Raw genomic sequence first — 53,798 nt, 5'->3', positions numbered from 1 at the left:
ATGAACTCCTGGAAATCCACCCGGTTGTCCGCATGCTTTCCCCCGTTGATCACGTTCATAAGGGGAACCGGCAAAGTAACCGCCTGAACTCCCCCCAAATAACGGTATAAAGGCAGACCCAAAGCCTCCGCCGCCGCCCGGGCCGTGGCCAGGGAAACCGCCAGGATGGCGTTGGCCCCCAGGTTGGACTTGTTAGGAGTGCCGTCCAGCTCCAGCATGGCCCGGTCCACCCCCTCCTGGTCCAGGGCATCCCGGCCGATGAGCTCGGGGGCGATGCGTTCCAGGATGTGGGCCACCGCCCGGCGCACCCCCTTCCCCAGGTAACGCCTGCCCCCATCCCGTAGCTCCAAGGCCTCATGGGTGCCGGTGGAGGCTCCGGAGGGCACCATGGCCCTGCCCCTGGCACCTCCTTCCAGCTCCACCTCGGCCTCCACCGTGGGAAAGCCCCTAGAGTCTAAAACCTCCCTGGCTTTCACGTTCACGATCGTGGTCATGGACTCCTCCCCTAAGCGTTTCTGGAAGCGCTTCCCGCCCCCGGGTCAAAGTTTACACCCGCAGGGGCACCACCACCGCCTGGTACCCCTCCGCCGCCTCCCCGGAGGAAGCCTCCCCTGGGCGCACCAGGCTAGGGCTGGTGGGCCCGGAAAGCAACAACACCGCCTGGCCGGAGAGAGGGGAAAGGGCCTCCAAGAGATAGCGGGCGTTGTAGGCCACCGCCAGGGGCAGGCCCTCGAGGTGCACGGGAACCTCCTCCTGCCCCTTGCCGTAGTCTCCCTCAGCGGAGAGCAATACCCGCCCCTCCTCAAAAAGAAGGTCCACCCTATGGTTTTGCCGGTCAGAAAGGACGCTCACCCGGCGCAGGGCCTCCCGGAAGACCTCCACCTCGAAGGCCGCCTTCAGGGGAAACTCCTTGGGGATCACCCGCTCATAGTCCGGGAACTCCCCTTCCATAAGCCGGACAGCCATGCGCAGCTGTCCCTTGCCGGTGGCGGCAGCGCCTTGCGAACCGCTGGTGGCGAGGCCCAGAACCCCCGGGCCCAGGGCCAGGGCCACCTCCCCCTCGCCCATACCCTTCAGAACCCTCACCATCTCGTCCACGCTTCGGGCAGGCACCACCACCTTCTTGGCAAAAGGTTGGGGCTTGGCAAGCCTGTAAAGGGCCAGGCGGTACCCGTCGGAGGCCACGGAGCGAAGCCCGCCTTCGGAAAACTCCAGCTGGACGCCCCGGAAGATCGCCCGGTACTCCTCGTTGCTGGCCGCATAGCGCACGTGGGATAGCGCCTTAAGAAGCTCCTCCACCGGCAAAAGGGTCTGGAGGGGATAGGGCTCTGCGGGGCCTTCCAGGCTGGGGAAGAAAAGCTCCGGGTAGCCTTCGTCGGGGGCAAGGCTCAGCCGGGTGCTGAAGGAACCCGAGGAGAGGGAAAGCTCCGCACCGAAGTCCAGCTCCACCTGATCCCCGGGAAGGCTGCGCACCAGCTGGAAGAAAGGCTGGGCGGGAACCAGAAAACGCCCCTCTCCCTCCGTGGGAAGCTCCAGGCGCACTTCCAGGTCCACCTCGCCGTTGGTTCCGAACAACACCAGGGCATCTGGCGTAAGGGCTAGGCCCAAGTAGGTAAAAAGGGGGTTGGAGCTTCGCGTGGGAATGACCCGTTCCAGCAAGGCCACGTGTTCGGTCAGCAGGGTTTTTGGAACTTTCACCTTCACGGGGTTTGCCTCCTCTCTACTGTTCTTACTATGGGTTTCTTAAAGATCTTAAAGGGATAGTAGTCGTAGTAATAGGGGCTGTGGATATGTGGATAAGGGGGAGAAAATGCCGTGTGGGAGCGAAAAGGGCTTGTGGAAAACCCTTGTGGATAACTGGCCTTGAGTTGTGGATAAGCTGTGGATAACTGGCCAGTTATCCACAGACTCCGAAGGGGGGTCGGTTTTCCACAGTTTGTCCACAAGGTTATCCACAGGAAAGCCGGGGTTATCCACAAGGTTATCCACAGGTTATCCACAGGGATCATGTCAGGGCCTCTTTCAGGCTGCGGAGCAGCTTCTGCACCTCGCGATCGCTTTCCGAAAGCTCCTGAACCTTTTGGATGGCATAGAGGACGGTGGTATGGTCCCGCCCTCCGAAGAGCTGGCCGATTTCCGGGAGGGAGGAGCGGGTGAGTTCCCGCACCAGGAACATGGCGATCTGGCGGGGTAAAACCACCTCCTTGCGCCGGCCACCCCCCACCAGGTCCTCCGGGCGCAGGGCGAAGTACTCCGCCACCTTGCGCACGATCTCGTGGGGATCCACCTCCACCTCCTTGGAGGCGAAGATGTCGGAAAGCGCCTTGGCGGCCACGGCGCGGGTGAGTTCCACCCCGTTTAGGGAAGCGTAGGCGATGGTGCGCATCAGAGCACCCTCCAGCTCGCGGATGTTAGAGGTCACCTGCCGGGCTATGTACTCCAGCACCTCCTCGCTGATCCTGAGACCCCGTTGCTCGGCGTTCATCTTGAGGATGGCGATGCGGGTTTCCAGGTCAGGGGGCTGGATGTCGGTGATGAGGCCCCATTCGAACCGGCTTCGTAAGCGGGCCTCGAGGGTCAGGATATCCTTGGGGGGCCGGTCGGAGGAGAGGATGATCTGCTTGTGGGCCTCGTAGAGGGCGTTGAAGGTGTGGAAAAACTCCTCCTGGGTGCGCTCCTTGCCGGCGATGAACTGGATGTCGTCCACCAAGAGAAGGTCCACGGAGCGGTACCGTTCGCGGAACTCCGTCATGCGGTCCTCGCGGATAGCGTTGATGAGCTCGTTGGTGAAGGTTTCCGTGGACACGTACTCGATCTTAAGGTGGGGAAAACGCTTGGCCACGGAGTGTCCCACGGCGTGCATGAGGTGGGTCTTGCCCAGGCCCACGCCCCCATAGATGAAAAGGGGATTGTAGGCCCGCCCCGGGGACTCGGCCACCGCCACCGCCGCCGCATGGGCCATAGAGTTGTTGGGCCCCACCACGAAGTTTTCAAAGGTGTACTTGGGGTTGAGGTTGGGCTTGGCAGCTTCGGAAGGGGTAGGGGTGTGGAAGATATCCTCCTGGACGGCCACGCTGGGGACCACCTTGAGCTCAAACCGGGGAGGCTGGGCCCCCAGGAGGCCCAGGGCTTCCTGGATCAGCTCGGCGTAGTGGCGCTTGATCCAGTCCAGGGCGAAGGAGGTGGGCACCGCCAGCTGGAGTACCCCATCCTGGATGCCCAAGGGGCGGATGCGCTCGAACCAGGTGTGGAACTCCACCTCGGTGATGTTGCGGCGGATGTGTTCCAGGATGTGTTGCCAGACGGCCTCGTGGGTCAAGGCTACCCCCCGCGTTTCCGGAGGAACATTCTACGCCAAGGCCTTGGGTAAAGTGGAGGGTGGGATGCGTTACGACGTGGTGGTGGTGGGAGGTGGGCATGCAGGGCTGGAGGCGGCCTGGGCGGCCGCGGCCCTCGGGGTCCGGGTGGCCTTGGTCACCATAAACCCCGAGCGCATAGGCATGATGCCCTGCAACCCGGCGGTGGGCGGACCCGGCAAAAGCCAGCTCGTGGCGGAGCTCACCGCCCTGGGGGGGCTTATGGGCCGGGCGGCGGACGCCACCGCCATCCACACCCGGGTGCTGAACCGCTCCAAGGGACCGGCGGTGCAAAGCCTGAGGGTCCAGGTGGACCGGGATCTTTACGCCCTTAAGGCCCAGGAAATCCTGGCGGAAAGGCCCGTCGAGGTTCTCCGGGGGGAGGTGGCGAGCCTCTTTGTGGAGGGGGGAAGGCTTCTTGGAGTGCGCACCGCGGATGGCCGGGAGATTCCCGCCAAGGCGGTGGTGGTGGCGGGGGGAACCTTCCTGGGCGGGGTGGTCTGGTACGGAAGGCGTTCTCGGCCAGCGGGACGGCAGGGGGAGCCGCCGGCCCGGTTCCTTTCCCGTAGCCTCGAGGCCGTCGGCCACACCCTGCGCCGGTTCAAGACGGGGACCCCACCCCGGATCCGGGCGGATTCCGTGGACTTTTCGGAGCTGGAGGTGGTGCCCCCGGAGGTACCCCCGGGAAGCTTCACGGGAAGCCCGGGACCCCATGCGGCCAAGCTTCCCACCTGGCAGACCCGGACCACATCCCGCACCCACCGCCTGATCCTGGAGAACCTGCACCTGTCTCCCCTTTATGCGGGGGATATCGTGGGCATCGGTCCCCGCTACTGCCCCTCCATCGAGGACAAGGTGGTGCGCTTTTCCGACAAGGATAGCCACCTCCTCTTCGTGGAGCCCGACGGGCTCGCCACCAGCGAGGTGTACCTGCAGGGGTTCTCCTCCAGCCTGCCGCCGGAGCTCCAGGAGGAGATGGTGAAAAGCCTGCCGGGGTTTGGACGGGCGGTGATCCAACGCTACGCTTACGCGGTGGAGTACGACAGTCTGGACCCCACGGAGCTCACCCGGGGGCTCCAGTCCCGCTTCCTCCCTGGATTGTTCGCTGCCGGGCAGGTGAACGGCACCTCGGGGTACGAGGAGGCCGCGGCCCAGGGCCTGCTGGCGGGGCTGAACGCTGCCCGGTATGCCCTGGGCCTCTCAGAGGTGCATCTCCCCCGGGAAAGCGGCTACATGGGGGTGATGGTGGACGACCTGGTGGGCCGGGGCACGGACGAGCCCTACCGGATGATGACCTCGAGGGTGGAGCTCCGCCTCCTCTGCCGGGCGGACAATGCGGACGAGCGCCTGGTGCCCTTGGCGGTGGAGTGGGGCCTTAGGCCCAGGGAGGATCTGGAAGCGGTGAGGGAAAAGTACCGCCGGGTGGAGGCGGAGCTAAGGCGCCTCGAGGCCTTGCGGGTGGAGGGGGTGAGCGGCCTGGTGTGGCTGAGGCGTCCGGAAAACACCTACGGGGCCTTGGCGGAACGCTTTCCCCCACCTGTTCCTTTGAACCCTGAGGAGGCCTACCAGGTGGAGGTGCGGGCCAAGTACGCGGGGTACATCGAGCGGCAGGAGCGGCTGCGGGAAAAGCTGAGGGACCTGGAGGGCTTTCGCATACCCGAGGGTTTGGAGTTCCTCCGGGTACCGGGCCTTTCCCGGGAGGCCGTGGAAAAGCTTTCCCGGGTGAGGCCCCGGACCGTGGCGGAGGCCGCCCGGGTCCCCGGGATACGGGACTCGGACCTCACGGCCCTGTTGGTGCACCTCAGGGTGCTTTCCCGGTGAGAGGGGGATGTTTCCCGTGAAACATCGGGGGTGGAGGTGGGTCTAAGCCCAAAGGGCGTTCAGCTTCTTCTGGAGGGTGGAAAGGCCTTGGGGCTGGACCTCGAGGCCCACCTTTCCACCTTCTCCCGCCTTTACGACCTCCTCATGGAGGCCAACCGGCGCACCAACCTCACGGCCTTGCGCACGGAGGAGGAGGTGGTGGTCAAGCATTTCCTGGACTCCCTCACCCTCCTCACCTTGCCCCTCTTCCAGGGACCATGGCGGGTGCTGGACCTGGGCACGGGGGCGGGGTTTCCCGGGCTTCCCCTGAAGATCGTGCGCCCGGAGCTGGAGGTCACCCTTCTGGACGCCACCAAGAAGAAGGTGGCCTTCGTGGCCCAGGCGGTGGAGGCCCTTGGGCTGAAGGGGGCCTACCCCCTCTGGGGCCGGGCGGAGGAGCTGGCCCATATGCCCGAGCACCGGGAGGCCTACCACCGGGTGGTGGCCCGGGCGGTGGCTTCTCTTTGCGTCTTGGTGGAGCTGGGCCTGCCCTTCGTGGCCCTCGGAGGGTATATGGTGGCCCAGAAGGGTCCGAGGGTGGCGGAGGAGGTGGCCCCCTTGCCCAGGGCCCTAGCCCTCCTGGGAGGCGGCTCGGTTACCGTCCACTCCTTGGTTCTTCCCGTGGCCCAGGAGGAACGGAACCTGGTGGTGGTGCCCAAGGAGGCCTCTACCCCGGCCAGGTATCCCCGGCGACCGGGGGTGCCCGAGAAAAATCCTTTATGCTAGGGTCCAAGGTGTTGCGGCGGATTGCCCTGGTGAACCAGAAGGGGGGGGTGGGCAAGACCACCACCGCCATCAACCTGGCCGCCTATCTGGCCCGCATGGGGAAGAAGGTCCTCTTGGTGGACCTGGACCCTCAGATGAACGCCACCAGTGGCCTTGGGCTCCGGCCCGAGCGCGGGGTGTACCAGGTGTTGCAGGGGGAACCCTTGGAGGGCTTGGTCCAACCTGTGGACGGTTTCCATTTGTTGCCGGCCACCCCGGAGCTGGTGGGGGCCACGGTGGAGCTTCTGGAAAAGCCCCTGGCCCTAGGGGAGGCCTTACGGGACGAGGGGTACGATATCACCCTCCTGGATGTGCCCCCCAGCCTCTCCGCCCTCACCCTGAGCGCCCTGGCGGCAGCGCACGGGGTGGTGGTCCCGGTGCAGGCGGAGTACTACGCTCTGGAGGGGGTGGCGGGGTTGCTCTCCACCCTGGACGAGGTGCGCACCCGGCTGAACCCGCGCCTTAGGCTTCTCGGCATCCTCATCACCATGTACGACGGCCGGACCCTTTTGTCCCAGCAGGTGGAGGCCCAGCTTCGGGCCCACTTCGGGGAGAAGGTGTTCTGGACGGTGGTACCCCGGAACGTGCGGCTGGCAGAGGCCCCGAGCTTTGGCAGGACCATCGCGCAGCATGCCCCCACCTCGCCGGGGGCCCACGCCTACCGCCGTCTGGCCGAGGAGGTGATCGCCCGTGTCCAAGAAGGCTAGCGGTTTAGGGAGGGGCCTCGAGGCCCTCCTGCCTAAGGGCGGCGGAGGGGTGGTCCGGCTTCCCCTGTCCGCCATCCGGCCCAACCCCCACCAGCCCCGCCGGAGGTTCTCCCAGGAGGGTCTGGAGGAGCTTGCGGCTTCCATTCGGGAGAAAGGCTTGCTTCAACCCCTGGTGGTGCGTCCCAAGGGGGAGGGATACGAATTGGTGGCCGGGGAGAGGCGCCTTAGGGCCGCGGAGATGGCGGGCCTGAAGGAGGTTCCCGCCCTCATCCGCGACCTCACGGACCAGGAGGCCATGGAGGTGGCCCTGGTGGAGAACCTCCAGCGGGAGGACCTCACCCCGTTGGAGGAGGCCCGGGGTTACCAGGCCCTCTTGGGTCTGGGCCTCACCCAGGAGGAGGTGGCCAAGCGGGTGGGTAAGGCCCGCTCCACGGTGGCCAACGTCCTGAGGCTTTTGCAGCTTCCCGAGGAGGTTTTGGAGGCCTTGGAACAGGGGCTCATCAGCGCGGGCCACGCCCGGGCCCTTTTGATGCTGGAGCCTGAGGACCGGCTTTGGGGCCTGAGGGAGATCCTGGAAAAAGGGCTTTCCGTGCGCCAGGCGGAGGCCTTGCGGGAGCGTTTGGTGCGGGAACGGGAGCGCAAAACCCAGGAACCCTCTCCCCTTTCCCTGGAGCTTTCCCGGCACCTGGGCCTGCCGGTGAGGGTGGTGGGGGGAAGGAGGGGGAAGGTGGTCATCCACTACCGCTCCCTGGAGGAGCTGGAGTCCCTTTTAGAGCGGCTGGGTTACCAGGCGTAGCCAAAAAGGACCCGCACCGCGCCGTTTTGGTCGGTGCGGTAGACCCTTACCCCATGCTGGTCCAGGCGCTCCAAGACCTCGGGGTGGGGGTGGCCGTGGGGGTTCCTTCCCACGCCTATCAAGGCCGCCTGGGGCCGGATGCGTTCCAGGAGGCTCTCGTCCGTGCCCGTACGGGAGCCGTGGTGGCTAACCTTAACCACCGCCACCTGCGGGGGAGTGAGCCTTTCCTCCACCTCCCCAGGTACGTCCGCCAGGAGAAGGGCCTTGGGCCCGGCGAAGTCCAGGAGGAGGACCAGACCGCTTTGGTTGTCATCTGCTTGCGGGCCAGGAGGCCAGAGGACCTCGAGGCTCCCTTTTCCCACGCGAAGGCGGGTGCCGGTTCCGGGGAAGAGGATGGGCACCTTCCGGCTTTGCAGGGCCTGGACCAGGGGGTGCTCCTTTGGGAAGGCGGGGGAGAGGAGGGCGAGGCCGATGGGAACCTCCTCGGCCACCTTGAGGAGGCCCCCGTGGTGGTCAGCATCGGGGTGGGTGGCCACCAGGACCTCGAGGGCCTCCACCCCCAGGGCCCTTAGGGCCCGCACCACCTTTTCCCCCTGCTTGGGCCGGCCCCCGTCCACCAGCACCTCGGCCCCACCCAGCCGGGCCAGCAGGGCATCCCCCTGGCCCACGTCCAAGGCAAAGAGGTCCAGGGGCTTGGGCCAGGAGGCGAGGAGGCTGACCAGAAGGGGAAGGCTGGCAAGGAGGAGGGCTTTCCGCCAGGGGAGAAGCCGGTGCAGAGCCAGGGCCAAGGGGAAAAGCCCAAGGTAGTAGAGGGCGAAGCCCAAAGGGGAGATTTCCCCCCAGCTTAAGAGTGGGCCACGGCTTGCGGCCTGGGCCAGGAGAAGGAGGGCCCTGGCCAAAGGTTCCAGAAGGGGTGCCAGAAGACCCCCAAGGAAGAGCTTGAGGAATCCCAGGGGTACCAGGAGGGAGGCCAGGGGCAGGGCCAGGAGGTTGCTGAGGGGGGAGAGGAGGGGTAGGAAGCCGAAGCGGTCAAGGAGAAGGGGAACCAGGGGGACCTGGGCGGCTAGGCTGGTGAGAAGGGCTCCTGTTAGGTACCCCCGCGCTCCCTGGGGTCGGGGAAGGGCGGGCAGGAGGAGGGCGATCCCCGCAACCGCCAGGTAGGAGAGCTGGAGGGAAAGGCTTAGCAGGCTTGCGGGCCACCACAGGAGCTGGAGAAAGAGGGCGAGGCCCAGGGCCTGGAGCACCCCGGCGGCTCCAAGGCCGAGGAAGAGGCCCAGGAGGGATAACCCGGCCATGAGGCTGGCCCGCACCAAGGAGGGGCTTGGCCCCGCCAGCCAGAGGTAAAAGGGTAGAGCCAGGAGGGCCAGGAGGTAGCGCCATCGGCCCAAAGGGGTGAGAAGGAAAACCAGGCTTGCCACCAGAAAGCCCACGTGGAGGCCCGAGAGGGCCAGAAGATGGGCGAGCCCTGCCTTTTGGAACTGGGTATAGGTGTCCTCCAGTTCCCTTTTATCCCCCAGGACCAGCCCTTCCAGGACCTCGAGGGCAGGGGGCGAGAGTCCCTGCGCCAGGCGGGCACGGAAGGGAGCCCGAGGGTCGGGAAGCGGAGCCAGGGGTTCCGCCCGTTCCACGTGAAACACCCCTCTTATCCCCCGGGAGAGGAGCCAGGTGCGCTGGTCAAAGCCCCCGGGATTGCGCTTGCCCTGGGGTGGAACCAGGTACCCCCGCAGCCGGTAGCGGCCATCCTCCAGGCCTGGGTAGTGCTGCACCCAGAGCCTGTGCCCCTGCCAGAGGATGGTGCCTTGGTGGAGGGTGAAGACACCCTCGAGGCGGATGCCGTAAGGAGGTTCCGGTACGGGGAAGAGGAGGCCCCGGAGGAGGACAAAAACGAGCCCGAGGGCGAAGGGAAGCCGGAGGAGGGGGAGGAGTAAGGGCGCCAGGAGAAGGACCCAGGGATGGAAAAGCCCCCAGGCTCCCAGGAGCCCGCCTAGACCCAGGTCCACCCCTGGACCCCAGGTGGAGAGGGGAGGCTTGGGGAAGACTGCCCTAGGGTCGGACATAGGGCCTGAGCCGTTCCAGGGTGGCGGGGCCGATGCCCTTGACCCTCAGGAGGTCCTCCACCCGGGCGTAGGGTCTTCCCTCCACGATCCTCTGGGCCAGCACGGGGCCGACCCCAGGGAGGCTCATGAGCTCCTCGAGGCTGGCCTGGTTCAAGCTGATGGGCTCAGGGGCTGGGGGCTCAAAGCTGGCCTCCGCCAGGGTTTCCACCCGCACCGGCTGGGGTTTCGGGACCAGCTTGGGCCAGAGGCTGGAAAGACCCAGGAGGGCTACCGCGAGGAGGTAGAGGAAGACCACTCCGTCAAGGCCAGACCAAGCCCGCCTAGGAGAACTCCGGCCAGGACCCAAGGATCCACCCCTGGGTTCAGGGCCACGAAGGCCACGGTGTAGGCCAGGGTGAGGAGGGAGAGGACCTTTAAGGGGAGGGCCAAAGGGTTCCTCCCCCCCTGGGCCTTGGGCGTGGGGGCTGGGGGAGGGGACTCCGGCTCCGGGGCCAGCTCCACCGAATCCCGTTTGGGAGGGGGTTCCTCCTCCCACACCGGGGCCTTCGGGGGCTCGGGAGGAGGGGGTGGGGGAGGGGTTTCCTGGGTCAGGGGGGCCTTAGGGCCGGGGGCTGGAGCCGAGGTGGCCTTGCGGGCCCGGGCCACGTGGGGTTTCAACCCCTCCAGAAAGGCCTTGAGCTCCTCCAGGGGGAAGGCCCTCAGGGGGAGGACCAGGGAATCCCCTTCTCCTTGCACCAGGAGGGTGCCGGCCTCTCCCTTACCCACCCGGCGGATCCTGGCCAGCTCCAGGCGCTTTACCCCAGCGTCGTCCACGAAGACCAGGTGGGCCTCGGTGACGGCCAGAAAGCCACCCGGCCCTTCCAGCTTGGCCAGGGCTTCCTCGCCCAGGCGGGAAAACGCCGCTTCATACTTGCCCATGGCCCCATTGTATACTTCCCCTCGTGCCCTTGCGCTTGGGACACCGCGGCGCCCCTCGCCTGGCGGAAGGCGAGGCCCAGGTTTATGTGGAAAATACCCTGGAGGCATTTCGCCAGGCCTTGGGGGCTGGGCTGGATGGATTTGAGCTGGACGTGCACCTCACCCGGGATGGGGTCTTGGTGGTGCACCATGACTTCACCCTGGGAGGCGTCCCTATTAGCGGGGTTTCTTCTAGGGAGCTCCCGGCTTATGTGCCCACCCTCGAGGAGGTGCTGAGGACCTTCCCCGAAGCCTGGATCAACGTGGAGCTGAAAAGCCTTCCCCCGGAAACCGACGGCCGGGAGGAGGCCTTGGCCAGGCTCCTGGCCCGTTACCCCTCGGATAGGATCTGGGTGAGCTCCTTTGATCCCTTGGCCCTGGTGCGCCTTAAACGGCTTGGGGTGGGGCCCCTGGGCCTTCTTTATGAACACGAGGAGGCGGAGGCCCTGGCCCCCTGCCTGGGGGTGGAATGGGTGCATCCCGAGGCCTCTTTGCTCAGCGAGGCCAAGGTGAGGGAGCTAAGGACCCGCTACCGGGTACTGGTCTGGACGGTGAACCGCCGCCAGCAAGCCCAGGAACTGGCCGCCTGGGGGGTGGATGCCCTGGTCACCGATTTCCCGGGGGTCCTCGTATAATGGGGGGGCTATGGCGAACCTGAAGAGCCTTCCCGTGGGTAAGGGTGCCCCCGAGGTGGTGAACATGGTCATCGAGGTGCCCAGGGGTTCCGGAAACAAGTACGAGTACGATCCGGATCTTGGGGTTATCAAGCTGGACCGGGTCCTTCCCGGAGCCCAGTTCTATCCCGGGGACTACGGGTTCATTCCCTCCACCCTGGCCGAGGATGGGGATCCCCTGGACGGCCTGGTTCTCTCCACCTACCCCCTTTTGCCCGGGGTGGTGGTGGAGGTACGGGTGGTGGGCCTTCTGCTCATGGAGGACGAGAAGGGCGGGGACGCCAAGGTCATCGGGGTGGTGGCGGAGGACCAGCGCCTGGACCACATTCGGGACATTGGCGATGTGCCCGAGGGGGTTAAGCAGGAGATCCAGCACTTCTTTGAAACCTACAAGGCCCTCGAGGCCAAGAAGGGCAAGTGGGTGAAGGTCACGGGCTGGCGGGACCGGCAGGCGGCCCTGGAGGAGGTGAGGGCCTGCATCGCCCGCTACGGGGCCCGTTGAGGCCAATCCTCTGGGAAAGGGCGGGGCCTGGCCGAAGGGCCAGGCCCTTTTTAAGCGGCTTACAATGGGGTTGGAGGAGGCTTATGGTCTGCCCGGCATGCGGGGAAACCCTGGAGCTGGAGGGGTACAAGGCGGGGGACCTCCTGGACTGCGAGGCCTGCGGGGCGGTCTTGCGCCTGCTTTCCGACGGCACCCTGGAGCTGGTGGAGGCCCCCCCCGAGGAGGAAGGGGAGGCCCTTTGGGGGCTTACCGCCTATGGGGAAGGGGAGGAGGCGGTTCTGGTTTTTTCCGATGGCACTTTGGAAGAGGAGGTGCGGGCTCTTAAGGCCGATCTCTTGGAAGCCCTTCGCCGCTTGGATGAGGGAGTGGGGGAGGAACCCCCCAAGGAGGCCGAGGACGAACCCAATCTGGAGCCCGACTACCTGACGGCCCATGTGGAAACCGACCAGGGCCCCATGGCCCTGCGCCGCATCCTTTTCCCGGGAAGCCCGGACCTTTTGGAGTTCACCCTGCCCTCGGGCTCGGTGTACCAGTTCACCTTCCGCGAGGTCCAGGAGCTTCTCAAGCCCATCCTCCTCTAAGGTGCGCCTGGTCCTGGTACCCACCCCCATCGGCAACCTGGAGGACATCACCCTAAGGGCCCTGAGGGTGCTCAAGGAGGTGGAGGTGGTGGCCTGTGAGGACACCCGGCGTACCGGGCTTCTCCTCCGCCACTACGGCATCGCTACCCCCACCCTGCGCTTGGACCAGCACACGATGGGAAAGGCCAGGGAACTCCTTTCCCCTTACGCTTACGTGGCCTACGCCACGGACGCCGGCACCCCGGGCATCTCCGATCCCGGGGCGGAGCTGGTGCGGCTGGCGTTAGAATGGGGCTGGCGGGTGGAAGCGCTTCCGGGTCCCACCGCCCTCATCCCCGCCCTGGTGGCCTCGGGCCTGCCCACCCACCGCTTCACCTTTGAGGGGTTTCTGCCCAAGGGGGGCAAGGAGCGCAAGGAACGGCTTTGGGCCCTGGCCCGGGAAGGGAGGACCGCGGTGCTGTACGAAAGCCCCCATCGCCTGCAAAAAACCCTGGAGGACCTCATGGGGGTCTACGGTCCCGGGCATCCCGTGGCCGTGGCCCGGGAGATCAGCAAGATGCACGAGGAGATCTTCCGGGGGACCCTGGAGGAGGCCTGGAGGCACTTTCAAAACCCGAGGGGCGAGTTCGTTTTGGTGCTGGGACCCAAGGAGGCGCCACCCGTGGAGGCCAACCAGCTCTTGGAGGAGCTAAAAGCCCAGGGCCTTAAGGGTAAGGCCCTTTTCCGGGCCCTTCTGCAGAGAGGGGTTCCCAGGAACGAGGCCTATCGCCTGGCTTTGGAAGGGGAGAAGGAGCCTTTTGAGGAGGGGGAATGAAGCGCATAGGGGTGTTTACTTCCGGTGGCGATGCCCCGGGGATGAATGCGGCCATCAGGGCGGTGGTGCGCCAGGCCTATGCCTTGGGCCTCGAGGTGATCGGCATCCGCCGGGGCTATGCGGGCATGATCCTGGGGGAGATGGTACCCTTGGGGGTGCGGGATGTGGCCAACATCCTTCAGCGGGGGGGAACCGTCCTCCTCACCGCAAGAAGCCAGGAGTTCCTCACGGAAGAGGGCCGGGCCAAGGCGGCGGAGAAGCTCAAAGCGGCGGGCATCGAGGGCCTGGTGGCCATCGGAGGGGACGGAACCTTTCGCGGGGCCATGCGGCTTTTGGAGGAGCACAAGATCCCCGTGGTAGGGGTGCCCGGCACCATCGACAACGACCTTTACGGCACCGATTACACCATTGGCTTTGACACCGCGGTGAACACGGCCCTCGAGGCCATAGACCGCATCCGGGACACCGCAGCCAGCCACGAGCGGGTCTTCTTCATCGAGGTCATGGGGCGGGACTCCGGGTTCATTGCCCTGGATGTGGGGCTGGCTGGGGGGGCCGAGGTGATCGCCGTGCCCGAGGAACCCGTGGACCCCAGGGCCATCGCCGAGGGGCTTCTGGAATCCCTGCGCCGGGGTAAGTCCAGCTCCATCGTGGTGGTGGCGGAAGGGGCCTATCCCGGGGGGGCGGCGGGGCTTCTTGCCGCCATAAGGGAGCACGTGCCGGTGGAGGCCCGGGTCACGGTCCTGGGCCATATCCAGCGGGGGGGAAGCCCCACCGCCAAGGACCGCATCCTGGCGAGCCGCTTGGGGGCGGCGGCGGTGGAGGCCCTGGCTGGGGGGACCAGCGGGGTCATGGTGGGGGAGGTGGAGGGGGAGGTGGAGCTCACCCCCCTCAAGGAGGCGGTGGAGCGTAAGAAGGACATCAACCGCTCCCTTCTGGCCCTATCGCGGATTCTTGCCCTCTAGATAGCCTTACGGCTGACCTAGATAGCCTTACGGCCGATCTAGGCCGAGGGCCCGCCTGAGCCAGGGGGCGGTCCAGGCCAGGCGGAAGGCTTCCCGGGCGAAGGGGCTCTGGCTCACCCCGTCGTAGACCGGGGTGGGAAGGTTCAGGGAGGGGTAGCGGAGGCTCCCGGCGGCGGTTTTTTCCCAGGGATAGCTGGTCCAGATGGCCAGGGCCACGAAGAGGCCCAAAAGGAACCCTCCCAGGGAGCCCAGGAGGACCTCGAGGCCCTGGGAAAGGGAGGGAAGGGGGAGGCTTTTGGCCAGAAGCCCCAGGAGAAGCCCGAGGCCAAGACTCCACCAAGGGCCGGAAAGCCCCACCTGGGCCAGGAGGAGGTAGAGCACCACCCCAAGCCCGGCGAAGGCCCCCTGGAGGCCGCTCCGGTAGCCCCAGGCCAGGGCCACGGCCAAGCCCAGTAGGGCCAGGAGATCCACCCAGGTGAGCATGGCCTCAGTTTACCGCCTAGCCCCGGATATCCCAGCCCCGGCTCCTCAAAGCCGTCAGGAGGCGGGCCATGGCCTCCTCCACCTCCTCGTCCTTGAGGGTGCGCTCGGGGTGGCGGAAGCGCAGGTGGAAGGCCAGGCTCTTCTCCCCTTCCCTAAGGGGTGGGCCCTGGTAGAGGTCAAATAGCCGTAGGCTTTCCAGGTAGGGTCCCGCTGTCTGGCGAAGGAGGGCCTCCACCTCCCCGTAGGGCGTGGCCTCGGGAACCACCACCGCCAGGTCCCTGAGGGCTAAGGGGTAGCGGGAGGGGTCCTGGAAGCGGAAGGGTTTCTCGGGAAGGGGGAGGTGGAGCTCAAAGATATAGACCGGGGGAAGCTCGAGGGCCTTGAGGATCTCCGGGTGCACCTGGCCCAGGAATCCCTTTTCCTCCCCGGCCACCCGCACCTTCCCCGAAACGCCGGGGTGGAGGAAGGGGTAGGGATGGGCCTCCACCCTCAGCTCCAGGCCCAGCCGGTTCAAAAAGGCCTCCAGAAGCCCCTTGAGGAGGGGGTAGCCGGAAAGCTTCTCCCCATGGGGAAGCCCCAGGCCTTCCCCGAAGAGAAGGCCTGCCAGATGGGTTTCCTCCCTCACCCAAGGCCCCTCTTTCCCGAAGACCCTGCCCACCTCGAAGAGGAGGGCTCTTTCCGGGCGGTCCAGGGCCAGGTTTTCCTTGAGGAGCCTGAGGAGGCCGGGGAAGAGGTGGGTCCTCAGGGCAGCCTTTTCCGGACTCAAGGGATTTTTGAGGCGCCAGGGGGGCGGGGGCAGGAGAAAGAGGGAAGCCTCCTCGGGGTCCATGAAGCTATAGGTGTAAACCTCCTGGAAGCCAAGGCCCGAAAGGAGTTCCCGCAGGCGGCGCTCCCTTTGGTAGGGCCTCTCCACCCCCCGGTTGTCGGGGGCGGGGAAGAAGGCAGGAAGGTCCAGGGGAATGCTTTCGTAACCCTGGATTCGGGCGATTTCCTCCACCAGGTCCTCTTCCAGCTCGAGGTCCAGGCGGCGGCTGGGGGGTGTGACCCGGTAAGGACCTTCCCCCTCTACCCGGCAGCCCAGGCGCCTTAGGATGGCAAGCTGTACTTCTTCCGGGTACTGGGTGCCGAGGAGTTGGTTGGCGTACGCGGGGCGGAAGGGAATGGGCCTTTGTGCCTGGGGGGTTCCTTCCTCCAGGATGGTCTCCGCCACCCGGGCCCCTGCCAGGGTCTGGAGGAAGCTTAGGGCCCTTTGGGCTGCGGGTACCTGGCCCAAGGGGTCCACCCCTCTCTCGAAGCGGTAGCTGGCCTCGGTGCGGAGGCCATGCCGCCTGGCGGTCTTGCGGATGGAAACGGGGTCAAACTGGGCCACCTCCAGGGCGATGGCCCGGGTGTCCTCCTGCACCTCGCTTTCAGCGCCCCCCATGACCCCGGCGAGGCCGATGGGGAAACTTTCCTCCCCCCTGTACCCAGCGATCACCAGGTCCTCGAGGTGGAGTTCCCTTTCCACGCCATCCAGGGTGACCAGCTTTTCCCCGGGCTTGGCCCGGCGCACCAGGATACCCTCCCCCACGAAGCGGAGGTCAAAGGCGTGCATGGGCTGGGCCCGTTCCAGCATCACGTAGTTGGTGACGTCCACCACGTTGCTTATGGGCCTCATCCCGCAGGCGAAAAGGATGCGTTGGAGCCAAAGGGGGCTCGGCCCCACCTGGAGGCCAAAGGCGTAGGAAAGGGTGAAGTGAAGGGCCCCGCGAGGGTCTTCCACCCTGAGGCCAAAGGGTAGGGGCACCTTCTCCGTTCCCAGCCGCACCTCGGGCAGAATCAGGCTGTAGCCCAGGGCGTGGAGATCAAAGGCCAGGCCCAGGATCCCCAGGGCATCCGGGCGGTTGGGGGTGACCTCTATGTCCAGCACCTCCTCCTCCGGCCAGGCCTCGGCTAGGGGGGTGCCGGGAGGAAGGGTATCGGGGGGGAACTCCAGAAGCCCACCGCCGTATTCCCCTACCCCGAGTTCCTTGGGCGAAAGGGCCATGCCGTGGGAAACCACGCCTTGGATGGTTCTTTCCCCGATCCTAAGCCCGTTCACCTCCGTGCCGGGAAGGGCCAGGGCCACCCCGATGCCCGCCCGGGCGTTTCCCGCCCCCGAGACCACCTCCACCACCTTTCCCGCATCCAGGACCAGGCGCTTCAGGCCGGTGCCGGGGATGGGGTGGGCCTCGAGGACCCGGGCGAAGACCACGCCGCCGGGTATCTGGAAGATCCTTTCCATGCGGTCGGTTTCAAAGCCGAGGCTGGCGAGCCGCTCCTCCAGGACCTCGGGGCTTTCCAACTCGGGCACGTAGCTTTTTAGCCAGGAGAAAGGTACCCTCATAGAATCCCCCGAAACTGCTCCAGGAACTTAAGCCTTCCCCCGAAGAAGTAGCGGATGTCGGGGATGTTGTAGCGGAGCATGGCCAGGCGTTCGATTCCGAGCCCAAAGGCGAAGCCTGTGACCCCCTGGTAAGCGGGGGGAAGGCCCAGGGCTTTTCGGTACTCGTCCACCGCCTGGAAGACCTTGGGGTGGACCATCCCGGCCCCTCCCAGCTCCAGCCATTTCCTTCCCTCCGGCCACCAGATGGCGAACTGGGCCCCGGGTTCCACGAAGGGAAAGTACACGGGCTGGAAGCGCACCCGGGACTCCGGGCCGTAAAGGGCCTGGGCCAGCTCGTAGATGGCTCCCTTCAGATGGGCCATGGTGATCCCTTCCCCCACCACCAGGCCTTCCAGCTGGTGGAAGACCGCCTCGTGGGTGGCGTCCGTCTGCTCAAAGCGGAAAACCCGCCCCGGCACCACGATGCGGAAGGGAGGGGTGTGAGCCACCATGTAGCGCACCTGCATGGGGGAGGTGTGGGTGCGAAGAAGGAGCCTGCCCCTCACCTCTTCTCCCAAGGGACCGGGAAGGCTATGCTCCTCCCCTTCCAGCCAGAAGGTGTCCCACATGTCCCGGGCCGGGTGGTGCTCGGGGATGTTCAGGGCGTCAAAGTTGAAGAACTCGCTTTCCACCTCGGGGCCTTCCACCGCCTGGTAGCCCAGGGAGCGGAAGATCTCCACCAGCTCCCGCTCCATGAGGGTGATGGGGTGGAGTCCCCCCGTGAAAACCTCCACCCCTGGTAGGGAAACATCCTGGCGCTCCCTTTCCAGGGCCCTTCTCAGCTCCTCTTCCACCAGGGCTTTTTCCCGCTCCTCCAGGGCCCGTTCGATGGCCTCCTTGAGGGCGTTTAGGGCCTGGCCCTTCGCTTTCCTTTCCTCGAGGGGAAGGCGGGCAAGGGCCTTCATCTCCTGGGTGAGGAGGCCCTTTTTGCCCAGGTAGCGGGCCTTCAGGGTTTTTAGGGCCTCGAGGTCCCGGGCTTCCCGGATGGCGGCTAGGGCTTCTTGCTCGAGCTCCCGCATCCTTTAGAGAATACCTTGCCCTGTCCCGGGCGTGGGGGGGGTGGGGCAAGGAGATGGCGGCACCTCCTTACGCTCCTTCCCCGGACAGGTCGAGGAGTCCGTTTCCATCCGCTTAGTCCAAGCGGAAACCAAAATCCCCTAACTAAAGCGCCTCGGCGAGCTTCCGGAAGGCCTCTGGAGGCTCCGGGGCCCTGCCCCCATCCGCCCAGGAGAAGCGAAGGTCCTTGAGAGGACCCTCACCCACCCCCATCCCCTGGGGGAAGAGGGGCCGCAGGTCCAGGGGTCTGGCCTCCTCCCCGCCGAAGGCCTCTTGGAAGCGGGCCACCTCCTTCTCGTGGCCGAAGTGAAAGGCGTAAAGCCAGCACCTCCCTCCCTCCTGGAGGGCGAAGAGGAAGCGGGGATGGGGGGTAAGCTCGGGAAACTCTCCGGTGAAGGGCTTCCTTAAAAAGACGGAGGCCTGCCCCGGCCTCAGGCGAAAGACCACCTCGAGGGCCTTTCCCAACAGGCCAAAACTCCCCACAAAAGGCCGCACCAGGTCGTAGCCCTGCACGTTCTTCACCACCACCCCCCCGGCCCGCACCACCCTTCCCTTGGGGGTCTTAAAGGTCAGGCCCAGGACCTCCGCCGGAAAGAAGAAGGTCTGGCCAAACCCCCCCCGTTCCAAAAGCCCCCCCACCCCGCCAGGGAGCTCCACCGGGGGGAAAGGAGGGTAGAGCCGGGTGCCGGAAAGCCTTTCGTACACGGAAAGAAGCCCGACCTCCCCAGGGGCTACCAGGTACTGGTCGGCGGCATGGAGCTCCATGGGGTTATGGTAGCGCGGGTAGGAGGGTTCCGGGACCAAAGAGCCTACCTGACGGGAGCCAGGAGGAGGTTGAGAAGGGCCAGGGTCACGCCCACCGCCACCGCCAGGGGGAAGCTATGGAGGAAGAAGGGATAAAGAAGCCCGGCCAGGGTGCCCCCCAGGTAGAAGGCGGCCACGTAGGTGCCGCTTACCCCCGCTCCCCTCCTTCCTGCAGCTCCTGAGGCCAGGCTTTGGGCGGTGAAGAGGGCGGCCATGAGGAGCACGAATCCCAGAACCAGGCCCGGGGGTGGCAGGAGCAAAAGCCCCAGGGCGAGGAGGACCAGGGAGAAGGCCAGGCGAAAGGTGGCCACCGCCCCGAACCGGCGGGCCAGAAGCCCCGAAAGGGCGCTTCCCGGGATGCCGAAGAGGTAGGCCAGGTACACGAGCCCCACCTCGCCTGGGCGGAAGCCCAGCTCCAGAAGGCGGTAGGGGAGGAGGTTGGCCAGGAAGAGGTTCAGGAAAAGGAGGATGAAACCCGCCAGGTACAAGGGAAAGGCGGAAAGGTCGTATTGCGGCCTACCCAGGGCGGGAAGCCCCGCAGGAGCCCGGATGAGAAGAAGACCCAGGAGAAAAGCGGGCAGGGAAAGGAGGAAGAGGGCCTCCCTCACCCCGACGACCTCGGCCAAAACCCCTGCCAGCACCCGGCCCATGCCCCCGCCCAGAACATTCCCCGCCATGTACACCCCGGCCATCTCCCAGGCCTTTTGGGGGAAGAGAAGGGGAATGAGGGCGATGGCCAAGGTGGGCACGAGGGCAGCCCCAACCCCCTGGAGGATGCGGCAAAGGGTCCAGAGGAGAAGGCTTGGACTAAAGGCCCCGAGCACCCCCCCTAGGCCCACCAAGAGAAGGCCCCCGCCCAACAGGGTGCCTGCCGGCAGGCCCAGGCGGGGTACCCAGGGGGAAAGGAGCACCAGAAGCAAAAGGGGCAGGCCCATGCCTGGACCCGCAGCCCCCGGAGGGGCAGCGAAGAGCTTTTCCAGAAGGGGAAGCAAGGGCACCACCGCGTAGAGGGCGCTGTAGAGGGCTACCCCGGAGAGCACCACCGCCCACCGCATCCCCCTTATCCTATGGGCAGCATGCGCCTTCTTCAGGTGGCCTTACCCCTGCCCCTTCCCCCCATGACCTACCTGCCTCCCCTGGGCCAGGAGGGGGTAGATGGGGAAGAAGCCCTGGGGAAACGGATAGCGGTGCCCTGGCGGGGGGAGGTACGGGTGGGAGTGGTGGTGGGGGAAGGGGGCAGGCCGAGCCATGCCTTGCGGCACGCCATCGCCTATCTGGACTCGAGGCCCTATTTGCGCCCGGAGGAGATCCTGTTTCTGGAGGAAGCCGCCCGTTACCTCTTTGCTCCCTTGGGCCAGGTGCTTGCCGATTTCCTGCCCCCTTTTCCCGAACTAAGGCACCGGGTGCGCCTCTACCCGGGGGCGGACCCAGCCCTTCTGCCCAGGGGGTTGGAGGGCCTTGTCACCTGGCAGGAGGCTAAGGGGTTTGACCCCAAGCTTTTGGATTACCTGCGGGAGGCTGGGGTCTTGCAGGAGGAGGTGGCCTTTAAGGAGGGGAGAAAGGTTCTCATCCCCCTGGAGAAGCGGCATCCTGACCCTCTTCTGGACGCTGTTTTGCAGGTCCTTTGGACCCTGGGCCAGGCGGAGAGTTTGGCAGCCTTGGCCCGGGCTGCTGGGGTAGGGGTGGGCCGGGTGAAGAGGCTTCTCGCTGAGGGGTATATCGGCTACGGGACTCCCAGGGAGCCTTCCCCTGCGGGCGAGCCCCTAAAGCCCCTCTTCCTTCCGGAAAGGCCCGAAAGGCTGAACGGGGGGAGGCTTGGGGAGAGGATGCGTTTCCTGGCGGGTCTGGTGGCCAAGGGAAGCCACCTGGTGCTCTTTCCCGAGGTAAGCCTTTTGGAACGCTTCCTCCGCCACTTCCCCCAGGCCAGGCCGTACCATGGGGGCCTTTCCCGGGAAGCGAGGGAGGCCCTTTTTCGGCAGCCTGGGGGCTTGATCTTCGCCACCTATGGCGGGCTTCTCCTCCCCTTCACCCCGGATTCCCTGGTGGTGGTGGAAGAGGGAAGCGAAAGCTACAAGCTTCCCTCGGGGACCCGGGCCTTTGTGCCTCCTTTGGCGGAGCTCAGGGCGAGGCTTTTGGGAGTGCCCCTCACCTACCTTTCCCTGGTACCCGCGGTGGAGGTATTGGAAAAGCCGGGCCTGGCCTTCCCCGTACCCAAGCCGAGGGTTCTTCTGTTGGACTTGAGGAAGGAGAAGGGGTATCCCCTCGTGGGAAGGGCCTGGGCCCTTTTGAGGCAGGTGGAGGAGAAGGGTCGGCAGGCCCTGGTCCTTTCTCCCCGCTTGGGCTATAGCGCCCTCCTCCTCTGCGCCGACTGCGGGTACAAGCCCACCTGCCCCAACTGCGCCCTTCCCTTGCGCTACCACAAGGGGGGCAGGGGGGAGCTGGTCTGCCACCAGTGCGGCCACCGCGAGCCTCCCCCGGTCCTGTGCCCGGAGTGCGGTTCCCCCCTCCTCGAGCCCAAGGGGCCAGGGCTGGAATGGCTGCAGGAGGAGCTAAGGGGGCGCCTTTCCCTACCCGTGTACCGCTACTCCAAAGAGGGGAAGGACGACCTGGGCCCCCTGCTCGAGGGAGAGCCAGGGGTGGTGGTGGGCACCACCGCGTTCCTCCGGGGCCCGGTTCTCCCCGAGCTGGCCTTGGTCCTCCTGCCCTATGCCGATGGCTTCCTCTACGATTCCGATTTCCGCGCCGCCGAGCGGTACCATCGCCTGCTTTGGGCCCTCACCGAGCTGAGGCCGGGGAGAAGGCCCCTTCTGGTCCTCCAGACCTACACCCCCGACCACCCTGCTCACCAGGCGCTTTTGGAGGGAAGCGTGGAGGTCTTTCCCTGGAGGGAAAAGGCCCTGCGGGAAGCCCTGGATTACCCTCCCAAGGTGCGGATGGTGAAGCTGGAGGTGGCCCACCGCAAGGAGGAGCGGGCCCTCGAGGAGGCCTATGGCCTCCTTTCCGCCCTGAAGGGGGTGGCCCGGGAAGGGGAGGTGCTGGGCCCGGCCCCTGCCCCGGTGCCCAGGGTGAAGGGGATGTACATCTTCCACCTTCTCCTGAAGGGAAGCACGGAGCGGCTTTGGGAGCTTCTTTCCCGCCTGGACCGCCGTCGCTTTAAGCTGGATCCCGATCCCCACCGCTTTGTGGGGCTTTTGGAGGATTAGCATGGGTCACGCCGCGGCGTACCTCAAGACCCGCGCCTGGATAGAGGTGGACCTTAAGGCCCTCGAGGCCAACTGGCTTCTCCTTAAGGCCAAGGCCAGGGGAGAGGTCATCCCGGTCCTCAAGGCCGAGGCCTATGGGCACGGAGCCTTACCCCTGGCCCGCTTCCTCTTCCAAAAGGGGGCCAGGCGGGTGGCGGTGGCCACGGTGGGCGAGGGAAGGACCCTGCGGGAAGGCGGGGTGGAGGGGGAGATCCTCCTGTTGGGAAGCCTCCATCCCCTGGAGGCGGAGGAGGTGTTGCGCCTTAACCTGCTGCCCACCCTCTCCACCCTCGAGGCAGCCCAGGCCCTGGCGGGTAGGGCCTGGGCCCTGGGCCTGACCCCCAGGGCCCACCTCAAGGTGGACACGGGGATGAACCGGGTGGGTTTTCCCTGGGAGAAGGCCAGGGATGCCCTCCTGGCGGTGGAGGCCTTGGGGATAAGGGTGGAGGGAGTCTACACCCACCTGGCCACCGCCGGGGAGGACGAGGCTTTCGTGGAGGTGCAGAGAAGCCGCTTCCAAAGGGTGCGGGAGGCTTTGGGGGAAGGCTACTTCTACCACCTGGAAAACTCCTACGGGCTTCTGCTGCACGGGGGGGAGAACGTGCGGGTGGGTCTCGCCCTCTATGGCCTCATCCCGGGTTTCGGTCTAAAGCCCATCCTCCGCCTTCTCGCCCGGCCCACCCTGGTGAAGCAACTGGGGCCGGGGGATCGGGTGGGCTACGGAGGGGAGTACGTGGCCCAGGGTGGGGAGTGGCTTTTGACCTTGCCCGTGGGCTATGCCGACGGTCTTCCCCGGGGGGCGGTGCGCTTCGTGAAGGGTCCCGAAGGAGACCTTTACCCGGTGGCGGGCCGCATCTCCATGGACCAGACCACGGTTCTTTCCCCGGGGCCTTTGCCCCTGGAGGCAGTCTTGGAGGTACTCTCCCCGGATTTCGGCCCCACGGGGCTTTGCGCCTGGGCCGAGGCCCGGGGGACCATCCCTTACGAGGTGGCGGTGCACCTTTCCCGGAGGCTTCCTCGGGTTTACCGCTATGTCGAGGAGGTGTGGGAGGTTCTAAACTAGACGGGTGCAAGCGGTGCGCCTGTTCCAGGGCTACCTCTGGTACCCCAGGGAGCTTGCCCTGGACCTGAAAACCCTGCTTCCCCAGGAGGTGGAGGGAGCCAGGCTTCTCCTGGACGAGGTGCCGCCCCCCACACCCTTTTTTGAGGACGGCACCCCCACCCACACCCAGCGTTTTTACCAGGTTACCCTTCTTCTCCTCACCGAGGAACCTCCCGAGGCCTTGAAGCCCCTGACGGAAACCCTGGCCCCCATCCTTCGGGGGATGCTGGAGGGGCTTCCCAAGGAGGTGGGCTGGCTTCTTCTGGAGGATTTGCGCCCCCTCTAGGGCTTGCGGAGGAGGAAGGCCAGGAGGAGGGAGGCCCCGCCCAGGGCAAAGGCCAGGAGGCTTTCCCTTTTGAGGGCGAATCCCTTGGGCCTTAAGGGCTTCAGGATGCCGGTTTGGTAGGCCTTTACCTGGTCCAAGGGTGCCTCCGCCAAAAGGTCCACCACCGGGGGGCTTCCCGGAGGGGCCCCCAGGGTCCAGGGGCCTCCTTCCGGGCTTGTGGGGCGCAGGTACCAGGAAGCGAAGGGGTCAAAGAGGCCCACGGCCCCGTAGTAGCCGTAAGGCCCGGGGGAAATCCCGGTGTCCACCACCATCCATTCCCCTTCCCGCCACACCCTGGCGGGCGTCCTTTCCCCGGTGGGGGTACGCTTTTCCCCGCCGAATCCCGTGAGGATATAGGCCACCTCCCAGCCTTGGCCAGGAGGGGTGGAAAGCCCGGGAAGCAAGGCTTCCTCCCCTCCTTCCCCGGTGTCCAACCAGAGGGCCACCGTGGCCAGGCTGAAGCCCAAAGGGCCCTCGAGGGGATTCGGGTAGCGGCTTAGGCGCACCTTCAGGACCAGCCTCCCTTCCCGTTCCTCCCCTGCCAGGGCCAGGAGGTCGGCATAGCCCTCCCCCGCCTCCTGGAACAGGGCCGCCCGGGGATAGAGGTAGGCCAGGCCTTGATCGTCGCCCACAGGGTCCTGGAAGAGAAACAGCATGCCCATCTTTATACCAGGGCCACGAGGGCCCTCACCACCTTTTCCGGATCGTGCTGGGCCAAGGGACCCTCCTCCCGGAAATCCCCGGTGATCACCCTCACCCCGTCCGCGGCGAAGGGCCTCGGGTCAAAGGCCACGGGGAAACGCCCTTCTGCCGCATACCGCCTTTGGACTTCCTCCGGGATGGGGGCGGTGTGCACCAGGACCACCTCGGGCCTCCTGCCGAGATGGTAGGCGATGGCCTTGTAATGGTCGTAAGCGGTGTAGCCATCGGTTTCCCCCGGCTCGGTCATGAGGTTCACCACGTAGACCAGGGGGGCCTTTGCCTTGGCCATGGCCTCCAGGAGGGGCTTGGGCAGGAAGCTGGGGATGACGCTGGTGTAGAGGCTTCCCGGGCCCAGGACCAGGAGGTCTGCCTGGCGGATGGCCCTGAGGGCTTCCTCCATGACCCGCTGGGGTTCGGGTTCCAGGAAGACCTCCTGGATCCGCCCCCTTTTTTCCCGGATGGCCACCTCGCCCACCACCTCCGAACCATCGCGGAAGCGGGCCTTGAGCCGCACGGCCTCGGGGGTGGCGGGAAAGACCTGGCCCCTAAGCTGCAGGATGGCGTTGGCCTCGAGGATGGCCTGGGCGAAATCCCTGGCCTCCTGGTTCAGGGTCAAGAGGAAGAGGTTGCCGAAGGTGTGGCCCTTAAACTCCCCTTCCTGGAAGCGGTGGTGCAGGAGCTTGGGAAGGGCGGGGTGGTCGGAAAGCGCTGCCAGGCAGTCCACCAGATCCCCCACCGCCGGCAGGCCAAACGCAGCCCGAAGCCGGCCCGTGGAGCCCCCATCGTCGGTCACGGCCACGATGGCGGTGGTGTTGGCCGTGTGCTCCTTTAAGCCCCTAAGCACCCGGGAAAGCCCGGTCCCACCGCCAAAGGCCACCACCTTGGGACCCTGCTCCAACCTCCTGCGCACGTAGACCCTTTCCGGCACCGCCTCGGGCTCGGTGAAGGCGGAGAGCATGCTCCGGTTCATGCTCCTTACCCCTCCCACCAAGAGGGCGAGGCCCAGGAGGACGAGGCCCAGGGCCCAGGGTTCCGGGGGTGGGGGAGGGAGGAAGCGGGCAAGCCCGTAGGCCATGAGGCCTACCCCCAGGCCCGCCAAGGCGGCGTAACGCTTGACCCGCATCCCCGGGTAGAGCCAGCGAAGCGGGGGAAAGCGCCGGGCAAGCCCTTTGGCTACCCGGTACAATCCCTGGTACTTACTCCTCCTTGTCCACATCCCGGTGGCTCACCTCCACCCGGAACCGGCTGGAGAGCTCCTCGGCAAGCCGTTCCGCCACCGCCACGCTCCGGTGCCTTCCCCCGGTGCACCCCACGGCCACGGTGTAAAAGGCCCTGCCTTCCTTCTGGGCTCCCTCCGCCGCCAGCCCCACCACCGCCAGCAGGGCCCGGTAGTAGGGCTCGTACTCTTCCCGGAACACGTAGGCCTGCACCTCGAGGTCAAGCCCCGTCTTGGGCTTGAGGGTGGGGTCGTAGTGAGGGTTGGGCAGGGGGCGCACGTCCAGGACCAAATCCGCCTCCTGGGGCGGGCCCCACTTGAAGCCAAAGGAAATGAGGCGCAAAAGAAAGCCCGCCTCCTCCCCCAGAAAGCGCACCAGGGCGTCCTTGAGGGCCCTTGGGGAAAGCTCCGAGGTATCCAGGACCAGGTGGGCCCTGGCCCGTAAAGGACCCAGGATGCGGCGTTCCTCCCCGATCTCCCGCATGAGATTTCCCGCTCCCAGGGGGTGGACCCTCCGGGTCAGGTTGTAGCGGCGCAGGAGGACCTCGGGGCGGGCCTCGAGGTAGACCACGGTGGGCTTGAGCTGGTCCAATACCCTTTCCAGATCCCCGAAGAAGGCCAGAGCCCGGGCGTCCAGCACCACCCCGGCCCGCTCCACCCCTCTTCGAGCCAGTTCCTGCAAAAGGGCTTCCCACAGGCTTGGGGGAAGGTTGTCCACCATGAAGTAGCCCAGGTCCTCAAGGTATCCCCTGGCCGTGGTCTTGCCCGCTCCGGAAAGCCCCGAAAGCACCAGAAACCGCATCCCCTTGACTATACCCGCCTCCTCAGCCAGAGGTTGAAAAGGGAAAGGAGGAAAAGCCCAGGAAGCCCCACCACCCCGATGAGGAGGTCGTGGGTGCGTTCCACCAGAAGGAGGGAAAGGCCTGCTATGGCGTTCAGGGTTCCGTGGAAGAGGGCTGCCGCCAGCACCGAGCCCGCCTTTTCCCGGACCCAGAGGAGCCCAGGGGTCAGGGCCAAGGTGAAAAGGATCATCATGGGAACGCCGAGGAGGGGTTCTCTGGGATAGTTGTGGCCGGCCAGGATAAGGGGAGCATGCCACAGGCCCCACCAGAAGCCGATTTCCAGGCTGGCGGGCCAGAAGCCCCGCTCCTTTAGCTTTTCCCACAGGTACCCCCGCCACAAAAGTTCCTCTCCCAAAGCGGCCAGGAGGTTTACCGTGGCTCCCGCCATCAGGGCGGAGAGGATGAGGACCAGGGGGAAAAGCGCAGAGAGGGTTTCCGGGATCGCCTGGGCTGCTTCCGGGGGCACGGTTTGCCGGAGGGCTTCCCATCCTTTCCAGGCGCCGAAGGGAAGGCTTAAGGGAATGGAAAGCAGGGTGAGGGCCACGGGGAAGAGCCAGGCGAAAAGCCAGTAGCGGTTGGGCCTTAGGGCAAGGGGGAGGCGCACTCCCTCCTTGCGGGCGAAGGAAAGGGCCACCAGGCCGGGAATCCACATGTAGAGGAAGCCAAAGGCCAGATAGGCAGGGCTACCCACCCGCCCGCCCAGCAGGTAAAAGGCCAGGAAGGCCACCCAGGAAAGCCCCAGGGTCCAGTAAAGGGCGCTCATGCCTCCTCCTTCCACTTCAGCAGGGGAAGGGGGTCTTCCGGGTTGAGAAGGAGGCCGGAGCCGTTTTTGAGCACCAGGAGCACTCCCTCCCCCCGCCTGGCTCCCACGAGGGCCTCCACGGGTAGTCCCTCCAGCCGGAGCCGCTTGCGGTGGTAGCCGGGCATGGAGGCTTCTCCCTTGTGCCGGTAGATGCGCCGAGAGAGAGCATAGGAGAGGGGCCTCACCTCCGCCACCTCCGAACGGTGAACCACGCGGTGACCAAAGGGCAGGTGGATGGTAAGGACCGAACCGGCTAGCTCGTAGGAAAGCCTTTCGGGGAGGCTAGAAAACCAAAGCAAAAAGGCCCCGAGAAGGAGAACCCCCAAAACGAGGAGGGTTACCAAGAGGGTTAGGCTTTCCGAAGCGTCCTGGAAGGCCAAGAACGTTAGCCCCAGGAGGGCTAAGGTACTTAGGACAAAAAACCTTAGGAAGGAGCGCTTAGGGTTCCCGTCCCTCTTCGGGTGGAGCTTCATCCTTCCACCTCCCCGCCTTCTTGGCGGCTTCCTTGAGGAGGAACTCGATCTGGGCGTTCACGCTCCTCAGCTCGTCCTGGGCCCATTTCTCCAGCACCCGGTAGAGCCTTGGGTCAAGCCTCAAAAGGAAGCGCTTCTTCTCCTTTTCTCTCACCCCACCCCCTTTAGGTGTACAGGGTACCCACGTTCATCACCGGATGGGCCTGGGCCTCGGCCACCAGGGCCACCATGAGGTTGTTCACCATGGCCGCCCGGCGTTCCTCGTCCAGGGCGATCCCCTGGGCCTCGAGGCCCAGGAGGGCTTCCTTCACCATGCCCACCGCTGCCTCCACGATGAGCCTCCTGGCCGCCACCACTGCCAGGGCCTGCTGCCGGCGGAGCATGGCCTGGGCGATCTCCGGAGCGTAGGCCAGGTGGGTGAGACGGGCCTCCAACACCTCCACCCCGGCCACCTTCAGGCGCTCCTGCACCTCGGCCTTGAGCTCCTCGGCGATTTCCTCCGGGTTTCCCCTTAAGGACCTGCCCTCGGCATCGTAGGGGTGGCGGCTCGCCAGCGCCCTGATGGCCGCCTCCGACTGGATGGCCACGAAGCTCTGGTAGTTCTCCACCTGGAAAAGAGCCTTGGCCGTGTCCACCACCCGCCACACCACCACGGCGGCGATCTCTATGGGGTTTCCGTGGGCGTCGTTCACCTTGAGTTTATCGGAGGTGAAGTTGTGGACCCTCAGGGTGACCCGTTTTCGCTGGGCCAGGGGGTTGGCGAAGTGGAAGCCTTCCTCCCGGACGCTACCCACGTACCGCCCCAGGAAGACCAGGGCCACCGCCTCGTTGGGTTGCACGGTGAAAAGCCCCGCCGCTAAAAGCCCCGAGGCCAGAAGGGCGGAGATGAGGTGCCAGAGGTAGAAAAGCTCCTTCTCGCCCACCAACCGATACCCTGCCCAGCCCAGCCAGAGGAGGGCCAGGAGGAGAGCCAAAAGGGCCAGAAAGCCGTTTTGCCGCCACGCCGCAGTTTCCTTTACCTCGCGCATGCTGCCTCCCTTTAGTTCCTGAAGACCACCTCTTCCCGGGAAAAAACCCGGACCGCCACCAGGAGGGCAAGCCCGGCGTAGACCAGGGTGGAACCCCAGGTGAGGCCCGCCTGCAGGGGGCTTGCGCTTCCCTTCAGGAGGGCGTCCATGAGGAGGGCCACGTTGAAGAGGGGCACCAGGTGGTGCCAGGTTTGCAGTTCAAAGAAGCCCCGAAACTGGAGGAAGATGAGGGGGAGCAAGACGAGAAGCTGGAGGGGGGCCATGTAGCTCTGGGCTTCCTTGAAGCTTCGGGCGAAAAGCCCCAGGCTCACCATCACTGCCCCCATGAAGAGGGCCAGCAGGAAGGCGGAGAGGAAGAGGGCAAGAAAGCTGGTTCCGTCCAGGATCAGCTGACCGCCCAGTTCCAGGGTCTGGCCGGTTTCCGTGAAAAGACGGCCGCCAAACTCCGCCGCCAGGGCCCTGCCCGAGGCCAGGCCCACAAGCCCCGATATCCCGGAAAGAAGGGCCATGGCCACCGTGGCCAGGGTTTTGCCCAAGGCCAGGTGCCAGAGGGGCACCGGGGCCATGAGGAGGGCCTCGAGGGTCCCCTTCTCCTTCTCCCCGGCGGTGGCGTCCACCGCCACCACCTGTCCCCCTGTGAGGACGAAGACCACCAGGAAGAAGGGAAGGAGGAAGCCCAGAAGCCCCCCGGCCTTCTCCCGCTTGGGGGAGGTGTCCACCACCTCCACCTGGAAGGGAGTGAGGACCTGGTGGGGGATTCCCCTCTGGGCCAGGGCCTCGGCCACCTTGGCCTCCTTAAGGATTTGCAGGGCGCCTTGCACCTTGCTCACCGCCACCTGCCCCTCCGTGAGCCCCCCTGCCAGGCGGCCATAGACCCGGTACACCCCCTGCTCGTAGCGGACGCCCACGGGATACTTCCCCTCCCGCACGGCTCCCTCGGGGTCGGGGTGGGCTTTGGGGGAGAGTCCAGCCTGCTCCAGGGCGCGGAGGGCTTCTTCGGGCAGGTTCAGGACCGCCACCTCCTGCTTCCTCTCCTGGGCGCCCTGCAGGAGCCTTTGGAGGACCAGGCTGGGCCCGAACATGAAAATGGGCATGAGCAGCACAGGAAGGATCAGGGTGGAGAAGACCAGCTTGCGGTCGCGAAAGACCTGCACAAGTTCCTTCCAGAAGATGCGGTAGATATCCCTCATGCGGCCTCCTTCACCCTGCGCACGAACGCTTCCTCCAGGCTTCCCTCCCCCAGGGCCAGGGCTTCCTCCTTGCTTCCCTCATAGACCAGCCGGCCCTGGTGCAAAAAGCCCACCCGGTCCGCCACCTCCTCCGCCTCGCTCATCACGTGGGTGGAGTAGATGATGGCGTTGCCCAGCTGGCGGTAGGCCTTGACGAAGTCCAGAAGAGCCCTGCGGGCGAACACGTCCAGCCCGGCCGTGGCCTCGTCCAGAAGGAGGACGGGAGGGCGGTGGAGGATGGCCCGGGCGATGACCACCTTCTGACGCATGCCGGTGGACATCTCCATGACCCTTCGCTCCAGGGTTTCCTCCATCTCCAAAAGGTCCGCTACCCAGTCCAGGGCCTCCTGGAAGGCCTGGCCCTCGAGGCCGTAAAACCCGGCGAAGAACCGGAGTACCTCCCGCCCCGTGAGGCGGTCGTACACCCGCATGCCTCCGTTAACCAGGCCCAGGCGCCGGCGCACCTCGAGGGGGTCTTGGACCACATCGAACCCCGCCACCCTGATCCTGCCCTGGGTGGGGCGGATCAGGGTGGAGAGAACCCGCAAGGTGGTGGTCTTCCCAGCCCCGTTGGGGCCCAGTAGGGCATAGACCTCCCCGGGGGCCACCTGGAAGGTGAGGTCCTGCACGGCCAGGCGCTGGCCGTAGGCCTTGGTGAGACCGGTGACTTCAATCATATATCTAAGTGATATCATGCCACCCTATCCGGGTCAAGGGCCATAATGGATTTGCATGAAGGCCATGACCTTCTGGGTCAAGCCGCAAAGCTCCATTGAGGCCCTGCCCGAGGCCAGGGACCTGGTGCGGGACCTCTTGGAGCTTTTCTATGAGTACTTTCCCGAGTACGAGGGATGCCTGGGGTTTTCCCAGTCTCCGAGAAGGCCCCGCTACCTTTTCCTTTACATGGAGGGTCCTTGCGGAGGGCTTCTTCCCTCAGCCGCCTTGTTCCTGAAGGATCTTCTGGAAACCGCCTTCCCCGGGGCCGAGGTGAGGGTTTACGGCAAGCCCTGGCCCTAGCGCCTTTTCTTCACCAGCCACGCCTCTTCCCGCACCCCTTCCCGGGTGTTCACCACCCGGGCCAGGACGAAGAGGAGGTCGGAAAGGCGGTTGAGGTAGCGGATGGCCTCGGGGTTCACGGGCTCCTCCCGGCTTAAGGCCACCACCTTGCGCTCCGCCCGGCGCACCACGGTTCGGGCCAGGTGCAAGGCTGCCGCCGCCGGATGCCCTCCCGGGAGGATAAAGCCCTGGAAGGGAGGGCTTTCCTCCATGTAGCGGTCGATGGCCTGCTCCAGCCCCTCCACGTCCTGGGCGTCCATGCGGGCGATGTTCTTCTCGTAGGGGCTCCCCATGCGGGTGGCTAGGTCGGCCCCCAGGTCAAAGAGGGCGTTTTGGATGCGCTCCAGGAGGTCGTGGAGATCCAGGTGTTCCCGGGGAAGGAGGCTTCGCGCCAGGCCCAGGGCGGAGTTGGCCTCGTCCACGGTGCCGTAGGCCTCCACCCGGGGATGGGCCTTTGCCACCCGCTCGGCCCCGTAAAGGCCGGTTTCCCCTGCGTCCCCGGTCTTGGTGTAGATCTTCATGGCCCCATTGTAGGGCTTACCCGAAAAAACATTCCCCGGGTTTCCCCGGGGGGTTTTGGCGGGCCCGAGAGGATTCGAACCCCTGACCTGCTGATCCGTAGTCAGCCGCTCTATCCAACTGAGCTACGGGCCCAAGCCGACCCTCAAGGTAGCATGGGAAAGCCCCCCTTGTCAATAATGGGGTTAGTGCGGGATAAGCGTCTGGAAGCCCATCTTCTCCATCTTCTTCGGGAGCCCAGGACCCTCGAGGACCTCCACACCCAGCTTCAATCCCTCCGCCCCGGGCTCAGGAAGGCCACCCTCTTCGCCCTTCTGGTACGGCTCAGGCGGGAGGGAAAGGTGGCCTTTTGCCAGGGATGTTTCTCAGCGAGGAAAGAGAAGGATTCGGATATTTAGCCCATCCGTAAGCTGGATTTCCCACTGGCCTCCCGCGGGAAGGTTTTCCAGGGCAAACCGCACCTCCCCCGCCCGGTGCCAGAGGCCCAAGGCGGTGCGGGTTCCATCTGAAGACACATGGAAAAGGGAAAAGTAGGGGTAGCCCTGGATGTGGACCAGGAGGAAGCCTCCTTCCTCCTTTAGCTCCACCTGGGGTTCCGCCTGGGGAAGAAGGGGGAGGGTGGCCTCCTTGAGGAGCTGGCTTCCCAGGTAAAGCCCCACCCGGGTGTAGGGGTTCAGGGGCAGGCGGGCCTGGAAGTGGAGGGTACCTTCGGAGTCTTTCAGGATGTAGACGGGCACCTCGAGGGGGCCTCCCGGTCCTTCTGCCCGCAGGCGGTAGGCGGAGGGCTTCCCTTCCGGAGCAGCGTTGAGCTTTAACGGAGGGTTGAACACCACCTCCCCATCCCGGATGCGCCCAGAGAAGAGGAGACCGGCTTCCATTAAGGATAAAGGTGCTGGAGGAGAGGTTTCCAGGAAGCTTTGCGCTCCCTCATAGGTGTAATCGGAAACCCACTGGGGGCCGCAGTAGCTCATGAGGTCGTAAAACTGGCTGGGGTCCTTTAAGGAGCCGTTGGCGAGATCGTACCCCCAGGTGCCGATCTTGGCGCCTGCGTAGGGATAGTTGGGGTCGCCGGATACCCCACAAGGGGCGTGCTCCCGGTCAAAGTTATGCCCCAGCTCGTGGGCCATGACCGCAGGAGCGCTCTCAGAGTAGTCCCACCCCGCGGCCACGGGATAGCCCAGGTAGCCAATCCCGGCGATGCCCGAGGTGTAGGAAACCCTGACGAAGCCATAGTAGTAGCGGTTGCTTCCATCGGCCTGGCGGAGGAGGCGAAGTTCGTCCAGAAGCCGGGCCCAGGTGTTTCCGTCGCTGGGGCTTAAGGTACCGGAGAAGGTATAGGGCGCGCGGGTGGTGAAGGAGACTTCCTTTAGCGGCCAGGCCCGCCAAAGGGTCTGGCTAAAGCTGGGTACTTGCGCTTGTTGCCCCTGATGGATCACGGGGACCACGGTCAGGTAAAGCACCGTACCCGCACCCACGCTGGGAATGAGGGTTAAGAGGTTGTCGCTTTCGTTGCTCTCGGCCACCTGACCCTGGGGGTCTGCCTGGAGTTCCACCCGTAGCCCAGGGGCCACCCAGTTGCTCGGCAGGGTGGCGGTACAGGTGGTGGCCAGGTTTCCTGGGTCCGTGGTGGTGGGGATGGGGCTTGGGCAGGAGAAAGCCAGGTTGCCCTGGAAAGTACTGTTCCAATACACCGCTCCGGCCAAGGGGTTGCTCAGGGAAAAGGGAGAGGGGCTTGCCAGAAGATGGACCCTGAGCAAGGCGGGTTTGCCCGTTACCAGACGCAGGTTCTCCTTGAGCACCGTCTGGCCCCATTCGGCCTTGGCAATACGCAGGTTCTGCCCAGACGAAGCTTGTGTAACCTCGAGGGTAAGGGGAACTTCCCGCACCAGATTTCCTCCCTGACCCCGCACGAAGAGGTTGTAGGTGCCAGGGGAAAGGGTAAGGGAGGCCGTGAGCCCCAGCATGGGAGCGGAGGGAACAGGGGTGCTGGTTGGGCTCAGGCTCACGCCGGAAAAAGGGTTTTTGTTGGCATCCACCAGACTCAGATTGATGGAGCCAGAGTAGGATCCCGTCACAGCAAGGCGGACATAAACCCGGTCCCCTTGGGCCACGGTAAGGGAGGAGCCCTCGAGGGTCATGGTGAAATCCCCTGTCGTGGCCTGGGTGACGGTGAGGGTCAGGTCCGCTTCCCGACTGATGCCACCTCCCGTGGCCCGGACCTTAAGGGCGTGGGTACCAGTAGGGGTGGTGGAGGCCACGGTCAAAGTCAGGGACCGCGTCACAGGGTCTGGGCTGGTGATGTCCAGGCTTCCAGGGGAGAGGGTTATCCCTGCCGGAGCATTCACCAGGGCCAGGCTTACGGTACCGGTGAAGCCGTTTCGGGGAGTGAGGGTGAGCTGAACAATGCCGTTACCTCCCTGCTGAAGGGTCAGGCTTGTGGGGGTTAGAAGAAGGGTAAAGTCGGGCGGTGGAGGAGGCGCTGTGACTGTCAGGGTCAGGTTGGCGGTCCGGGTGGTGGATCCTGCGCTGGCCTTCACCCTCAGGTCGTAGGTTCCTGTAGGAACACCCTGTCCTACTTGCACGGTTAGGGCCTGGCTTACCGGGTTCGGCCCCGTCACATTTAGATTGCCAGGGGAAACGGAGATCCCGCTGGGAGCTGGGGACCCATCTTGGCGTTCCAGGGAGAGGCTCACCTGGCCCGTGAACCCGTTTTGCGGGGTGAGGGTTAGGGTTGTGGCGGTGGTTTGCCCCTGCTGGACGCTGAGGTTGCTGGGACTGAGGCCAAGGGTAAAGTCCGGGGGTGGCGGTGGCGAGGCCACCTCGAGGGTCAGGGAAGCTGTCTTGTTGATGGAGCCCGCAGTAGCTCTAAGCCTGAGGGGGTAGGTCCCTGGGGAAACACTGCTTCCCACACTGAGGGTCAGGGCTTGGTTTACTGGGATGGAGCCTGTGACGCTCAAGCTGGTGGGGGAAAGGTGGAGGCCGATCGGAGCTGGCGTACCATCCTGCCTTTCCAGGGCAAGGCTCACCACTCCCTTGAAACCATTCTGGGGGGTTAGGGTTACAGTGGTTAGTTGACTCGTTCCCTGGGTGGCAATGAGGGTGGAGGGATTGAGTTCAACCGCAAAGTCGGCAGCTGGGTGAGGGGATAGTATGCTGTTGCACGCAGCGAAGAGGAGTAAAGAAGCTAGGACGAAAAGGGTTTTTCTCTCCATCCTCTCCACCTTAATCTCCACCCAAGGCCAAAGGATGAGAGATGCTATCCTGGGCCTTAATGCGGCCGGGACTCGAGGCCAAGCGGCTGGTCATCAAGGTGGGAAGCGCCGTGTTGGCGGGGCCCCAAGGGTTGGAGCAGGGGGTGATGCAGGAGATTGCCCGCCAGGTTCTGGCCCTGCGCCAGGAGGGGCGGGAGGTGGTTCTGGTTTCCTCGGGGGCGGTGGCGGCGGGGATGGCGGCCTTGGGCCTGCCCCGCCCCCAGGACATGCCCACCAAGCAGGCCCTGGCCGCCATCGGCCAGCCTCTTCTCATGGCCTATTGGCGGGAAGCCTTCACCCCCACCCCGGTGGCCCAGGTGCTCCTCACCGCCGAGGATCTGGCGAGCCGCGGGCGCTACCTGAACGCCAAGGCCACCCTGCAGGCCCTTTTGCATCTTGGGGCGGTTCCCATCATCAACGAGAACGATACGGTGGCCTTCCAGGAGATCCGCTTCGGGGACAACGACCAGCTTTCCGCCCGGGTGGCGGCCCTGGTGGAGGCGGGGCTTTTGCTCCTCCTTTCCGACGTGGACGCCCTCTATGAGGATGACCCCAAGAAGAACCCCAGCGCCCGCCCCATCCCGGAAGTGGAGCGGGTGGAGGCTGTGCTGGCCCATGCTGGGGAGGGGAATCCCCTGGGAAGCGGGGGGATGCGTTCCAAGCTCCTTGCCGCCCGCATCGCCGGAAGGGTGGGGATACCCACCCTCCTTCTCCCGGGAAGAAGGCCCGGGGTGATCCTCGAGGCTCTGGCGGGAGCTCCCTTGGGTACGTACTTCCACGCCCGAAGGCGGTACCGGGGGCAAAGGGCCTGGCTCTATGGTCTTCTGAAGCCCAAGGGGGAGCTGGTGCTGGACGCCGGGGCGGTGCGGGCTTTAAGGGAGAAGGGGGCAAGCCTCCTGCCTGCCGGCATCAAGGCGGTTCGGGGGCGGTTCGGCCGGGGAGAGGCGGTGCGCCTCCTCACCGAGGCAGGGGAAGAGGTGGGGGTGGGCCTGGCCAACTACGCCGCCGAGGAGATTGAGCGCATCAAGGGGCACAAAAGCGCCGAGATCGAGGCTTTACTGGGCTATCGCTACACGGAGGAGGTGGTCCACCGGGACCACCTGGCCTTGAAGGAGGAGGCATGGGGGAGTTAGCTGCTTCCCAAAGGGAACATCTTGAGAAAACGCTGAGGGAACTGGCGGAAGGAGCCAGGGCCCGGCTTCCCGAGATCGCCAAGGGGAACCGGGACGGGGCTCTGCTGGCCATGGCCCGCCTTTTGGAGGAGGCCTGGCCGGAGGTGCTAAAGGCCAACCAAGAGGACCTCAAGGAGGCGGAGGAGGCGGGGCTATCCCGGGCCAAGCTGGACCGCCTGGCCCTCAAGGACAAGGACCTTAGGAGCCTCACCGAGGGTCTTCGTCAGATTGCCGCCCTCCCGGATCCCTTGGGGAGGATCGAGGGGCTTAGCAAGAGGCCAAACGGCCTTAGGGTGGGAAGGATGCGGATCCCCTTGGGCCTCATCGGCTTCATCTACGAGGCCCGGCCCGGGGCCACGGTGGAGGCGGTTTCCGTGGCCTTGAAGGCGGGAAACGCCATGCTCCTCAGGGGGGGAAAGGAGGCTTTCCGCTCCAACCAGGCCCTGGTTTCCCTGTGGCATCGGGCCTTGAGGGAGGCCGGGCTTCCTGTGGAGGCGGTGAGCCTGGTGCCCACCACCGACCGGGAGGCCATCTTGGCCATGTGCCGCCTGGAGCTATTGGACCTCCTCATCCCCCGGGGTGGGGAGGAGCTCATCCGTCTGGTGCAACGGGAGGCCCGGGTGCCGGTCCTGGCCCACGCCAAGGGGGTGAATCACCTCTACGTGGACGAGAGGGCGGACCTGGATATGGCTCTCCGCCTGGCCATTAACGGCAAGACCCAGCGGCCTGCCGTGTGCAATGCCCTCGAGGCCGTCCTGGTGCACGAGAGGGTGGCCGAGGTCTTCCTCCCCATGCTGGAAAAGGCCATGCGGGAAAGGGGTGTGGAGCTCAGGGCCTGCCCCAAAGCCCTTCCCCTCCTGAAGGAAGCGGTGCCCGCCCAGGAGGAGGAGTGGGACCGGGAGTATCTGGACTTGATCCTGAGGGTGAAGGTGGTTTCCAGCCTGGAAGAAGCCCTGGAACACATCGCCCGCTACGGCTCCCGCCACACCGAGGCCATCTGCACGGAGGATCCCAAGGCCGCCTGGCGGTTTCTGGAGGAGGTGGACGCCAGCCTGGTCCTGTGGAATGCCTCCACCCGCTTCAACGATGGCTTCCAGCTGGGCCTGGGGGCGGAGATCGGCATCAGCACCTCCAAGCTCCACGCCTACGGCCCCATGGGGCCCATGGAGCTCACCACCACCAAATGGGTGGCCCTGGGAGAGGGGCAGGAGCGGGAATAGGTGCCCTCTAGGGGAGGTAGGGGAGGATGCCCGCCGGGGGGAGCGGGTAGGGAAGGGAAGCCCGTGCTGCAGAAGGTGTTACGCCTCTACACCCAGGCCCATGTGCCCTTCTTCGCCGCTGCCTTGGCCTACTACGCCCTTCTTTCCCTCATGCCCCTTCTCTTTCTCCTGGTGGGGGTCTTTGGCCTTTTCCTCTCGGGAAGCGAGGCCCTGAGGGAGGGTTTTTTGGGGGGAGTGAAGGCCTTGGCCGAGGGTCTTTTCCCAGCCCGGCCTGAGCTGGCCCAGGACCTACTCCGCTTCCTCACCCGGGGGGCTTTCCCCCTCACCCTGGTGAGCGCCCTCTTCCTCCTTTGGTCGGGAAGCAATTTCTTCGCCGCCCTGAGCTACGCCCTGGGGCTCATCTTTGGCCGCCCCCTGGGTTTTCGCCACCGCCTTTTGGGCCTCCTCATGCCGGTGGTCTTGGGCCTTGCCCTCATCCTCCTGGCCCTTTTGGGCCTGGCCCTGGGGTTTCTCCTCCGCTTCCTCCCCCCGGAGTGGCGGGGGGCCTTGGGGCCCCTGGAGGCTTTTTTACCCCTCTTCCTGGCCTTTTTGCTCTTTCTCCTCACCTACGCCTTTTTCCGCGGCCTCAAAGGGTTTCGCCACCTGGTGCCCTTGAGCGTGGGGGCAGGGGTGGCGGCCCTTCTCTTCGAGGGGGTGCGGCTTGGGCTTCCCAAGCTCCTTCCCCGCTCCCAGTACGAGCTCCTCTACGGACCCCTGGCGGGGTTTGTCCTGGCGCTACTCGGCCTATATCTCGTGCTTTGGGTCTTCCTCCTGGGGGCGGTGGTGGCGAGGGCGATGGAGGACTAGGGCGCCCCACGCTTTTTTGCCGGGTTGCAGTATCATGTTCCCATGAGTCCGGCCAGGCTAATCCCCTAAGGCGGGAAGGGGCCTGGCCGTCCCTTCCCCTTGGGGGAAGGGTTTTTTTGAGGGAGGAGCGCATGGAGAAGTACAACCCGCACGCCATAGAGCCCAAGTGGCAACGCTTCTGGAAGGAAAAGGGCTTCATGAAGGCCAAGGAGGTCCCGGGAAGGAAGGGGAAGCAGTACGTACTGGTCATGTTCCCCTACCCCTCCGGGGACCTGCACATGGGCCACCTGAAGAACTACACCATGGGGGACGTCCTGGCCCGCTTCCGCAAGGTGCAGGGGTATGAGGTCCTCCATCCCATGGGCTGGGATGCCTTCGGCCTACCCGCGGAAAACGCCGCTTTGAAGTTCGGCCTCCACCCCCGGGACTGGACCTACGACAACATCCGCCAGGCCAAGGAGAGCCTCGAGCTCATGGGCATCCTCTACGACTGGGACCGGGAGGTGACCACCTGCGAGCCCGACTACTACCGCTTCAACCAGTGGATCTTCCTGAAGATGTGGGAAAAGGGCCTGGCCTACCGGGCCAAGGGCCTGGTGAACTGGTGCCCCAAGTGCCAGACGGTCTTGGCCAACGAGCAGGTGGTGGAGGGCCGCTGCTGGCGGCACGAGGACACCCCGGTGGAGAAGCGGGAGCTGGAGCAGTGGTACCTGCGCATCACCGCCTATGCGGAAAGGCTTCTTGAGGACCTCGAGGGCCTGGACTGGCCGGAAAAGGTGAAGGCCATGCAGCGGGCCTGGATCGGCCGGTCGGAGGGAGCGGAGATCGAGTTCCCCGTGGAGGGCCTCAAAGAGGCCATCACCGTCTTCACCACCCGGCCCGACACCCTTTTTGGAGCCACCTTCATGGTCCTGGCCCCGGAGCACCCCCTCACCTTAAGGCTTGCCTCTCCCGAAAGGCGGGCCGAGGTGGAGGCCTATGTGGAGGCTGCCAAGCGCAAGACCGAGATCGAGCGCCAGGCGGAAGGCCGGGAGAAAACGGGGGTTTTTCTCGGGGCCTACGCCATAAACCCCGCCACCGGGGAGAAAATCCCCATCTGGACTGCGGATTACGTGCTTTACGGCTACGGCACTGGGGCCATCATGGGGGTGCCCGGGCACGACCAGAGGGATTTTGAGTTCGCCAAGAAGTTCGGCCTTCCCATAAGGAAGGTGATCGAGCGCCCGGGTGAGCCCTTGCCCGAGCCCCTGGAGGCCGCCTACGAGGAGCCCGGCATCATGGTGAACTCGGGGCCCTTTGACGGCACCCCCAGCGAGGAGGGCAAGAAGAAGGTGGTGGCCTGGCTGGAGGAGAGGGGCCTGGGAAGGGCTAGGGTTACCTACCGCCTCCGGGACTGGCTCATCAGCCGCCAGCGCTACTGGGGTACCCCCATTCCCATGGTCCACTGCGAAGCCTGCGGGGTGGTGCCGGTTCCCGAGGAGGAGCTTCCCGTCCTCCTCCCCGACCTCAAGGACATCGAGGACATCCGGCCCAAGGGGAAAAGCCCCCTGGAGGCCCACCCCGAGTTCTACGAGACCACCTGCCCCAAATGCGGTGGCCCCGCCAAGCGGGACACCGACACCATGGACACCTTCGTGGACTCCAGCTGGTACTACCTGCGCTATACCGACCCCAGGAACGAAACGCTTCCCTTTGACCCCGCGAAGGCGGACTTCTGGATGCCGGTGGACCAGTACATCGGCGGGGTGGAGCACGCCGTGCTTCACCTCCTCTACAGCCGCTTCTTCACCAAGTTCCTCCACGACCTGGGGATGGTGAAGGTGGAGGAACCCTTCCAGGGGCTTTTCACCCAGGGCATGGTCCTGGCCTGGACGGACTTCGGCCCCGTGGAGGTGGAGGGGGATAGGGTGCGCCTGCCCGAGCCCACCCGCATCCGCCTGGAGATCCCGGAGAGGGAGCTTTCCCTGGAGGAGGTGCGGAAGATGGGGGCGGAGCTCAGGCCCCACGAGGACGGCACCCTTCACTTCTGGAAGCCCGCGGTGATGAGCAAGTCCAAGGGCAACGGGGTCATGGTGGGGCCCTTTGTGAAGGAGGAAGGGGCGGATATCGCCCGCATCACCATCCTCTTCGCCGCACCCCCCGAAAACGAGATGGTCTGGACCGAGGAGGGGGTGCAGGGGGCCTGGCGCTTCCTGAACCGCATATGGCGCCGGGTGGCGGAGGACCGGGAGGCCCTTTTGGCCACCTCGGGCCAGTTTGCCGCCGAGAGCCTGGAGGGTCCGGACCGGGAGCTTTACCAGAAGCTCCACGCCACCCTCAAGAAGGTCACGGAGGACCTCGAGGCCCTGCGCTTCAACACCGCCATCGCCGCCCTGATGGAGCTCTTGAACGCCCTCTACGAGTACCGCAAGGTGCGGCCCGTGACCCCCGTCTACCGCACCGCCATCCGCTACTACCTGCAGATGCTCTTCCCCTTTGCCCCCCACATCGCTGAGGAACTTTGGCACTGGTTCTGGCCGGATAGCCTCTTTGAAGCCGGCTGGCCCGAATTGGACGAAAAGGCCCTGGAAAAGGATGTGGTGGAGGTGGCGGTGCAGGTGAACGGGAGGGTGCGGGGAACCATCCGGATTCCCAAGGACGCCCCCCTGGAGGTGGCCAGGGCCGAGGCCCTCAAGGTGAGAAACGTTCAGGCCCACGTGGAGGGCAAGGCCATCGTGAAGGAAATCTACGTCCCCGGCAAGATCCTCAACCTGGTAGTGCGGGGATAGGGAAAAGAAGCCGGGTGGGTACCACCCTGGCCACCTCCTCCCCCACGGGGGTGAGGAAAAGTCCCTCGTCCCCTGCCCAGGCCAGAAGCCGTCCGTAGCCCAGGAGGAACCCTTCCCCGTCCAGGAGCCCGTAAAGCCGCTGGGGCTCGGGGGGTTCTATAGGGTATGCGGGCACGCGACCGAGGGGAAGGGGGCGGGGCCTGGCTTCCTGAAAGTGGGCAAAAAGCCTTTCCAGGCGGTTTTTCCGCCTCTCGGCCGGGGTTTTCCTGCGGACCCCCTGAAGGGGCGGGGCCAGGCGCGCCTTTAGGTCCTTGCGCCAGGAAAGGGCCTGGTAAAGTTCCTCCCACCCCAGGACCAGCACCTCGGCGGGCACCAGGGCCTCGATCTGTAAGAGCCGGAACCCAGGGTCCAGGTAGCCATCCGTGTCGGCCACGGCGGGGCTTCCTTTGGGGATGAGGCGGGCTAAGCGCAGGGCCCCCACCACCGCCTGCACCTCCATCCCTCTTGGGGACAGGGCCCCCAGAAGGTAGCGGCGTAGGGGGGTGAGGGTTCCTTCCCGGTAGTGGAAGAGGGTGAAGGCCCCGGGCAGGGAGCCTTGTCCCGGGTCCAGGTCCAGGAGGTAGGCTTCCTTGGCCTTTTCCAGAAGCCTTAACGCCAGGGTGGACTTGCCGGTATCCGTGGGGCCAGCCAGGAGGAGCATCCCCCTTGAAACTACCCCATGCCCCGGGATCCCGGGGGCCTGTGGGATAACGTATTTTTGCCATGTCGCAAGAAAGTGTTATACTATGCCCACCATGGGGCTCTGGTTTGAGGAAAGCCAGGAGGAGCGGGCGGTCTTGGGGCCCTTCCGCGAGTTTCTCAAGGCGGAGGTGGCCCCGGGGGCGGCGGAGAGGGATCGCACGGGGGCCTTTCCCTTTGAGCTGGTGAGGAAGCTCGCCCACTTCGGCGTCTTCGGGGCCACGGTGCCCGAGGCCTATGGCGGGGCGGGGCTTAAAAGCCGGCTTTTCGCCCGTATTGTGGAGGAGATCGCCTATTACGACGGGGCCTTGGCCCTCACCGTGGCCAGCCACAACTCCTTGGCCACGGGGCACATCCTCCTTGCGGGGAACGAAAGGCAGAAGGAAACCTTCCTGCCCAAGCTGGCCTCGGGGGAGGCCCTGGGGGCCTGGGGGCTTACGGAGCCGGGGTCGGGTTCGGATGCCGCTGCCCTTAAAACCCGGGCCGAGCCGGTGTCCGGGGGATATGTGCTCAATGGCACCAAGCAGTTCATCACCCAGGGGAGCGTGGCCGGGGTGTACGTGATCGTGGCCCGCACCGACCCGGCTCCAAGCCCGGAGAGGAAGCACCTGGGCATCTCCGCCTTCGCCTTTTTCCGCCCGGAAAAGGGCCTCCGTATCGGCCGCAAGGAGGAGAAGCTGGGCCTGAACGCCTCCGACACCGCCCAGCTGGTCCTCGAGGACCTCTTCGTGCCCGAGGACAGCCTTTTGGGGGAGAGGGGCAAGGGGTTTTACGACGTGCTCAAGGTGCTGGATGGGGGCAGGATCGGCATCGCCGCCATGGCGGTGGGCCTGGGAAGGGCGGCCTTGGACTACGCCCTCCGCTACGCCAAGCAAAGGGAGGCCTTCGGCAGGCCCATTGCCGAATACCAGGGGGTTTCCTTCAAGCTGGCGGAGGCGGCCACGGAGCTGGAGGCGGCAAGGCTTCTTTACCTGAAGGCGGCGGAGCTTAAGGATGCGGGAAGACCCTATACCCTCGAGGCCGCCCAGGCTAAGCTCTTCGCCAGCGAGGTGGCGGTGAAGGCCTGTGACGAGGCTATCCAGGTCCTGGGGGGGTACGGGTACATCAAGGACTACCCCGTGGAGCGCTACTGGCGCGACGCCCGCCTGACCCGCATCGGGGAGGGCACCAGCGAGATCCTGAAGCTCATTATTGCCCGGCGCCTTCTAGAGTCGGTGTGAAGGTGAGGGCCTTGGGGGCCTTTAAGGCCAGCTGGCCGCAGGCTGCCCCCACGTCCTGCCCTCGGCTGAAGCGGATGGAGGTGGGAATCCCGAGCCGCCTCAGTTCCTCCGCGAAGGCCAGGATGCCCGCCTTAGGGGTGCCTTCCACGGGAGCGCCTTCCCAGGGGTTAAAGGGAATCAGGTTCACGTGGGCGCTTATGCCCTTAAGGAGCTTGGCGAGAAGCCGGGCCTGCCAGGGATGGTCGTTTAAACCCTTCAGGAGGGTGTACTCAAAGGTGACCCGCCTTTTGGTCCTGGCGTAGTAGTGGCGCACCGCCTCGAGGATCTCCCCCACGGAGTAGCGGTGGGCGGTAGGGATGATCTTCCTGCGGGTCTCGTCGTCGGGGGCATGGAGGGAAAGGGCGAGGCGCACCCCAAGGTCCTCCTCCGCCAGGCGGTAGATGCCCTTGGGGATGCCCACGGTGGAGAGGGTGATGCGCCTTGGGCTCATGGCCAGGCCCTTGGGATGGAGCATGGTGCGGATGGCCTTAAGCACGTTGCCCAGGTTCAGGAGGGGCTCCCCCATGCCCATGAGGACCACGTTGCGGATATCCCTGGGGGAGATGCCCTGGTGGTGGGCGATGGCCAGGAGCTGGGAGAGGATCTCCGCCGCGGTGAGGTTGCGGCCAAAGCCCAAGGCCCCGGTGGCGCAGAAGGTGCACCCTGCGGGGCAGCCCACCATGCTGGAAAGGCAGACGGTCTTGCGGTTCTCGTAGGGCATGTAGACGGCTTCTGTCTTCTTTCCGTCCAGCAGGGTGAAGAGGTACTTGACGCTTCCATCCCGGCTCGGGTAGGCCTCCACCAGGGCGAACTCGGAGATGCGCCACTCCCCGGCCAGGGCTTCCCGGAGGCCCTTGGGCAGGTCGGTCATCTCGGAGAAGTCCATGGCCCCCCGGGCGTAGAGCCAGTGGGCGATCTGGGCCTTGCGGTAGCCCTCGCCGGGAAGCTCTTCGGGGAGGAGTTCCAGGATGGGTTTCATGCCACGCCCTCGTAGATTTCCTCAAGCTTCAAGGTCCCCTCCGGGCAGGGGAGGATAAGGAGTTCCTCCAGCCTTTCCTCCCGAAAGCCCGAAGGGGTTTTGCGGTAAAGGACGCCTCCCGGCCTGGCCCCCTCCAGGAGGAGATAGGCCTGGAGACTGGGGAGCCTAAGGTAATGCGAAAGCTTTTCAAGATAGCTTCGCTGACCCCGCTGGTCCTGGGCCTCGGTACCGGGGGAGAGAACCTCCACCACCAGGCAAGGGGCGGTTTCGTAGAGGGGATGGGCCTTGGGGCCGCAGACCACCATGACATCTGGGTAGTAGAAGGTATCCTCGGAAACCTTGAGCCGGGCGGTTTCGCTGTAGACCCGGCATCCTTGGGCCCGGGCCAAGGGTTTTAAGAGGGCCACCAGGTTGGTGACGATGAGGTTGGGGTCCAGGCTGGCCCCGGCCATGGCATAGGGGATGCCCCCTACCAGCTCGTGGCGCACGGGACTAGCCTCTTCCAGGGCCAGGTATTCCTCTTCCGTTAGCGGGCGCAAGGACCGCTCGGTCATCGTCCTATTGTAAGGCTTTCGCCGGGGTTTTTCAGCGTAGCCGCCCGTAACCCAGACCTAGCCCCAGGAGGAGAAGAAGAAGCCCCAAGGGCCTGGGCCGGGCCAGGAGCCCCAGGAAGCCCCCGAAGAGGAGGAGGCCCAGGCCCACCCGCCTGCGCCCGTGCCGGTAGGCCCGGCCCGAGAGGAAGCCCAGAAGGAGGGGCAAGGCCCAGAGGACCAGGAGGAGGAGGCCCAGGAGGAAGGAAAAGGAGGCCATGGCTGGGGGCCCTAGAGGCGGTGGTCCTCCGGGGAGAAGCCCTCCACCCAGAAGCTGCCGTCCGGCCGGTGCTCCTTCTTCCAGACGGGGAGGATCTGCTTTACCCGGTCGATGGCGTACTGGCAGGCGGCGAAGGCCTCGGGGCGGTGCCGGGCTGAAACCACGATGGCGATGGAGGCCTCCCCGGGGTTCACCCGGCCCAGGCGGTGCCAGAGGGCCACCCGACCCAGGGGCCAGCGGGAGCGCATCTCCCCGATGATCTCCGCCATGACCTTTTCCGCCATGCCGGGATAGGCCTCGTACTCCAAGAAGGCCACCTCCTCCCCCCGGTTGGGGCTTCGGGTGGTTCCCAGGAAGCTCACCACCGCCCCGTACTCGGGGGCGGTGGCCCAGTCCACCAGGGCCTTCAGGTCCAAAGGTTCATGGGTGAGGCCGTAGGAGTCCTGCCCTCCCGAGACCGGGGGCAGAAAGGCCACCTCGTCCCCCTCCTTTAGGGGGGTTTCCCCCTGGGCCAGGGCCTGGTTTACCGCTGCCATGCCGCCCTCCAGCCTTAGGCCGGGAAAACGCTTCTCCAGGGCTTCTTTAGCGTGCAGTACCCGGGCTCCTTCGGGAAGCTCCAGGAAGAGGCGGTCCGTGCCCGCCTGTTCCCGGTAAAGGGCGAAGAGCCGCACTTCAACCCGCATGCTGCCCAGTATAGACCCGGCTGAGGCTCGAGGCCACGGAGAGGGCCTCGAGGTAGCGCATGCGCATGGGCCCCAGGAGCACCAGCTCCCCCAGCCACTCCCCCCGGGCGAAGCCCGCCTGCACCTGGGAAAGGCCCTCCACCTCCCCCACCCGCACGTCCACCCGGCCGGGAGGGGTCAGGACTGCCTCGTCCCCTCCGGCCTCGTAAAGGGCCACCAGGCGCTCCAGAAAGCCGGGATCCTTGGCCTCCGGTTCCTTCAAGGCCTCGGCCAATCCCTCGCGGTAGACGAGGGAAAGGCCTGCGGAAAGGGCCCGGGAGAGATGGGCGAAAAGCTCCTCCAGGCCCCTGGGAGCCGGGGGCAGGACGGCAAAGGGTCCAGAGAGGGCTTCCTCCGCCTTCCTTAGGCGCTCTGTGGGAAGGCTGAGGGGAAGGCGGGCCTCCTTCACCCTTCCCCCTTCCAGGACGAAAACCGCTAGGGTTCCTTCCGGCAGGGGGGAGAGGTGGACCTGGAGCACCTTGGGGGAGTTCCTGGGCCTCAAGCGCAAAAGGGCAGGGTACCCGGAAAGCCCCACCGCCATCTTCACCAAGAAGGCCTCGGGTTCCCTGGCCCCCTCCAGTGCCCGCTGGAGCCGCTCCTGGGTGGCCTCGGGAAGGGGTTTTGGGGGGAGGAGGGAAAGGGAGTACTGGCGGAAGGCCTGCCGGGTGGGGACCCTTCCGGCGGAGGCGTGGGGTTTGGAGAGGTAGCCCATCTCCTCGAGGGCGATGAGCTCGTACCGGGCCAGGGCAGGGGAAAGCCCCAGGCCCTCGGCCAGCCTCGCCGAGGGCACAGGGGCTTTGGTCCTGATGTACTCCTCCACCAGGAGGTGAAGGATGGCCCGCTGCCTGGCCGTCACATCCTTATTGTACCGGGGTCACGGCGGCCTGGTCCTCCTCCCCGGTGCGGATCCGGTAGACCTTCTCCACCGGCAAAACGAAGATCTTTCCGTCCCCCACCTCCCCGGTGCGGGCGGCTTTGAGGATGGCCTCCACCGTGGGCCGAACGAAGGGCTCGGACACCCCGATCTCCAGGCGTACCTTTTCGTGCAGGGCCATCTTCACCGTGGTGCCCCGGTAGGTTTCCACCCTTTCCGTCTCCCCTCCGTGCCCCTGGACCCTGCTGATGGACAGCCCCCGCACCTCCGCCCTGAAGAGGGCCTCCAGCACGTCCTGGAGCTTCTCCGGCCGGATGATGGCCACGATGAGCTTCATGCCTTACCTCCAGCGGGCTTGAGGGCAGGGGGGGTGGCCTCGGAGAGCACCAGGATGGCTCCTTCGCCTTCCACGTAGGCTTCCTCCCCGTGCTGGGTCACGTCCAGGCCCAGCCCTTCCTCCTTGGGGCTGGCCCGCAAGGGGGTGAGAAGGCCCACAAGCTTCAGGAGGAGGAAGGTGCCGAGGGCGGAGTAGGCCACCGCCACCCCCACCGCCAGGGCCTGGATGGCGAGCTGCATGGGGTTGCCGAAGAGGAAGCCGTCCGCCACCCCGTTCCAGGCCTTCTCCGCCAGAAGGCCGGTGAGGAGGGCGCCGGTGATGCCCGCAATCCCGTGGGCGCCGAACACGTCCAGGGAGTCGTCCAGCCGGGTCCTGGGCCGCCAGAGCAGGAAGAAATAGCTGGGGAAGGCGCTCACCGCCCCCAGCACCAGGGCGGACAGGGGGGATACGAACCCCGCTGCCGGGGTGATGGCCACCAGGCCCACCACGATGGCGGTGGCCAGGCCCACCGCCGTGACCTTGCCGGTGCGCAGGAGGTCCAGAAGAGCCCAGGCGGTGAGGGTGGCCGCAGGGGCGAGGAGGGTGTTCACAAAGGCCAGGCTGGCCAGGGCTCCGGAGCTCAGGGCGCTTCCCCCGTTGAACCCGAACCAGCCGAACCAGAGAAGGGCCGCCCCCAGAAGCGCAAAAGGCACGTTATGGGGAAGGATGGCCTGGCGGCCGTAGTCCTTCCGGGCCCCCAGGACCAGGGCCCCCACCAGGGCGGCGATGCCGGCGTTGATGTGCACCACCGTGCCCCCGGCGAAGTCCAAGGCCCCTAAGGTGCCCAAAAATCCTCCACCCCAGACCCAGTGGGCCAGGGGGGCGTAGACCAATAGCCCCCAGAGGCTCAGGAAGAGAAGGAGGGCGGGAAAGCGCATCCTTTCCACCATGCCCCCCGTGAGGAGGGCGGCGGTGATGATGGCAAAGGTGCCCTGGAAGGCCATGAAGAGGAGATGGGGGATCTCCCCCTTGGCCTCGAGGCCCACTCCCTTCAGAAGGGCGTGGCCCAGGCCTCCCAGCCAGGGACTGCCCTCGGCAAACGCCAGGCTGTAGCCGAGAAGGGCCCAGCCCACCCCCACGAAGCCCAAGGCGGCGAAGCTCATCATCATGGTGTTCAAGGCGTTCTTGCTCCGCACCAGGCCGCCGTAGAAGAAGGCCAAAGCCGGGGTCATGAGGAGCACCAGGGCCGTGGAAACCAGCATCCAGGCCGTGGCTGCCCCGTCCACCCCTTCTGCCAAGGCCAGTCCTGAAAGCCCGCTTGCCGCTATAAATAGGGTCTTCCGCATGGTCCGTCACCCCCTTAGGGCTGAGGGTAGCACCGGGTGTGCATAATGTCAAGCAGTAGCTTGACACTTGACAAAGAGTAGCGAGACATATAGCTAATCAGGACTGACTACGGTGCAAAGTGTCAGTGCAAAAGTGTGCAGATGTGCGCCTAACCCTGAACAACATTCTCAAGATACCACCCCGTCGGCCCCGGGCCTCTCCCCTTAAACTGAGGCCCGTGACGTGGGAAGAACTCTTGGAGCGGCTTTCTTTGGGACAGGACGAGCGCACCCTCTTCCTGCCCCCGGACCTTTCCCCGGAGGAGCTGGCCCGCTACGCTGCAGGTCTAGCCAACCACCGGGGCGGGATTCTCTTCCTGGGGGTGGATGGGGAGGGACGGGTGGTGGGAGCCTCGGAGATCCACCCCTTGCAGATCACCCATGCCCTTTTCCAGCTCACCCAGGGGCTTCTCCTGCCCTATGTGGAGGTGATCGAGGGGCCTATGGGCCGGGTTTTGGCCCTTCATGTACCGCAGAGCCCGGCGGCCATCGCCGTGGGGGCAGGGAGGGTGCCCTTTTGGGACGGTAAGAGGCTCACGGAGCTGAGGATGGGCCAGGCCCTGCCGGAGCCCGACTTCACCGCCCAGGTGCTGCCGGCGGCCAGCCTTTCCGACCTGGACCCGGTGGAGGTTCTGCGCCTTAGGCGCATCCTGGAGGAGCGGGGAAGCAACCTGGCGGCCTTGCCGGACCTGGAACTCCTCTTCGCCCTGGGGCTTTTGGAGCGGGTGGAGGGACAGGACAAGCCCACGGTGGCGGGCCTCCTTCTGGCAGGAACCCCCTTGGCCCTGAAGCGGCTTCTTCCCCAGGCGGAGGTGAGCTACTACTTCCACGGTCAGCCGGATGGCTACCTTGAGGGCCCGGAGGGCTACGCCTTCAGGGAGGACATCCTGCGCTCCATCCCCGCTCTTTTGGAGCGGCTTAGGGACCTAATCCAGGCCAGGAACCGGGTGCGCTACCTCACGGTGGGCCTGTTCCGCCTCGAGGTCTGGGACTTTGACCAGGAAGTCTACCGGGAGGCCCTCTTAAATGCCTTGGTCCACCGGGACTGGCAAAGCCCGGATGCCATCCAGGTGCACCACTACCCGGATCGCCTGGAGGTTTCCAACCCGGGAAGCTTCCCTCCCGGTATCACCCCGGAGAACATCCTCCGCCATCCCCCCAAAAGGCGGAATCCCCGTCTGGCCGAGGCCCTCTACCGGCTTGGCTACGTGGAGCGGGCGGGAAGCGGGGTGGACAAGATGTACCGCCTCCTCCTCAAGTACGGCAAGGAGCCCCCGGAGTACCACCTTTTCCCCGAGGCCCTCACCCTGGTCCTCTACAACCCGGAGCTGGACGAGGCCTTCGTGCGGGAGCTGGCGGAGGCCCAGGAGCGCCTGGGTGGCTTCAGCCTGGACCACTTCATCGCCGTGGGCCACCTGCGGAGGGTGGGGGAGGCCACCCTCGAGGAGCTGGCCCGGGCCCTACAGCTTCCTTTGGAGGCTGCCCGCAAGGTCCTCACCCGGATGGAGCGCATGGGCCTTTTGCGCAAGGAAGGGGGAAGGTACCACCTGGTGCGGCGCGATCCTTTGGGGGAAAGGGCCTTGGGCCTCCTGGCCAATCCCCTTTCCCGACGGGAGGTGGAAGCCCAGCTGGGGCTTACCCCCAGGGCAACCCTGGCCTTGCTGAACCGGCTTATCCGGGAAGGCAAGGTGGAGCGGATGGGCCGGGGAGCCGCTACCCGTTACCGGAGGCGGGTCTAGGCCATGCTTCACCTGGTCCTTTTCCAGCCGGAGATCCCACAGAATACCGGGAACATCGCCCGCACCGCTGCTGCCTTGGGCTGGCCCCTGCACCTTATCCGCCCCTTGGGCTTCCGCCTAGGCGACCCTCGGCTTAAGCGGGCGGGCCTGGACTACTGGCCCCACGTGGACCTGCGCCTCCACGATACCTGGGAGGCCTTCTGGCAAAGCCTGCCCCCGGGTGCCCGGGTCTGGGCCTTTAGCGCCCGGGGGGATACCTCCCTCTATAGGGTGAGCTTCCAGCCTGGGGACTACCTCCTCTTTGGCCCCGAAACCCGGGGACTTCCCCCAGAGGTCCTGACTCTTTTCCCCAGGGTGTACATCCCCATGCCGGGGCTGGTTCGCTCCTTGAACCTGGCGGTGGCCGTGGGGGTGGCGGCCTATGAGGCCTACCGGCAGCTTCATGGGGCATGATGGAGGCGTGCGGGCCTATACCACCGCCCACTTAAGGGTGGACCTCCCCCAGGGCCATCCCTTCCCCCTCTACAAGTACCAGGGGGTGGCGGAGGCCTTGAAGGAACTCCTTCCCATCCTGCCTGCCCCCGAAGTGCACCGGGAAGCCCTTCATCTGGCCCACCGCCCGGAGTATGTGGAAAAGCTTTTTACCGAGGGGCTTTCCCGCCAGGAGTCCTTGCGCCTGGGCCTGCCCTTTAGCCCAAGCCTCCTCAGGCGTGCCCTCTTTGCGGCGGGAGGAACACTGGCCGCCGCCAGGGATGCCCTGGAGCTGGGCCTCGGCCTGAACCTCTCCGGGGGCACCCACCATGCCTACCCCGACCGGGCCGAGGGGTATAGCCTTTTCAACGATGTGGCGGTGGCCGTGGCCTGGCTCAGGCGGGAGGGCTTCCGGGGCCGGGTTTTGGTGGTGGACCTGGACGCCCATCAGGGCAACGGCACCGCGGTCTTTTTCCAGAAAGACCCCACCGTTTTCACCCTTTCCCTCCACGGGGAGCGGAACTATCCCTTAAGGAAGGAGAGGAGCGACCTGGATGTGGGGCTTCCCGACGGCGTGGGGGACGAGGCCTACCTCTATGCCCTGGATGAGGCGTTGGAAATAGCCCAGGCTTTCCGGCCCGAGCTGGTCTTCTACAACGCCGGGGTGGACGTGCTAAAGGGGGATCGGTTTGGCCGCCTGGGCCTGAGCCTCGAGGGGGTCCGGAAGCGGGATGAACGGGTTTTTCGCATGGTAAAGGCCTTGGGGGTACCCCTGGTGGTGGTGATGGGTGGGGGGTACAACCGCGATCCCCGGCTCACCGTGGAGGCCCATGCAGGGACCTACCGCCTGGCCCTGAGTTCCTTGGCGTAGGTGGCCACCGCCTCCTCGAGGCTGAAGCCCAGGTTACGGTAAAGCTCCAGGGCCCCGGTCTCGTGGTCGTGGGCCCGGACCCTGAGGAGGGTGGCGCCTTTCTTCTGCGCCAGCTTCGCCGCTTCCGCCAAGAGGGCCCGCCCGATGCCCTGGCCCCGGGCCTTGGGCACCACGCCGATATAGGCCACGCTGGCCTCCCGATCCTCCAGCTCCACCTCGGCCAGGCCCACGGGTTCGTCCCCCCGGTAGGCCACCAGGAGGTGGACATGGGGATCCTGGAAGTGTTCCCAAAGCTCCTCGTCCGTCCATTTGAGGCGCAGGGCCCAGCCCTCCTCGCTTTCCCGGTAAAGCTCCCGGTAAACCCCGGGGCCCGGGAAACCCTTTCGAATGACCACGCCCTCAGGGGGTGGGTAGTCCAGGCCCTCCGGGTTTTTCACGAAGAAGTAGGTGAGGTGCAAAAGGCCGAAGTCGGCCTCCTCCAGCACCTGGCGCAGGGTGTGGTTTTCCTCGCGGGGGAAGGCGTAAAGCCGGTCCAGGTGAAGCTCACTGGCCCGCTTTTCCGCGGCCTGAAGAAGGGGGGGAAGGTCCTCCTCCCGGTAGGCCAGGGGTCCCTCGAGGGCCGCTCCATCCCAAAAGGCATAAAGGCCCACGTACCCCGCCACCTCCCCATCCCGCAAGAGGACCAGGCCGTCCTCCAGCTCCTCGGCCAGGCCCTCGAGGTCCCGGGCCTCCGGGGCCAGGACCCCCCGCTTGGGGCTTTCGTCCATCCAGCGGAGGAGCTTTAGGAGCCCGGGAAGATCCTGGCGGGCCACGGGCCGGATCATGCTTCTAGTCTACTCCCCGTTGCCCGGGACGGAACCAGGGACAAATGTCAAGCTTGTTCCTCAAGCTGACCCAGGTTGAGGGCCTTCACCACCCCTTCCTCCCCGTAGAACTCCACCACGGAAAGCCGGGCGTAGTCCTGTTCCACCCTGAGACCTTCTTCCACGGGAAGGGGTAGGGCCAGGCTCAAGGCGGCGCGGTTTAAGGTGCAGTTCCCCACCACCAACAGGGCCTGGCCTCGATGCTTTCCAAGGAGGGTCCTGATCGCTTCCCGCCCTCTTTCCCAGGCCTTCCTCAAGCTTTCCCCACCCGGAGGGGTAAAGCTGGCCTCGTCCTCCAGCCAGGCGGCCACCTCCTGGGGATACCGCTCCCGTACCTCGACGAAGCTCAGCCCTTCCCATTCCCCCCAGCTTCGCTCCCTCAGTTCCGGGAGGAGGGTAAAAGGCACCCCGAGGGCTTCCGCAAGAAGCCCGGCCGCCTCGGCCTCGGCCAGGCTGTCGGCGGCGTAGACCCAGGCCACGGGGTAGCGCTGGGCTAGCCTGGCCAGGGAGCGGAGGGCTTGCCTGCCCTGTTCCGAAAGGGGAAGGCCCGGATGGCTGTAAAGGACGTGTTCGGGGTTTTCCACCGGCCCGGCGCGGGTGAGGAGCAGGGTGGTTTTGGGGTGGGGCCCCTTGAGGAAGTGGCCGAGGAGACCCATGGCCCTAGAATACGGGGGTGGAAAGGTGGGTCATTGTTAACCCGGCGGCGGGACGGGGAAAGGTAGGGAGGCTTTCCGGGTTCATCCTCAAGGCTGCCCGGGAAAAAGGAGCGAAGGCCTTCCTCACCGAGGGCCCGGGCCACGCCACAGAGCTTTCCCGGAATGCCCCCGAAGGGGCTAGGGTGGTGGCCGTGGGAGGGGATGGCACGGTGCACGAGGTGTTGAAGGGCCTGGCGGGCACGGAAAAGGTCCTGGGGGTGGTGCCCATCGGTAGCGGCAACGACTTCGCCCGCATGCTGGGCCTGAGGGAGCTTCCCTGGAGGGAGGCCCTGGAACTGGCCCTCTTTGCCCAGGAGGAGGCCATAGACCTCTGCTGGGTGAACGGCGAGCCCTTTGGGGCCTCCCTGGGCATCGGCTTCGATGCCCTGGTGGCCAAGAAGGCCCTCACCGCTCCCTCTTTCCTCCGGGGCATGCCCCGTTACCTTTACGCCCTCTTCGGGGTGCTTAAGGAGCTTCGCCTGCCCGAGGGGCGGGTGGTGGTGGAGGGGGAGGAGGTGCACCGGGGGCCTCTTCTCCTGGTGGCGGTGATGAACGGACCTGCCTACGGGGGAGGTATCCCCATCGCCCCCATGGCCGACCCCCGGGATGGCGTTCTCTCCGTGATCCTGGCCCGTTCCTTCACCCGGCCCGGGGTGGTCTTCATCCTGCCCCGGCTCCTTTTGGGCAGGCATCTTTCCCATCCCCAGGTGGTGGCCTTTGCGGGCCGGGAGGTGGTGGTGGAGTTCGCCCATCCTGTCCCCGCCCATGCGGACGGGGAGCTTCTTCCTGAGACTCGCCTTTACCGGGCCCGAGTGGAGCCTTTGGGCCTTAGGGTGGTGGGAGGCAGGGCAGGGCAGAAGGGGGAAAGGCCCCTTTTAAGCCCGGTGGGAGCGGGTTGAGGCCTGGAGGTTTGGAGAACCTAGTGGGCCTAGGTGTCTCCTCCTTCCACCTCCTCCAGCCTCAGCAAAAGCCGGCGGAAAAGGTGCAGGCGCTGCCTAAACCTCTCCTTCTGCAATCAGGATCCCCTCCTCCTCCACGGTTTTCTTAAGCCCTGGGGCCCAGGAGAGCTCCACCAGGTCTATCCTTTGCAGGATGGGAAGCTCTTCCAAAGCCTCCCGGATGCGGGCCAGGGTGGCCAGGTCCAGGGGCGGGTCGGCCCAGAGGGCCAGGTCGTAATCCGAGCGGGGGCTGGCCTCTTTCCGGGCCCGGGAGCCGAAAAGGTAAAGGCGGTAGCGCCTTCCCTTGAGGAGCTCTGCCACCCGCCTCGAGGCCTCCTTAAGCACTTCCTCGCGGGCAGACTTGACCTATATGCGGCTCCTGGAGTAAAGAGGGGGCATGACCCTGCGCGAAGCCCTGTCCCAGATCCCCGACCCCCGGGCCCGCAACCGGCAGTACCCCCTTTGGGGCCTCCTGGCCCTCATCCTGGTGGCTTTTCTTTCCCGCGTGGACTCCCTGAGGGGCGTGGAACGCTTCGCCCGCGCCAACCCCCACCTCTTGCCCCA

General features: G+C 65.7%; 57 protein-coding genes and 1 tRNA gene (1 of these 58 running past the window's edge). 24 read left to right on the top strand and 34 right to left on the bottom strand.

The genetic code is table 11. From position 1 onward, the window contains the following. The 3 genes from eno to dnaA all read right to left on the bottom strand — a co-directional run. A protein-coding gene (eno, locus tag AC27GT_RS02360; protein ID WP_487223476.1) for a phosphopyruvate hydratase crosses the window boundary here: on the bottom strand, window positions 1–494 show its 5' end (the start). It extends 775 nt beyond the left edge of the window; the window shows 494 of its 1,269 coding nt (coding positions 1–494); its start codon is at window positions 492–494; its stop codon lies off the left edge, out of view. Window positions 495–546: 52 nt separating this feature from the next. Next, entirely contained in the window at window positions 547–1,704 is a 1,158-nt protein-coding gene (gene dnaN, locus AC27GT_RS02355) for a DNA polymerase III subunit beta (RefSeq protein ID WP_487223475.1), read from the bottom strand. 301 nt (window positions 1,705–2,005) lie between these two features. Beyond that, window positions 2,006–3,319 (bottom strand): chromosomal replication initiator protein DnaA, encoded by a 1,314-nt coding sequence (gene dnaA, locus AC27GT_RS02350; protein ID WP_054392165.1) that lies wholly within the window; start codon window positions 3,317–3,319, stop codon window positions 2,006–2,008. On the opposite strand from dnaA, the gene mnmG reads away from it, so the two are divergent. From mnmG to AC27GT_RS02330, 4 genes are read left to right on the top strand one after another with little or no spacing between them, the layout of a single operon-like run. Further along, window positions 3,216–5,177 (top strand): tRNA uridine-5-carboxymethylaminomethyl(34) synthesis enzyme MnmG, encoded by a 1,962-nt coding sequence (mnmG, locus tag AC27GT_RS02345; RefSeq protein WP_487223474.1) that lies wholly within the window; start codon window positions 3,216–3,218, stop codon window positions 5,175–5,177. The two genes, dnaA and mnmG, sit on opposite strands and share 104 nt — an antisense overlap. Before the next feature lie 36 nt (window positions 5,178–5,213). Then, complete coding sequence (rsmG, locus tag AC27GT_RS02340) at window positions 5,214–5,942, top strand: 16S rRNA (guanine(527)-N(7))-methyltransferase RsmG (protein ID WP_487223480.1); 729 nt, start codon at window positions 5,214–5,216, stop codon at window positions 5,940–5,942. Beyond that, entirely contained in the window at window positions 5,936–6,688 is a 753-nt protein-coding gene (gene soj / locus AC27GT_RS02335) for a chromosome-partitioning ATPase Soj (protein ID WP_219758916.1), read from the top strand. The genes rsmG and soj overlap by 7 nt, the downstream gene beginning before the upstream one ends. Then, a complete protein-coding gene (locus AC27GT_RS02330; RefSeq protein ID WP_487223473.1) occupies window positions 6,672–7,484 on the top strand; it encodes a ParB/RepB/Spo0J family partition protein in 813 nt (270 codons plus the stop codon). The genes soj and AC27GT_RS02330 overlap by 17 nt, the downstream gene beginning before the upstream one ends. Here AC27GT_RS02330 and AC27GT_RS02325 read toward each other — a convergent pair. From AC27GT_RS02325 to AC27GT_RS02315, 3 genes are read right to left on the bottom strand one after another with little or no spacing between them, the layout of a single operon-like run. Then, window positions 7,472–9,541, bottom strand: coding sequence for a DNA internalization-related competence protein ComEC/Rec2 (locus AC27GT_RS02325; RefSeq protein WP_487223472.1), 2,070 nt, complete (start codon window positions 9,539–9,541; stop codon window positions 7,472–7,474). The two genes, AC27GT_RS02330 and AC27GT_RS02325, sit on opposite strands and share 13 nt — an antisense overlap. Further along, window positions 9,528–9,836: a ComEA family DNA-binding protein gene (locus AC27GT_RS02320; protein ID WP_267261830.1), complete on the bottom strand. Its 309-nt coding sequence runs from the start codon at window positions 9,834–9,836 to the stop codon at window positions 9,528–9,530. Before AC27GT_RS02320 ends, AC27GT_RS02325 begins: the two co-directional genes overlap by 14 nt. Beyond that, window positions 9,809–10,459 (bottom strand): YcxB family protein, encoded by a 651-nt coding sequence (locus tag AC27GT_RS02315; RefSeq protein ID WP_267261829.1) that lies wholly within the window; start codon window positions 10,457–10,459, stop codon window positions 9,809–9,811. Before AC27GT_RS02315 ends, AC27GT_RS02320 begins: the two co-directional genes overlap by 28 nt. Window positions 10,460–10,482: 23 nt before the next feature. On the opposite strand from AC27GT_RS02315, the gene AC27GT_RS02310 reads away from it, so the two are divergent. From AC27GT_RS02310 to pfkA, 5 genes are all read left to right on the top strand, one after another. Next, complete coding sequence (locus tag AC27GT_RS02310) at window positions 10,483–11,133, top strand: glycerophosphodiester phosphodiesterase (protein ID WP_487223471.1); 651 nt, start codon at window positions 10,483–10,485, stop codon at window positions 11,131–11,133. 10 nt (window positions 11,134–11,143) lie between these two features. Further along, window positions 11,144–11,674 (top strand): inorganic diphosphatase, encoded by a 531-nt coding sequence (locus AC27GT_RS02305; protein ID WP_219758912.1) that lies wholly within the window; start codon window positions 11,144–11,146, stop codon window positions 11,672–11,674. Window positions 11,675–11,757: 83 nt separating this feature from the next. Continuing rightward, window positions 11,758–12,255 (top strand): TFIIB-type zinc ribbon-containing protein, encoded by a 498-nt coding sequence (locus AC27GT_RS02300; RefSeq protein WP_487223470.1) that lies wholly within the window; start codon window positions 11,758–11,760, stop codon window positions 12,253–12,255. Window position 12,256: 1 nt separating this feature from the next. After that, window positions 12,257–13,069: a 16S rRNA (cytidine(1402)-2'-O)-methyltransferase gene (gene rsmI / locus AC27GT_RS02295; RefSeq protein ID WP_487223469.1), complete on the top strand. Its 813-nt coding sequence runs from the start codon at window positions 12,257–12,259 to the stop codon at window positions 13,067–13,069. Further along, on the top strand, window positions 13,066–14,034 hold the full coding sequence (pfkA, locus tag AC27GT_RS02290; protein ID WP_487223468.1) for a 6-phosphofructokinase: 969 nt from the start codon (window positions 13,066–13,068) through the stop codon (window positions 14,032–14,034). The genes rsmI and pfkA overlap by 4 nt, the downstream gene beginning before the upstream one ends. 27 nt (window positions 14,035–14,061) lie before the next feature. Here pfkA and AC27GT_RS02285 read toward each other — a convergent pair whose 3' ends face one another. The 5 genes from AC27GT_RS02285 to AC27GT_RS02265 all read right to left on the bottom strand — a co-directional run bounded on the left by AC27GT_RS02285 (window position 14,062) and on the right by AC27GT_RS02265 (window position 19,836). Next, window positions 14,062–14,517, bottom strand: a complete 456-nt coding sequence (locus tag AC27GT_RS02285) for a hypothetical protein (RefSeq protein ID WP_487223467.1) — start codon at window positions 14,515–14,517, stop codon at window positions 14,062–14,064. 16 nt (window positions 14,518–14,533) lie between these two features. Further along, a complete protein-coding gene (gene pheT / locus AC27GT_RS02280; RefSeq protein ID WP_487223466.1) occupies window positions 14,534–16,882 on the bottom strand; it encodes a phenylalanine--tRNA ligase subunit beta in 2,349 nt (782 codons plus the stop codon). Then, on the bottom strand, window positions 16,879–17,940 hold the full coding sequence (gene pheS, locus AC27GT_RS02275; RefSeq protein ID WP_487223465.1) for a phenylalanine--tRNA ligase subunit alpha: 1,062 nt from the start codon (window positions 17,938–17,940) through the stop codon (window positions 16,879–16,881). Before pheS ends, pheT begins: the two co-directional genes overlap by 4 nt. Window positions 17,941–18,082: 142 nt before the next feature. Continuing rightward, on the bottom strand, window positions 18,083–18,742 hold the full coding sequence (locus AC27GT_RS02270) for a DUF5639 domain-containing protein (RefSeq protein ID WP_015718346.1): 660 nt from the start codon (window positions 18,740–18,742) through the stop codon (window positions 18,083–18,085). A 44-nt stretch (window positions 18,743–18,786) separates the two neighbouring features. Then, a complete protein-coding gene (locus AC27GT_RS02265; RefSeq protein ID WP_015718345.1) occupies window positions 18,787–19,836 on the bottom strand; it encodes an MFS transporter in 1,050 nt (349 codons plus the stop codon). Between the two features lie 21 nt (window positions 19,837–19,857). Here AC27GT_RS02265 and AC27GT_RS02260 point away from each other — a divergent pair, with 21 nt between their 5' ends. The 3 genes from AC27GT_RS02260 to AC27GT_RS02250 are packed head-to-tail and all read left to right on the top strand — an operon-like array spanning window position 19,858 to window position 23,411. After that, on the top strand, window positions 19,858–21,984 hold the full coding sequence (locus AC27GT_RS02260) for a primosomal protein N' family DNA-binding protein (protein ID WP_464935937.1): 2,127 nt from the start codon (window positions 19,858–19,860) through the stop codon (window positions 21,982–21,984). Between the two features lies 1 nt (window position 21,985). Then, window positions 21,986–23,086 carry an alanine racemase gene (gene alr / locus AC27GT_RS02255; RefSeq protein WP_487223464.1) on the top strand — a complete coding sequence of 367 codons (1,101 nt, stop codon included), beginning with the start codon at window positions 21,986–21,988 and terminating at the stop codon, window positions 23,084–23,086. A 4-nt stretch (window positions 23,087–23,090) separates the two neighbouring features. Further along, window positions 23,091–23,411, top strand: coding sequence for a DUF3208 domain-containing protein (locus tag AC27GT_RS02250; protein ID WP_015718342.1), 321 nt, complete (start codon window positions 23,091–23,093; stop codon window positions 23,409–23,411). On the opposite strand, the gene AC27GT_RS02245 is transcribed toward AC27GT_RS02250, so the two are convergent. From AC27GT_RS02245 to AC27GT_RS02205, 9 genes are all read right to left on the bottom strand, one after another. Further along, entirely contained in the window at window positions 23,408–24,106 is a 699-nt protein-coding gene (locus tag AC27GT_RS02245; protein WP_054391616.1) for a glucodextranase DOMON-like domain-containing protein, read from the bottom strand. The two genes, AC27GT_RS02250 and AC27GT_RS02245, sit on opposite strands and share 4 nt — an antisense overlap. A gap of 8 nt (window positions 24,107–24,114) precedes the next feature. After that, window positions 24,115–25,275 (bottom strand): gluconeogenesis factor YvcK family protein, encoded by a 1,161-nt coding sequence (locus AC27GT_RS02240; RefSeq protein WP_261786536.1) that lies wholly within the window; start codon window positions 25,273–25,275, stop codon window positions 24,115–24,117. Between the two features lie 73 nt (window positions 25,276–25,348). Beyond that, window positions 25,349–26,170, bottom strand: a complete 822-nt coding sequence (rapZ, locus tag AC27GT_RS02235) for an RNase adapter RapZ (RefSeq protein WP_054391516.1) — start codon at window positions 26,168–26,170, stop codon at window positions 25,349–25,351. 8 nt (window positions 26,171–26,178) lie between these two features. Continuing rightward, window positions 26,179–26,973, bottom strand: coding sequence for a CPBP family glutamic-type intramembrane protease (locus AC27GT_RS02230; protein WP_038070747.1), 795 nt, complete (start codon window positions 26,971–26,973; stop codon window positions 26,179–26,181). Then, the gene (locus AC27GT_RS02225; protein ID WP_261786537.1) at window positions 26,970–27,356 is read right to left on the bottom strand and encodes a hypothetical protein; all 387 of its coding nucleotides are present in this window, start codon (window positions 27,354–27,356) and stop codon (window positions 26,970–26,972) included. Before AC27GT_RS02225 ends, AC27GT_RS02230 begins: the two co-directional genes overlap by 4 nt. Before the next feature lie 94 nt (window positions 27,357–27,450). Beyond that, on the bottom strand, window positions 27,451–27,639 hold the full coding sequence (locus tag AC27GT_RS02220; RefSeq protein WP_015718336.1) for a type II toxin-antitoxin system antitoxin: 189 nt from the start codon (window positions 27,637–27,639) through the stop codon (window positions 27,451–27,453). Between the two features lie 10 nt (window positions 27,640–27,649). Further along, window positions 27,650–28,513 (bottom strand): SPFH domain-containing protein, encoded by an 864-nt coding sequence (locus AC27GT_RS02215; RefSeq protein ID WP_028493679.1) that lies wholly within the window; start codon window positions 28,511–28,513, stop codon window positions 27,650–27,652. Window positions 28,514–28,524: 11 nt separating this feature from the next. Then, window positions 28,525–29,703, bottom strand: coding sequence for an ABC transporter permease (locus AC27GT_RS02210; RefSeq protein ID WP_054391518.1), 1,179 nt, complete (start codon window positions 29,701–29,703; stop codon window positions 28,525–28,527). After that, entirely contained in the window at window positions 29,700–30,419 is a 720-nt protein-coding gene (locus AC27GT_RS02205; RefSeq protein ID WP_028493681.1) for an ATP-binding cassette domain-containing protein, read from the bottom strand. The genes AC27GT_RS02210 and AC27GT_RS02205 overlap by 4 nt, the downstream gene beginning before the upstream one ends. A 55-nt stretch (window positions 30,420–30,474) precedes the next feature. On the opposite strand from AC27GT_RS02205, the gene AC27GT_RS02200 reads away from it, so the two are divergent. Beyond that, window positions 30,475–30,759: a hypothetical protein gene (locus tag AC27GT_RS02200; RefSeq protein ID WP_028493682.1), complete on the top strand. Its 285-nt coding sequence runs from the start codon at window positions 30,475–30,477 to the stop codon at window positions 30,757–30,759. Here AC27GT_RS02200 and AC27GT_RS02195 read toward each other — a convergent pair. Further along, window positions 30,756–31,319 carry a cob(I)yrinic acid a,c-diamide adenosyltransferase gene (locus AC27GT_RS02195; RefSeq protein WP_054391617.1) on the bottom strand — a complete coding sequence of 188 codons (564 nt, stop codon included), beginning with the start codon at window positions 31,317–31,319 and terminating at the stop codon, window positions 30,756–30,758. The genes AC27GT_RS02200 and AC27GT_RS02195 overlap by 4 nt on opposite strands. Window positions 31,320–31,375: 56 nt before the next feature. Next, window positions 31,376–31,452: transfer RNA gene (locus AC27GT_RS02190), tRNA-Arg, on the bottom strand. A gap of 53 nt (window positions 31,453–31,505) precedes the next feature. Between AC27GT_RS02190 and AC27GT_RS02185 the strand changes: the two genes are divergently transcribed. Then, window positions 31,506–31,715: a hypothetical protein gene (locus AC27GT_RS02185; protein WP_054391519.1), complete on the top strand. Its 210-nt coding sequence runs from the start codon at window positions 31,506–31,508 to the stop codon at window positions 31,713–31,715. Here AC27GT_RS02185 and AC27GT_RS02180 read toward each other — a convergent pair. After that, window positions 31,683–34,343: a COG1470 family protein gene (locus tag AC27GT_RS02180; protein ID WP_487223463.1), complete on the bottom strand. Its 2,661-nt coding sequence runs from the start codon at window positions 34,341–34,343 to the stop codon at window positions 31,683–31,685. The two genes, AC27GT_RS02185 and AC27GT_RS02180, sit on opposite strands and share 33 nt — an antisense overlap. A 245-nt stretch (window positions 34,344–34,588) precedes the next feature. Here AC27GT_RS02180 and proB point away from each other — a divergent pair, with 245 nt between their 5' ends. From proB to leuS, 4 genes are all read left to right on the top strand, one after another. Further along, a complete protein-coding gene (gene proB, locus AC27GT_RS02175) occupies window positions 34,589–35,701 on the top strand; it encodes a glutamate 5-kinase (protein WP_487223462.1) in 1,113 nt (370 codons plus the stop codon). Next, window positions 35,689–36,960, top strand: coding sequence for a glutamate-5-semialdehyde dehydrogenase (locus AC27GT_RS02170; RefSeq protein WP_052037942.1), 1,272 nt, complete (start codon window positions 35,689–35,691; stop codon window positions 36,958–36,960). Before proB ends, AC27GT_RS02170 begins: the two co-directional genes overlap by 13 nt. Window positions 36,961–37,023: 63 nt before the next feature. Continuing rightward, window positions 37,024–37,806 carry a YhjD/YihY/BrkB family envelope integrity protein gene (locus AC27GT_RS02165; RefSeq protein WP_038029977.1) on the top strand — a complete coding sequence of 261 codons (783 nt, stop codon included), beginning with the start codon at window positions 37,024–37,026 and terminating at the stop codon, window positions 37,804–37,806. Window positions 37,807–37,937: 131 nt separating this feature from the next. Beyond that, entirely contained in the window at window positions 37,938–40,574 is a 2,637-nt protein-coding gene (gene leuS, locus AC27GT_RS02160) for a leucine--tRNA ligase (RefSeq protein WP_487223461.1), read from the top strand. Here leuS and AC27GT_RS02155 read toward each other — a convergent pair. Continuing rightward, a complete protein-coding gene (locus tag AC27GT_RS02155) occupies window positions 40,552–41,274 on the bottom strand; it encodes a Clp1/GlmU family protein (RefSeq protein ID WP_487223460.1) in 723 nt (240 codons plus the stop codon). The two genes, leuS and AC27GT_RS02155, sit on opposite strands and share 23 nt — an antisense overlap. 94 nt (window positions 41,275–41,368) lie before the next feature. Between AC27GT_RS02155 and AC27GT_RS02150 the strand changes: the two genes are divergently transcribed. Beyond that, the gene (locus AC27GT_RS02150; protein ID WP_487223459.1) at window positions 41,369–42,532 is read left to right on the top strand and encodes an acyl-CoA dehydrogenase family protein; all 1,164 of its coding nucleotides are present in this window, start codon (window positions 41,369–41,371) and stop codon (window positions 42,530–42,532) included. Here the strand turns inward: AC27GT_RS02150 and rlmN are convergent. From rlmN to AC27GT_RS02115, 7 genes are read right to left on the bottom strand one after another with little or no spacing between them, the layout of a single operon-like run. Next, entirely contained in the window at window positions 42,501–43,550 is a 1,050-nt protein-coding gene (rlmN, locus tag AC27GT_RS02145) for a dual-specificity RNA methyltransferase RlmN (protein WP_038070728.1), read from the bottom strand. The genes AC27GT_RS02150 and rlmN overlap by 32 nt on opposite strands. After that, window positions 43,547–44,104, bottom strand: a complete 558-nt coding sequence (locus AC27GT_RS02140; RefSeq protein WP_487223458.1) for a Uma2 family endonuclease — start codon at window positions 44,102–44,104, stop codon at window positions 43,547–43,549. The genes rlmN and AC27GT_RS02140 overlap by 4 nt, the downstream gene beginning before the upstream one ends. A gap of 31 nt (window positions 44,105–44,135) precedes the next feature. Next, on the bottom strand, window positions 44,136–44,360 hold the full coding sequence (locus AC27GT_RS02135; RefSeq protein WP_028493693.1) for a hypothetical protein: 225 nt from the start codon (window positions 44,358–44,360) through the stop codon (window positions 44,136–44,138). An 11-nt stretch (window positions 44,361–44,371) separates the two neighbouring features. Beyond that, entirely contained in the window at window positions 44,372–45,043 is a 672-nt protein-coding gene (locus tag AC27GT_RS02130) for a molybdenum cofactor biosynthesis protein (protein WP_038029967.1), read from the bottom strand. Then, the gene (locus tag AC27GT_RS02125) at window positions 45,033–45,938 is read right to left on the bottom strand and encodes an HrcA family transcriptional regulator (RefSeq protein ID WP_038029965.1); all 906 of its coding nucleotides are present in this window, start codon (window positions 45,936–45,938) and stop codon (window positions 45,033–45,035) included. The genes AC27GT_RS02130 and AC27GT_RS02125 overlap by 11 nt, the downstream gene beginning before the upstream one ends. A gap of 4 nt (window positions 45,939–45,942) precedes the next feature. Beyond that, entirely contained in the window at window positions 45,943–46,293 is a 351-nt protein-coding gene (locus AC27GT_RS02120) for a P-II family nitrogen regulator (RefSeq protein WP_038029963.1), read from the bottom strand. After that, window positions 46,290–47,618 (bottom strand): ammonium transporter, encoded by a 1,329-nt coding sequence (locus AC27GT_RS02115; protein ID WP_038029961.1) that lies wholly within the window; start codon window positions 47,616–47,618, stop codon window positions 46,290–46,292. The genes AC27GT_RS02120 and AC27GT_RS02115 overlap by 4 nt, the downstream gene beginning before the upstream one ends. A gap of 218 nt (window positions 47,619–47,836) precedes the next feature. On the opposite strand from AC27GT_RS02115, the gene AC27GT_RS02110 reads away from it, so the two are divergent. The 3 genes from AC27GT_RS02110 to AC27GT_RS02100 are packed head-to-tail and all read left to right on the top strand — an operon-like array spanning window position 47,837 to window position 50,738. After that, window positions 47,837–49,396: an ATP-binding protein gene (locus AC27GT_RS02110; RefSeq protein WP_038029959.1), complete on the top strand. Its 1,560-nt coding sequence runs from the start codon at window positions 47,837–47,839 to the stop codon at window positions 49,394–49,396. Window positions 49,397–49,399: 3 nt separating this feature from the next. Beyond that, on the top strand, window positions 49,400–49,849 hold the full coding sequence (locus AC27GT_RS02105; protein WP_038029957.1) for a tRNA (cytidine(34)-2'-O)-methyltransferase: 450 nt from the start codon (window positions 49,400–49,402) through the stop codon (window positions 49,847–49,849). A 7-nt stretch (window positions 49,850–49,856) separates the two neighbouring features. Beyond that, window positions 49,857–50,738 carry a histone deacetylase family protein gene (locus AC27GT_RS02100; protein ID WP_038029983.1) on the top strand — a complete coding sequence of 294 codons (882 nt, stop codon included), beginning with the start codon at window positions 49,857–49,859 and terminating at the stop codon, window positions 50,736–50,738. Here the strand turns inward: AC27GT_RS02100 and AC27GT_RS02095 are convergent. Both AC27GT_RS02095 and AC27GT_RS02090 read right to left on the bottom strand, forming a co-directional pair. Further along, on the bottom strand, window positions 50,708–51,562 hold the full coding sequence (locus AC27GT_RS02095; protein ID WP_038029956.1) for a GNAT family N-acetyltransferase: 855 nt from the start codon (window positions 51,560–51,562) through the stop codon (window positions 50,708–50,710). The two genes, AC27GT_RS02100 and AC27GT_RS02095, sit on opposite strands and share 31 nt — an antisense overlap. 47 nt (window positions 51,563–51,609) lie before the next feature. Further along, window positions 51,610–52,257, bottom strand: a complete 648-nt coding sequence (locus AC27GT_RS02090; protein ID WP_038029954.1) for a histidine phosphatase family protein — start codon at window positions 52,255–52,257, stop codon at window positions 51,610–51,612. 17 nt (window positions 52,258–52,274) lie between these two features. On the opposite strand from AC27GT_RS02090, the gene AC27GT_RS02085 reads away from it, so the two are divergent. Continuing rightward, window positions 52,275–53,195 carry a diacylglycerol/lipid kinase family protein gene (locus tag AC27GT_RS02085; RefSeq protein ID WP_487223457.1) on the top strand — a complete coding sequence of 307 codons (921 nt, stop codon included), beginning with the start codon at window positions 52,275–52,277 and terminating at the stop codon, window positions 53,193–53,195. A 96-nt stretch (window positions 53,196–53,291) separates the two neighbouring features. Here AC27GT_RS02085 and AC27GT_RS02080 read toward each other — a convergent pair whose 3' ends face one another. Then, window positions 53,292–53,579, bottom strand: a complete 288-nt coding sequence (locus AC27GT_RS02080) for a nucleotidyltransferase family protein (RefSeq protein WP_487223456.1) — start codon at window positions 53,577–53,579, stop codon at window positions 53,292–53,294. 52 nt (window positions 53,580–53,631) lie between these two features. Here AC27GT_RS02080 and AC27GT_RS02075 point away from each other — a divergent pair. Further along, on the top strand, window positions 53,632–53,798 hold a 167-nt coding region (locus tag AC27GT_RS02075; protein ID WP_487223479.1), incomplete at its 3' end, for a transposase family protein.

Source organism: Thermus sp. KWY1, from assembly GCF_057547025.1.
The sequence above is the reverse complement of the archived record's forward strand: the minus strand, read 5'-3'. Positions and strand labels throughout refer to the sequence as shown.

What these genes read in the sequence shown, in the direction of transcription:
- alr (WP_487223464.1), top strand. Translation starts at nt 21,986, where the DNA reads ATGGGTCACGCCGCGGCGTACCTCAAGACCCGCGCCTGGATAGAGGTG.
- AC27GT_RS02260 (WP_464935937.1), top strand. Translation starts at nt 19,858, where the DNA reads ATGCGCCTTCTTCAGGTGGCCTTACCCCTGCCCCTTCCCCCCATGACC.
- rlmN (WP_038070728.1), bottom strand. Translation starts at nt 43,550, where the DNA reads ATGAAACCCATCCTGGAACTCCTCCCCGAAGAGCTTCCCGGCGAGGGC.
- pfkA (WP_487223468.1), top strand. Translation starts at nt 13,066, where the DNA reads ATGAAGCGCATAGGGGTGTTTACTTCCGGTGGCGATGCCCCGGGGATG.
- AC27GT_RS02240 (WP_261786536.1), bottom strand. Translation starts at nt 25,275, where the DNA reads ATGCGGGTCAAGCGTTACGCCGCCTTGGCGGGCCTGGGGGTAGGCCTC.
- pheS (WP_487223465.1), bottom strand. Translation starts at nt 17,940, where the DNA reads ATGCGGGAGCTCGAGCAAGAAGCCCTAGCCGCCATCCGGGAAGCCCGG.
- AC27GT_RS02155 (WP_487223460.1), bottom strand. Translation starts at nt 41,274, where the DNA reads ATGCTCCTCCTGGCTGGCCCCACGGATACCGGCAAGTCCACCCTGGCG.
- AC27GT_RS02095 (WP_038029956.1), bottom strand. Translation starts at nt 51,562, where the DNA reads ATGATCCGGCCCGTGGCCCGCCAGGATCTTCCCGGGCTCCTAAAGCTC.
- AC27GT_RS02245 (WP_054391616.1), bottom strand. Translation starts at nt 24,106, where the DNA reads ATGCTGTTTCTCTTCCAGGACCCTGTGGGCGACGATCAAGGCCTGGCC.
- mnmG (WP_487223474.1), top strand. Translation starts at nt 3,216, where the DNA reads ATGCCCAAGGGGCGGATGCGCTCGAACCAGGTGTGGAACTCCACCTCG.
- AC27GT_RS02200 (WP_028493682.1), top strand. Translation starts at nt 30,475, where the DNA reads ATGAAGGCCATGACCTTCTGGGTCAAGCCGCAAAGCTCCATTGAGGCC.
- AC27GT_RS02215 (WP_028493679.1), bottom strand. Translation starts at nt 28,513, where the DNA reads ATGCGCGAGGTAAAGGAAACTGCGGCGTGGCGGCAAAACGGCTTTCTG.
- AC27GT_RS02140 (WP_487223458.1), bottom strand. Translation starts at nt 44,104, where the DNA reads ATGACCGAGCGGTCCTTGCGCCCGCTAACGGAAGAGGAATACCTGGCC.
- pheT (WP_487223466.1), bottom strand. Translation starts at nt 16,882, where the DNA reads ATGAGGGTACCTTTCTCCTGGCTAAAAAGCTACGTGCCCGAGTTGGAA.
- AC27GT_RS02090 (WP_038029954.1), bottom strand. Translation starts at nt 52,257, where the DNA reads ATGGGTCTCCTCGGCCACTTCCTCAAGGGGCCCCACCCCAAAACCACC.
- AC27GT_RS02130 (WP_038029967.1), bottom strand. Translation starts at nt 45,043, where the DNA reads ATGCGGGTTGAAGTGCGGCTCTTCGCCCTTTACCGGGAACAGGCGGGC.
- AC27GT_RS02120 (WP_038029963.1), bottom strand. Translation starts at nt 46,293, where the DNA reads ATGAAGCTCATCGTGGCCATCATCCGGCCGGAGAAGCTCCAGGACGTG.
- AC27GT_RS02170 (WP_052037942.1), top strand. Translation starts at nt 35,689, where the DNA reads ATGGGGGAGTTAGCTGCTTCCCAAAGGGAACATCTTGAGAAAACGCTG.
- rapZ (WP_054391516.1), bottom strand. Translation starts at nt 26,170, where the DNA reads ATGCGGTTTCTGGTGCTTTCGGGGCTTTCCGGAGCGGGCAAGACCACG.
- leuS (WP_487223461.1), top strand. Translation starts at nt 37,938, where the DNA reads ATGGAGAAGTACAACCCGCACGCCATAGAGCCCAAGTGGCAACGCTTC.
- soj (WP_219758916.1), top strand. Translation starts at nt 5,936, where the DNA reads ATGCTAGGGTCCAAGGTGTTGCGGCGGATTGCCCTGGTGAACCAGAAG.
- AC27GT_RS02115 (WP_038029961.1), bottom strand. Translation starts at nt 47,618, where the DNA reads ATGCGGAAGACCCTATTTATAGCGGCAAGCGGGCTTTCAGGACTGGCC.
- AC27GT_RS02270 (WP_015718346.1), bottom strand. Translation starts at nt 18,742, where the DNA reads ATGGAGCTCCATGCCGCCGACCAGTACCTGGTAGCCCCTGGGGAGGTC.
- AC27GT_RS02300 (WP_487223470.1), top strand. Translation starts at nt 11,758, where the DNA reads ATGGTCTGCCCGGCATGCGGGGAAACCCTGGAGCTGGAGGGGTACAAG.
- proB (WP_487223462.1), top strand. Translation starts at nt 34,589, where the DNA reads ATGCGGCCGGGACTCGAGGCCAAGCGGCTGGTCATCAAGGTGGGAAGC.
- AC27GT_RS02230 (WP_038070747.1), bottom strand. Translation starts at nt 26,973, where the DNA reads ATGAGCGCCCTTTACTGGACCCTGGGGCTTTCCTGGGTGGCCTTCCTG.
- AC27GT_RS02205 (WP_028493681.1), bottom strand. Translation starts at nt 30,419, where the DNA reads ATGATTGAAGTCACCGGTCTCACCAAGGCCTACGGCCAGCGCCTGGCC.
- AC27GT_RS02150 (WP_487223459.1), top strand. Translation starts at nt 41,369, where the DNA reads ATGGGGCTCTGGTTTGAGGAAAGCCAGGAGGAGCGGGCGGTCTTGGGG.
- AC27GT_RS02305 (WP_219758912.1), top strand. Translation starts at nt 11,144, where the DNA reads ATGGCGAACCTGAAGAGCCTTCCCGTGGGTAAGGGTGCCCCCGAGGTG.
- AC27GT_RS02285 (WP_487223467.1), bottom strand. Translation starts at nt 14,517, where the DNA reads ATGCTCACCTGGGTGGATCTCCTGGCCCTACTGGGCTTGGCCGTGGCC.
- AC27GT_RS02265 (WP_015718345.1), bottom strand. Translation starts at nt 19,836, where the DNA reads ATGCGGTGGGCGGTGGTGCTCTCCGGGGTAGCCCTCTACAGCGCCCTC.
- AC27GT_RS02315 (WP_267261829.1), bottom strand. Translation starts at nt 10,459, where the DNA reads ATGGGCAAGTATGAAGCGGCGTTTTCCCGCCTGGGCGAGGAAGCCCTG.
- AC27GT_RS02135 (WP_028493693.1), bottom strand. Translation starts at nt 44,360, where the DNA reads ATGGCCTCCTTTTCCTTCCTCCTGGGCCTCCTCCTCCTGGTCCTCTGG.
- AC27GT_RS02325 (WP_487223472.1), bottom strand. Translation starts at nt 9,541, where the DNA reads ATGTCCGACCCTAGGGCAGTCTTCCCCAAGCCTCCCCTCTCCACCTGG.
- AC27GT_RS02210 (WP_054391518.1), bottom strand. Translation starts at nt 29,703, where the DNA reads ATGAGGGATATCTACCGCATCTTCTGGAAGGAACTTGTGCAGGTCTTT.
- AC27GT_RS02195 (WP_054391617.1), bottom strand. Translation starts at nt 31,319, where the DNA reads ATGAAGATCTACACCAAGACCGGGGACGCAGGGGAAACCGGCCTTTAC.
- AC27GT_RS02105 (WP_038029957.1), top strand. Translation starts at nt 49,400, where the DNA reads ATGCTTCACCTGGTCCTTTTCCAGCCGGAGATCCCACAGAATACCGGG.